62 protein-coding genes (2 of these 62 running past the window's edge) are annotated in these 53888 nt (G+C 72.7%); 38 read left to right on the top strand and 24 right to left on the bottom strand.

Translation table 11 applies throughout. The annotated features are described in order from the left end of the window. The 3 genes from ACN27D_RS30590 to ACN27D_RS30600 form a co-directional block, all read left to right on the top strand. Positions 1–501, top strand: the 3' end of a protein-coding gene (locus ACN27D_RS30590) for an ATP-dependent Clp protease ATP-binding subunit (protein WP_121685068.1). The gene continues 2049 nt to the left of window position 1, outside the view; the window shows 501 of its 2550 coding nt (coding positions 2050–2550); its start codon lies off the left edge, out of view; it ends in the stop codon at positions 499–501. Positions 502–563: 62 nt separating this feature from the next. Beyond that, positions 564–731, top strand: a complete 168-nt coding sequence (locus ACN27D_RS30595) for a hypothetical protein (RefSeq protein WP_162959103.1) — start codon at positions 564–566, stop codon at positions 729–731. Next, positions 731–1081, top strand: a complete 351-nt coding sequence (locus ACN27D_RS30600; RefSeq protein WP_120570109.1) for a DUF3140 domain-containing protein — start codon at positions 731–733, stop codon at positions 1079–1081. Before ACN27D_RS30595 ends, ACN27D_RS30600 begins: the two co-directional genes overlap by 1 nt. A gap of 46 nt (positions 1082–1127) precedes the next feature. Here the strand turns inward: ACN27D_RS30600 and ACN27D_RS30605 are convergent, their stop codons facing one another. The 3 genes from ACN27D_RS30605 to ACN27D_RS30615 are packed head-to-tail and all read right to left on the bottom strand — an operon-like array spanning position 1128 to position 3036. Then, on the bottom strand, positions 1128–1364 hold the full coding sequence (locus tag ACN27D_RS30605) for a hypothetical protein (protein WP_120570108.1): 237 nt from the start codon (positions 1362–1364) through the stop codon (positions 1128–1130). Positions 1365–1384: 20 nt separating this feature from the next. Continuing rightward, on the bottom strand, positions 1385–2371 hold the full coding sequence (locus ACN27D_RS30610; protein ID WP_047893392.1) for a LysR family transcriptional regulator: 987 nt from the start codon (positions 2369–2371) through the stop codon (positions 1385–1387). Between the two features lie 47 nt (positions 2372–2418). Further along, complete coding sequence (locus tag ACN27D_RS30615; protein WP_120573803.1) at positions 2419–3036, bottom strand: hemerythrin domain-containing protein; 618 nt, start codon at positions 3034–3036, stop codon at positions 2419–2421. A gap of 128 nt (positions 3037–3164) precedes the next feature. Here ACN27D_RS30615 and ACN27D_RS30620 point away from each other — a divergent pair, with 128 nt between their 5' ends. Then, on the top strand, positions 3165–4493 hold the full coding sequence (locus tag ACN27D_RS30620) for a M20/M25/M40 family metallo-hydrolase (RefSeq protein ID WP_421500657.1): 1329 nt from the start codon (positions 3165–3167) through the stop codon (positions 4491–4493). Positions 4494–4554: 61 nt separating this feature from the next. Then, positions 4555–5208, top strand: a complete 654-nt coding sequence (locus ACN27D_RS30625; protein ID WP_013286069.1) for a hypothetical protein — start codon at positions 4555–4557, stop codon at positions 5206–5208. A gap of 57 nt (positions 5209–5265) precedes the next feature. Here the strand turns inward: ACN27D_RS30625 and ACN27D_RS30630 are convergent, their stop codons facing one another. Together ACN27D_RS30630 and ACN27D_RS30635 are read right to left on the bottom strand one after the other, a co-directional pair. Then, positions 5266–5457, bottom strand: coding sequence for a DUF5703 family protein (locus tag ACN27D_RS30630; RefSeq protein WP_030274256.1), 192 nt, complete (start codon positions 5455–5457; stop codon positions 5266–5268). 70 nt (positions 5458–5527) lie between these two features. Next, entirely contained in the window at positions 5528–6496 is a 969-nt protein-coding gene (locus ACN27D_RS30635; protein ID WP_013286071.1) for an aldo/keto reductase, read from the bottom strand. Positions 6497–6660: 164 nt separating this feature from the next. Between ACN27D_RS30635 and ACN27D_RS30640 the strand changes: the two genes are divergently transcribed. The 7 genes from ACN27D_RS30640 to mshC all read left to right on the top strand — a co-directional run bounded on the left by ACN27D_RS30640 (position 6661) and on the right by mshC (position 12791). Further along, positions 6661–7713, top strand: a complete 1053-nt coding sequence (locus ACN27D_RS30640; RefSeq protein WP_120570106.1) for an LLM class F420-dependent oxidoreductase — start codon at positions 6661–6663, stop codon at positions 7711–7713. After that, on the top strand, positions 7710–8546 hold the full coding sequence (locus ACN27D_RS30645; RefSeq protein WP_252453980.1) for an undecaprenyl-diphosphate phosphatase: 837 nt from the start codon (positions 7710–7712) through the stop codon (positions 8544–8546). The genes ACN27D_RS30640 and ACN27D_RS30645 overlap by 4 nt, the downstream gene beginning before the upstream one ends. Positions 8547–8611: 65 nt before the next feature. After that, positions 8612–9223: a hypothetical protein gene (locus tag ACN27D_RS30650; RefSeq protein ID WP_421500658.1), complete on the top strand. Its 612-nt coding sequence runs from the start codon at positions 8612–8614 to the stop codon at positions 9221–9223. A gap of 63 nt (positions 9224–9286) precedes the next feature. Next, the gene (locus ACN27D_RS30655; protein WP_121685071.1) at positions 9287–10000 is read left to right on the top strand and encodes a histidine phosphatase family protein; all 714 of its coding nucleotides are present in this window, start codon (positions 9287–9289) and stop codon (positions 9998–10000) included. Between the two features lie 88 nt (positions 10001–10088). Beyond that, on the top strand, positions 10089–10670 hold the full coding sequence (locus ACN27D_RS30660) for a DUF3090 domain-containing protein (RefSeq protein ID WP_013286077.1): 582 nt from the start codon (positions 10089–10091) through the stop codon (positions 10668–10670). Then, positions 10667–11485, top strand: a complete 819-nt coding sequence (locus ACN27D_RS30665) for an SCO1664 family protein (RefSeq protein ID WP_091328289.1) — start codon at positions 10667–10669, stop codon at positions 11483–11485. The genes ACN27D_RS30660 and ACN27D_RS30665 overlap by 4 nt, the downstream gene beginning before the upstream one ends. Before the next feature lie 67 nt (positions 11486–11552). Then, positions 11553–12791, top strand: a complete 1239-nt coding sequence (mshC, locus tag ACN27D_RS30670) for a cysteine--1-D-myo-inosityl 2-amino-2-deoxy-alpha-D-glucopyranoside ligase (protein ID WP_358176068.1) — start codon at positions 11553–11555, stop codon at positions 12789–12791. Positions 12792–13207: 416 nt separating this feature from the next. On the opposite strand, the gene ACN27D_RS30675 is transcribed toward mshC, so the two are convergent. Continuing rightward, on the bottom strand, positions 13208–13999 hold the full coding sequence (locus ACN27D_RS30675; RefSeq protein ID WP_357793391.1) for a GntR family transcriptional regulator: 792 nt from the start codon (positions 13997–13999) through the stop codon (positions 13208–13210). Positions 14000–14117: 118 nt separating this feature from the next. After that, the gene (locus tag ACN27D_RS30680; protein ID WP_013286081.1) at positions 14118–14987 is read right to left on the bottom strand and encodes a PAC2 family protein; all 870 of its coding nucleotides are present in this window, start codon (positions 14985–14987) and stop codon (positions 14118–14120) included. Between the two features lie 241 nt (positions 14988–15228). Between ACN27D_RS30680 and metH the strand changes: the two genes are divergently transcribed. Then, positions 15229–18744 (top strand): methionine synthase, encoded by a 3516-nt coding sequence (gene metH, locus ACN27D_RS30685; protein WP_421500659.1) that lies wholly within the window; start codon positions 15229–15231, stop codon positions 18742–18744. Positions 18745–19128: 384 nt separating this feature from the next. Here metH and ACN27D_RS30690 read toward each other — a convergent pair whose 3' ends face one another. Next, a complete protein-coding gene (locus ACN27D_RS30690) occupies positions 19129–19716 on the bottom strand; it encodes a histidine phosphatase family protein (protein ID WP_121685075.1) in 588 nt (195 codons plus the stop codon). A gap of 320 nt (positions 19717–20036) precedes the next feature. Here ACN27D_RS30690 and ACN27D_RS30695 point away from each other — a divergent pair, with 320 nt between their 5' ends. Next, positions 20037–20654: a DUF2625 family protein gene (locus ACN27D_RS30695; RefSeq protein ID WP_421500660.1), complete on the top strand. Its 618-nt coding sequence runs from the start codon at positions 20037–20039 to the stop codon at positions 20652–20654. Between the two features lie 197 nt (positions 20655–20851). On the opposite strand, the gene ACN27D_RS30700 is transcribed toward ACN27D_RS30695, so the two are convergent. Next, positions 20852–21253, bottom strand: a complete 402-nt coding sequence (locus tag ACN27D_RS30700) for a hypothetical protein (protein ID WP_421500661.1) — start codon at positions 21251–21253, stop codon at positions 20852–20854. A gap of 71 nt (positions 21254–21324) precedes the next feature. Continuing rightward, positions 21325–21726 carry a hypothetical protein gene (locus ACN27D_RS30705; RefSeq protein WP_120570096.1) on the bottom strand — a complete coding sequence of 134 codons (402 nt, stop codon included), beginning with the start codon at positions 21724–21726 and terminating at the stop codon, positions 21325–21327. A 217-nt stretch (positions 21727–21943) separates the two neighbouring features. Here ACN27D_RS30705 and ACN27D_RS30710 point away from each other — a divergent pair, with 217 nt between their 5' ends. Further along, complete coding sequence (locus tag ACN27D_RS30710) at positions 21944–22348, top strand: hypothetical protein (RefSeq protein ID WP_358176045.1); 405 nt, start codon at positions 21944–21946, stop codon at positions 22346–22348. Positions 22349–22357: 9 nt separating this feature from the next. On the opposite strand, the gene ACN27D_RS30715 is transcribed toward ACN27D_RS30710, so the two are convergent. The 5 genes from ACN27D_RS30715 to ACN27D_RS30735 all read right to left on the bottom strand — a co-directional run bounded on the left by ACN27D_RS30715 (position 22358) and on the right by ACN27D_RS30735 (position 25228). Then, positions 22358–23053: a DUF6069 family protein gene (locus ACN27D_RS30715; protein WP_421500662.1), complete on the bottom strand. Its 696-nt coding sequence runs from the start codon at positions 23051–23053 to the stop codon at positions 22358–22360. Next, entirely contained in the window at positions 23053–24051 is a 999-nt protein-coding gene (locus ACN27D_RS30720) for an RNA polymerase subunit sigma-70 (protein WP_421500663.1), read from the bottom strand. Before ACN27D_RS30720 ends, ACN27D_RS30715 begins: the two co-directional genes overlap by 1 nt. Before the next feature lie 86 nt (positions 24052–24137). Next, positions 24138–24473, bottom strand: coding sequence for a YnfA family protein (locus tag ACN27D_RS30725; RefSeq protein ID WP_252453798.1), 336 nt, complete (start codon positions 24471–24473; stop codon positions 24138–24140). Positions 24474–24476: 3 nt separating this feature from the next. Beyond that, the gene (locus ACN27D_RS30730) at positions 24477–24899 is read right to left on the bottom strand and encodes a MerR family transcriptional regulator (RefSeq protein ID WP_421500664.1); all 423 of its coding nucleotides are present in this window, start codon (positions 24897–24899) and stop codon (positions 24477–24479) included. After that, positions 24899–25228: a hypothetical protein gene (locus ACN27D_RS30735; protein WP_421500665.1), complete on the bottom strand. Its 330-nt coding sequence runs from the start codon at positions 25226–25228 to the stop codon at positions 24899–24901. The genes ACN27D_RS30730 and ACN27D_RS30735 overlap by 1 nt, the downstream gene beginning before the upstream one ends. 87 nt (positions 25229–25315) lie before the next feature. On the opposite strand from ACN27D_RS30735, the gene ACN27D_RS30740 reads away from it, so the two are divergent. From ACN27D_RS30740 to ACN27D_RS30750, 3 genes are all read left to right on the top strand, one after another. Next, positions 25316–25642 carry an ArsR/SmtB family transcription factor gene (locus tag ACN27D_RS30740; protein ID WP_121685088.1) on the top strand — a complete coding sequence of 109 codons (327 nt, stop codon included), beginning with the start codon at positions 25316–25318 and terminating at the stop codon, positions 25640–25642. Next, entirely contained in the window at positions 25642–26316 is a 675-nt protein-coding gene (locus ACN27D_RS30745; RefSeq protein WP_421500666.1) for a cation transporter, read from the top strand. The genes ACN27D_RS30740 and ACN27D_RS30745 overlap by 1 nt, the downstream gene beginning before the upstream one ends. Positions 26317–26495: 179 nt before the next feature. Beyond that, positions 26496–26678 carry a hypothetical protein gene (locus ACN27D_RS30750; protein WP_013286093.1) on the top strand — a complete coding sequence of 61 codons (183 nt, stop codon included), beginning with the start codon at positions 26496–26498 and terminating at the stop codon, positions 26676–26678. Between the two features lie 20 nt (positions 26679–26698). On the opposite strand, the gene ACN27D_RS30755 is transcribed toward ACN27D_RS30750, so the two are convergent. Continuing rightward, positions 26699–26842: a hypothetical protein gene (locus ACN27D_RS30755; RefSeq protein WP_357895622.1), complete on the bottom strand. Its 144-nt coding sequence runs from the start codon at positions 26840–26842 to the stop codon at positions 26699–26701. Between the two features lie 129 nt (positions 26843–26971). Between ACN27D_RS30755 and ACN27D_RS30760 the strand changes: the two genes are divergently transcribed. Then, positions 26972–27712 carry a neutral zinc metallopeptidase gene (locus tag ACN27D_RS30760; RefSeq protein ID WP_358194567.1) on the top strand — a complete coding sequence of 247 codons (741 nt, stop codon included), beginning with the start codon at positions 26972–26974 and terminating at the stop codon, positions 27710–27712. A gap of 115 nt (positions 27713–27827) precedes the next feature. Then, entirely contained in the window at positions 27828–28466 is a 639-nt protein-coding gene (locus ACN27D_RS30765) for an HAD family hydrolase (RefSeq protein ID WP_120570086.1), read from the top strand. A 44-nt stretch (positions 28467–28510) separates the two neighbouring features. Here ACN27D_RS30765 and ACN27D_RS30770 read toward each other — a convergent pair whose 3' ends face one another. The 4 genes from ACN27D_RS30770 to ACN27D_RS30785 all read right to left on the bottom strand — a co-directional run bounded on the left by ACN27D_RS30770 (position 28511) and on the right by ACN27D_RS30785 (position 34750). Next, positions 28511–31060, bottom strand: coding sequence for an ABC transporter permease (locus ACN27D_RS30770; protein ID WP_421500667.1), 2550 nt, complete (start codon positions 31058–31060; stop codon positions 28511–28513). Further along, a complete protein-coding gene (locus ACN27D_RS30775) occupies positions 31060–31824 on the bottom strand; it encodes an ABC transporter ATP-binding protein (protein ID WP_121685085.1) in 765 nt (254 codons plus the stop codon). Before ACN27D_RS30775 ends, ACN27D_RS30770 begins: the two co-directional genes overlap by 1 nt. A gap of 260 nt (positions 31825–32084) precedes the next feature. Beyond that, the gene (locus ACN27D_RS30780; RefSeq protein ID WP_120570083.1) at positions 32085–32768 is read right to left on the bottom strand and encodes a response regulator; all 684 of its coding nucleotides are present in this window, start codon (positions 32766–32768) and stop codon (positions 32085–32087) included. A gap of 1064 nt (positions 32769–33832) precedes the next feature. Further along, a complete protein-coding gene (locus ACN27D_RS30785; RefSeq protein WP_421500668.1) occupies positions 33833–34750 on the bottom strand; it encodes a RecB family exonuclease in 918 nt (305 codons plus the stop codon). Between the two features lie 215 nt (positions 34751–34965). On the opposite strand from ACN27D_RS30785, the gene ACN27D_RS30790 reads away from it, so the two are divergent. From ACN27D_RS30790 to ACN27D_RS30800, 3 genes are all read left to right on the top strand, one after another. After that, on the top strand, positions 34966–36024 hold the full coding sequence (locus tag ACN27D_RS30790; protein ID WP_421501218.1) for a M50 family metallopeptidase: 1059 nt from the start codon (positions 34966–34968) through the stop codon (positions 36022–36024). Then, positions 36021–36965 carry a tRNA (adenine-N1)-methyltransferase gene (locus ACN27D_RS30795; protein WP_357895608.1) on the top strand — a complete coding sequence of 315 codons (945 nt, stop codon included), beginning with the start codon at positions 36021–36023 and terminating at the stop codon, positions 36963–36965. The genes ACN27D_RS30790 and ACN27D_RS30795 overlap by 4 nt, the downstream gene beginning before the upstream one ends. A 175-nt stretch (positions 36966–37140) precedes the next feature. After that, the gene (locus ACN27D_RS30800; protein ID WP_120570080.1) at positions 37141–37713 is read left to right on the top strand and encodes a hypothetical protein; all 573 of its coding nucleotides are present in this window, start codon (positions 37141–37143) and stop codon (positions 37711–37713) included. 55 nt (positions 37714–37768) lie between these two features. Here the strand turns inward: ACN27D_RS30800 and ACN27D_RS30805 are convergent, their stop codons facing one another. Then, on the bottom strand, positions 37769–38062 hold the full coding sequence (locus tag ACN27D_RS30805; RefSeq protein ID WP_013286103.1) for a ferredoxin: 294 nt from the start codon (positions 38060–38062) through the stop codon (positions 37769–37771). Between the two features lie 177 nt (positions 38063–38239). Between ACN27D_RS30805 and arc the strand changes: the two genes are divergently transcribed. The 8 genes from arc to ACN27D_RS30845 all read left to right on the top strand — a co-directional run bounded on the left by arc (position 38240) and on the right by ACN27D_RS30845 (position 45707). Continuing rightward, positions 38240–40021 carry a proteasome ATPase gene (arc, locus tag ACN27D_RS30810; protein ID WP_091428079.1) on the top strand — a complete coding sequence of 594 codons (1782 nt, stop codon included), beginning with the start codon at positions 38240–38242 and terminating at the stop codon, positions 40019–40021. A gap of 165 nt (positions 40022–40186) precedes the next feature. Beyond that, a complete protein-coding gene (gene dop, locus ACN27D_RS30815) occupies positions 40187–41704 on the top strand; it encodes a depupylase/deamidase Dop (protein ID WP_121685617.1) in 1518 nt (505 codons plus the stop codon). A 107-nt stretch (positions 41705–41811) separates the two neighbouring features. Next, positions 41812–42018 carry a ubiquitin-like protein Pup gene (locus tag ACN27D_RS30820; RefSeq protein ID WP_013286106.1) on the top strand — a complete coding sequence of 69 codons (207 nt, stop codon included), beginning with the start codon at positions 41812–41814 and terminating at the stop codon, positions 42016–42018. Next, on the top strand, positions 41996–42277 hold the full coding sequence (locus ACN27D_RS30825; RefSeq protein ID WP_421500669.1) for an endonuclease domain-containing protein: 282 nt from the start codon (positions 41996–41998) through the stop codon (positions 42275–42277). The genes ACN27D_RS30820 and ACN27D_RS30825 overlap by 23 nt, the downstream gene beginning before the upstream one ends. After that, entirely contained in the window at positions 42196–43035 is an 840-nt protein-coding gene (gene prcB, locus ACN27D_RS30830) for a proteasome subunit beta (RefSeq protein WP_199733259.1), read from the top strand. The genes ACN27D_RS30825 and prcB overlap by 82 nt, the downstream gene beginning before the upstream one ends. Positions 43036–43089: 54 nt before the next feature. Then, positions 43090–43923: a proteasome subunit alpha gene (gene prcA, locus ACN27D_RS30835; protein ID WP_120570077.1), complete on the top strand. Its 834-nt coding sequence runs from the start codon at positions 43090–43092 to the stop codon at positions 43921–43923. Positions 43924–44070: 147 nt separating this feature from the next. Beyond that, a complete protein-coding gene (gene pafA, locus ACN27D_RS30840) occupies positions 44071–45429 on the top strand; it encodes a Pup--protein ligase (protein WP_013286109.1) in 1359 nt (452 codons plus the stop codon). Between the two features lie 59 nt (positions 45430–45488). Further along, a complete protein-coding gene (locus tag ACN27D_RS30845) occupies positions 45489–45707 on the top strand; it encodes a hypothetical protein (RefSeq protein WP_121685620.1) in 219 nt (72 codons plus the stop codon). A gap of 12 nt (positions 45708–45719) precedes the next feature. On the opposite strand, the gene ACN27D_RS30850 is transcribed toward ACN27D_RS30845, so the two are convergent. Both ACN27D_RS30850 and ACN27D_RS30855 read right to left on the bottom strand, forming a co-directional pair. After that, positions 45720–46805, bottom strand: coding sequence for a DUF3866 family protein (locus tag ACN27D_RS30850; protein ID WP_358176014.1), 1086 nt, complete (start codon positions 46803–46805; stop codon positions 45720–45722). Between the two features lie 44 nt (positions 46806–46849). Next, the gene (locus ACN27D_RS30855; protein WP_421500670.1) at positions 46850–47842 is read right to left on the bottom strand and encodes a cation diffusion facilitator family transporter; all 993 of its coding nucleotides are present in this window, start codon (positions 47840–47842) and stop codon (positions 46850–46852) included. Between the two features lie 104 nt (positions 47843–47946). Here ACN27D_RS30855 and ACN27D_RS30860 point away from each other — a divergent pair, with 104 nt between their 5' ends. The 5 genes from ACN27D_RS30860 (at position 47947) to tatC (ending at position 51739) form a co-directional block, all read left to right on the top strand. Then, positions 47947–48945, top strand: a complete 999-nt coding sequence (locus ACN27D_RS30860; protein ID WP_421500671.1) for a helix-turn-helix transcriptional regulator — start codon at positions 47947–47949, stop codon at positions 48943–48945. Beyond that, the gene (locus tag ACN27D_RS30865; RefSeq protein WP_120570074.1) at positions 48942–49949 is read left to right on the top strand and encodes a helix-turn-helix transcriptional regulator; all 1008 of its coding nucleotides are present in this window, start codon (positions 48942–48944) and stop codon (positions 49947–49949) included. The genes ACN27D_RS30860 and ACN27D_RS30865 overlap by 4 nt, the downstream gene beginning before the upstream one ends. A 10-nt stretch (positions 49950–49959) precedes the next feature. Further along, positions 49960–50208, top strand: a complete 249-nt coding sequence (locus ACN27D_RS30870; protein WP_120570073.1) for a hypothetical protein — start codon at positions 49960–49962, stop codon at positions 50206–50208. A 217-nt stretch (positions 50209–50425) separates the two neighbouring features. After that, the gene (gene tatA, locus ACN27D_RS30875) at positions 50426–50764 is read left to right on the top strand and encodes a Sec-independent protein translocase subunit TatA (RefSeq protein WP_350816950.1); all 339 of its coding nucleotides are present in this window, start codon (positions 50426–50428) and stop codon (positions 50762–50764) included. A 21-nt stretch (positions 50765–50785) separates the two neighbouring features. Continuing rightward, positions 50786–51739: a twin-arginine translocase subunit TatC gene (gene tatC / locus ACN27D_RS30880; RefSeq protein WP_358176009.1), complete on the top strand. Its 954-nt coding sequence runs from the start codon at positions 50786–50788 to the stop codon at positions 51737–51739. Positions 51740–51949: 210 nt separating this feature from the next. Here tatC and ACN27D_RS30885 read toward each other — a convergent pair whose 3' ends face one another. After that, positions 51950–52834 (bottom strand): ABC transporter substrate-binding protein, encoded by an 885-nt coding sequence (locus ACN27D_RS30885; protein WP_421500672.1) that lies wholly within the window; start codon positions 52832–52834, stop codon positions 51950–51952. Between the two features lie 198 nt (positions 52835–53032). Between ACN27D_RS30885 and ACN27D_RS30890 the strand changes: the two genes are divergently transcribed. Both ACN27D_RS30890 and ACN27D_RS30895 read left to right on the top strand, forming a co-directional pair. After that, a complete protein-coding gene (locus ACN27D_RS30890) occupies positions 53033–53731 on the top strand; it encodes a hypothetical protein (protein ID WP_120570070.1) in 699 nt (232 codons plus the stop codon). A 119-nt stretch (positions 53732–53850) separates the two neighbouring features. Continuing rightward, a protein-coding gene (locus ACN27D_RS30895) for a fasciclin domain-containing protein (protein WP_350816953.1) crosses the window boundary here: on the top strand, positions 53851–53888 show its 5' portion. Its footprint extends 613 nt past the window's final position; the window shows 38 of its 651 coding nt (coding positions 1–38); it begins with the start codon at positions 53851–53853; its stop codon lies beyond the right edge, outside the window.

The raw sequence follows: 53888 nt of genomic DNA on the forward strand, positions 1-53888 counted from the left end.
AGCAACCTCGGCTCGGAGCTGATCACCGGCACCCAGCGCACCGTCGGGTTCGCCACCGGCGCGCCCGGCGAGCAGGAGAGCGACGAGCTGCGGGAGCGGCTGATGCGCCGGCTCCAGGAGAACTTCCGCCCGGAGTTCCTCAACCGCATCGACGAGGTGATCATCTTCCAGCGGCTGGAGGCCGAGCAGCTGCGCCAGATCACCGGGCTGCTGCTGGAGGAGACCCGCCGCCGCATGCACGCCCAGGACATCCAGGTCGACTTCAGCACCGCCGGCGTCGACTGGCTCGCCGAACACGGCTACCAGCCCGAGTTCGGCGCCCGCCCGCTGCGCCGGGTGATCCAGCGCGAGGTCGACAACCGGCTGTCCCGGATGCTGCTGGAGCACGAGGTCTCACCGGGGCAGAAGGTCACCGTCGACACCCGCGACGGCCAGCTCGTCTTCGACGTCGCCGCCGGTGAGCGCGGCTACACGCCGGCCACCACGTCCCATCCCCGATGACCGGCCGGGGCCCGTCCCGGCCGGACCGGGACGGGCCGTCACCGAAGGACCGGAGGGCGGACATGACCGAACCCGAGGAAGTCCCCGACGACACCGGGGCCGGTGAACCGATCGAGGCGGCCCCGACCGCGAACCCGGCCCGGGTGCGGGTGCCGCCGGAGGGCCTGAAACAGCACCCACCGAACGAGGGCGAGCCGGCATCCGGGCCGCCGCCGGGAGAGGAGGCGTGATGGTACGCGAGGCGCGACTCGACCCCGAGGTCGAGGTGATCTGGGACGACTTCCACGCCGAGGTGAACGTGCCCTCCGAGACGCTGCGGCAGTGGCTGCTGACCCGCGGCTCGGGGGAGGAGGCCTTCGGCCCGGATCCGGACCTCGACCTGCCCGAGCCGGGCCGGCAGATCCTCGCCGTGCTGCGCAAGCGCAAGGTGGACCTCACGCCGGAGGACATCGAGGTGATGCAGGAGGCGATCACCCGGATCCGGGAGCTGACCGCGCAGCGGCCACGCCGGGGCAACGCCGACGACGAGTGGCGGCACGCCCTGCTCGACCTCGGCCACGACGTACTCGTCGAACGCTGAGCCGGTACGACGGCGCCCGGGCGGACCACCGCCCGGGCGCCGCCGGCTACTCCGACTCCAGGCTGGGCAGCCGCAGCCCGGCCGCGTCCGCCGCGGCCTGCCGGTCGGCCCGGGCGCGTTCCTCGCGGCTGAGCAGGTTGGCGTACTCGGTCACGTCGGCCGGACCCGGCACCTCCGGCAACCGGCGCAGGAACGCCTCCACCTCGGCGGAGGCGCTGGTGTGCGCGGTGGCCGCCTGGCGCAGCAGCTCCCGCTGGTCGGCGGCCGGATACAGATCAGTCATGTCGCCGGTGATACCCGGGTTCAGGCGATTCGCACCCCGCCCGAGCCGTTGGGCTGCACACCGAACTCCGGGTGCGCCAGCAGCCACCCCAGGTATTCCGGATGGTTCGCCAGCGCGTCGGTGTACGCCGCGACCGCCGCCGCCAGCACCGGCTCGGCCACCGCCGCGGCCGGCACGTCCGGATGCCAGCCCAGCAGCAGCCGCCAGCGCAGCGGCGTGCCCGCCAGCCGGCGGGTGACCAGCCCGGCCACCGGACGGAACGTGGCCTGGCACAACGCCACCGCCTCGCCCGCGTCCACCAGGTCCAGCGCGGCCCGCACGTCCGCCTCGTACACCTTCTTCGGGGTGAAGCCGGCGCGGGCGCAGGCGGCGGCGAAGCAGTCGCCGAAGCAGCCGTCGCCCGGCGCGGCGACCCACCGCTCGCGCCGCAGGTCGACCAGGTCGACCTCGGCGTGGCCGGCCAGCGGGTGGGTCTGCGGCAGCAGCACGCAGATCGGCTCGACCGCCACCTCCCGCCAGCTCAGCCCGAACCCCGCCGACGGCGTCGAGTCGCCGCACACGCCGGTCAGCGCGAAGTCGAGCCGGCCACCGGCCACCATCTGCGCCAGCTCGTCCACCGACCAGGAGCCGTACGTGGTGATCTGCGCGTCCGGCCGCTCGGCGGCGAGCCGGTGCACCAGCCGGCCCAGGATCGGGCTGTTCACCCCGCCGAAGCGGTACCGGCGCAGCGGATCGCCCGCACCGGCCATCCGGGCCGCCTCGTCCCGCAGGCCCTTCATCGCCGGCAGCAGCACCCGCGCCCGGTCCAGCACCAGCTCACCCAGCGCGGTGGGACGGGCGCCGCGGCGGTCCCGTTCGAACAACGGCCCGCCCAGCGCCCGTTCGATCCGCTGAAGCTGGGCGGTCAGCGCCGGCTGGGCCAGGCCGAGCGCCGAGGCGGCCTTGGTGACGCTCCCCGTCTCCGCGATCGCGCAGACCACACGCAGGTGTCGCAGCTCCAGATCCATACCGTGACGGTAGGACCACGAACCGATACACGGAAGGGGCGATCGGCTCACCCCTCGCGCGGATGCTCCAGGTCGCTCAGCCGGGTACGCCGCCCGGTGACCGCGTCGCGCACCTTGTCCAGCACCCCGACCGCCGGTTCGACGATCTTGTTCCAGGGCGGGGTGGCGGGCGTGCCGGGGTGCGGGCGGGTCGGCGCCGCCTCCTCCGCGATCTCCCACCGGTTGCCCAGCCGGATCAGATCGGCGTCGCTGGCCACCTCGCGCAGCGGCGTGACCAGCGCCGCGACACGGCTGACGTGCCGGCGGACCCGCTCGGCCACGTCCGCGACCGCCGGGTCGTCCGCCCCGGACAGCTCCTTGAGCGCGGTCAGCAGCCCGGCGTCGGCCTCGATCTCCCGCTCGACCAGCTCGGCGGCGTCCGGCATCGCGGCGCGGGCGGCCGGGAACAGGTACTGCTCCTCGGCGGACAGGTGCCGGGACACCGCGGCGGTCAGGACGTCGAGCACCTCGCGCCGGCCGGCCGCATCCAGCGCCGGATCGGTGACCCGGTCGGCCAGCCCCAGCAGCGCCCGGTGCTCGGTGTCCACGAGGTCGGCGACGCTGCGCCCACCCGGCCGGTACGCGTCGTCGGCGGCGGGCGGCAGCGGCGGCAGGGGGACGGTCATGGTGCCCTCCTCGTGACGGCCGGAGTCGATGTCCGGGCGGTCCGGCGGTACCCGGCGCGGCGATCCGCGAAACCGCCGCCGTGCCACCGGCGGCCCGCGACCACCTCACCTGCTGGTATAAGGAAGCGATGACGAGCGACGCCGCCCCCGCCCGACCCGACGCCACCGACGAGGTCGTCGACCTCTGCCGCGACCTGCTGCGCATCGACACCACCAACACCGGCGACAACGACACCAGCGCAGGGGAGCGGCGCGCCGCCGAGTACGTGGCGGAGAAACTCGCCGAGGTCGGCGTCAACGCCGAGATCCACGAGTCGGCGCCCGGCCGGGCCAACCTGGTCGCCCGGATCCCCGGCACCGAGCCCGGCCGCGACGCGCTGCTCGTGCACGGCCACCTCGACGTGGTGCCCGCCGACCCGGACGAGTGGTCGGTGCACCCGTTCTCCGGCGAGATCCGCGACGGCTACCTGTGGGGCCGCGGCGCGATCGACATGAAGGACTTCGACGCCATGGTGCTCGCCGTGGTCCGCGACTGGCAGCGCACCGGCGTCCGCCCCCGGCGCGACGTCGTGCTCGCCTTCACCGCCGACGAGGAGGCCGGCAGCGACTACGGCGCGCACTTCCTCACCCAGCACCACCGCGACCTGTTCGACGGCTGCACCGAGGCGATCGGCGAGGTCGGCGGCTTCTCCTACTCGGTCGACGAGCAGCGCCGCCTCTACCTGATCGAGACCGCCGAGAAGGGCATCGACTGGCTGCGCCTGCACGCCAGGGGCCGGCCCGGCCACGGCTCGATGGTGCACGACGACAACGCCGTCACCGCGCTCGCCGAGGCGGTCGCCCGGATCGGCCGGCACCGCTTCCCGGTGGTGATGACCGACACCGTACGGGCGTTCCTGGCCGAGGTGTCCGACGTGCTCGGCATCGAGATCGACCCGGACGACCCGGAGACCGCGATCGCCAAGCTCGGCCCGATCGCCAACATCATCGGCGCGACCGTCCGCAACACCGCCAACCCGACCCGGCTGGCCGCCGGCTACAAGGACAACGTCATCCCCGGCCGGGCCACCGCCACCATCGACTGCCGCAGCCTGCCCGGGCAGAGCGAGGAACTGGAGCGGCAGCTGCGCGAGCTGGTCGGGCCGGACATCGCCATCGAGTACGTCCAGCGCCAGCCGGCCCTGGAGACCACGTTCGACGGTGACCTGGTGGCGCGGATGTCGGAGGCGCTGCGCGCCGAGGACCCGGGCGCCCACCCGGTGCCGTACATGCTCTCCGGCGGCACCGACGCCAAGGCGTTCTCCCAGCTCGGCATCCGCTGCTTCGGTTTCGCGCCGCTGCGGCTGCCCGCCGACCTCAATTTCTCCGGCCTGTTCCACGGCATCGACGAGCGGGTTCCGCTGGACGGACTACAGTTCGGCGTGCGGGTTCTGGACCGCTTCCTCCGTACCTGCTGACCGCGCCCGCCGCGGCGCCGCCGGCGCGGAACCTCCCCCCATCGCGAAGGGACTGCCACACATGACCGACCAGCACGGTGAGCTGGACGCCGCCCTCGAGCGGGTGATCGACGCCGCCCGCGCCCACCTGGCCGCCGTCCGGGCCGCCCAGGGCCGGATCGACGACGACGCCGTCTGGCAGGCGTACGTCGCGTTGAACAACGCCTCGTTCGCCTACGACGAGCAGCTGCTCGACGCGTTCGGCGAGGTGACGCCCTGGGACGTGGAGTCGATCGACCCGGACGAGGCCGACGAGCGCTTCGGCGCCGTCGAGGGCGGCGAGCCCACCGACCCGCACCCGCGGGTCATCTCGGTGCGGCAGCGGCGCGACTACCGGGTGCCGAGCGTCGCCGCCCTGCTGCGCGCGGCCGAGGCGGCCCGCCGGGAGGGCACCCCGGAGGAGGACGAGCCGGCGCCGGTCGAGGGCGTCGGCGAGGCGGTGCTGGAGCTGCTGCAGAGCGGCGACGGCTCGCTGTCCGCGCTCGACGTGCCGGAGCTGGAGCCGCTGGACGGTGTGGTGATGGTCAGCGAGGTCGGCACCCCCGTCGACCTGGAGTCGTTCGACGACGACGACCCGGTCGGCCCGTTCCAGCCGGCCGCCGACGACCGGCTGGTCGGCCGGCTCGACGAGCACCCGTTCATGGAGCTCGACGAGGAGCACGACCACGCGCACTAGGCCGTGTGCGTCCCCGGGGCGGCGCCGCGTCGCGCGGCCCCGGGGACGGGCCCGTCGTCAGTACGACAGGCCCGGCTGCGACTGGTTGACCAGGCGGCGCCGCAGCACCACCTGCCGCGTGCCGTCCCGGTAGAGCCGCACCCGGGCCAGCTCCCAGCCGGAGAACTCGGCCTGGATCGCCAGCTGCGCCGCGGCGGTCAGCCGATCGACGTTCGAGGGCAACCGCAGCGGCGCGTATTCGTAGTCCATGCCCCTATGCTGCCCAGGTCGCGGGCCCTCCGCCACCCCCTGCGGGTGACCCGGATCGCCCTCACCCGGCTCAGCCGTCGCGCTCCGGGTAGCCCACCGGCACGGCCGACACGTCGTCCAGCGCCGTGACGATCTCCTCCGGCAGCGTCATCCGCTCCACCTGCAACGCGCCGAGCAGCTGCCCGACGGTGCGGGCGCCGAGGATCGGCGCGGTCACACCCGGCCGGTCCCGCACCCAGGCCAGTGCCACCTCCAGCGGCGACACGCCCAGCCCGCCGGCCGCGATGGCGACCGCCTCCACGATGCTGGAGCAGCGCGGCTCCAGGTAGGTGGCGACGAAACGCTCGAAGTGCGGCGACACCGCCCGCGAGTCGGCCGGGCGGCCGTTGCGGTACTTGCCGGTGAGCACACCCCGGCCCAGCGGCGACCAGGGCAGCACACCCAGCCCCATCCCCGCGCAGGCGGGCAGCACCTCCCGCTCCACGCCGCGCTCCAGCAGCGAGTACTCCACCTGAGCGGCGACCACCGGGGCGCGCCCCGGCCAGGCGGCCTGCCAGGCGGCGGCCCGCGCGGTCTGCCAGCCGGAGAAGTTCGACACACCCACGTAGCGGGCCTTCCCGCTGGACACCGCGTGGTCCAGGGCCGAGAGCGTCTCCTCCAGCGGGGTGTCCGGGTCGTACCCGTGCACCTGCCACAGGTCGACGTGGTCGGTGCCCAGCCGGCGCAGCGAGGCGTCCAGCGTGCGCAGCAGATGACCGCGCGAGCCGTCCCGGCGGCGGCTGCCCGGCCGCAGGCCCGCCTTGGTGGCGATCAGCAGCTCGTCGCGGTCCACCAGGCTGCCCAGCAGCGAACCGATCACCGACTCGGCGTCGCCGTCGGCGTACACGTCGGCGGTGTCGACGAGGTTGCCGCCCGCGTCGAGGTAGCTCTTCAGCTGGGCGGCCGCGTCGTCGGCGTCGGTGTCCCGTCCCCAGGTCATGGTGCCGAGCGCGAGCCGCGATACCGCCAGCCCGCTTCGGCCGAGCGGTCGCTGTTGCATGGGTGAACCTTATTTCGAACCCGGCGTCACGGATATCCTCGCCGCAGTCAACTTCCCGCGCGACCTCCGCCCGGTGTGACATGTTCGGGGCGAGCCGGACGTCGAGGGCGCCACGCTCATTGCGTAACCTGATGCGACCTGTGGTGCGGACGGTGGGAGGATCAGTGCGACTCGGGCTCAACCTCGGATACCAGACGGCGTGGAGCACGCCCTTCGACCATCTGGCGCTGGCCCAGGAGGCGGACCGGCTCGGCTACTCGGTGGTCTGGGCCGCGGAGGCGTACGGCTCGGACTCGCCGAGCATGCTGGCCTGGATCGCCGGTCAGACGGAGCGCATCGACGTGGGCTCCGCGGTCATGCAGATCCCGGCCCGTACCCCCGCCATGACCGCGATGACCGCCGCGACCATCGACACGCTCTCCGGTGGCCGGTTCCGGCTCGGCCTGGGCGTGTCCGGCCCGCAGGTCTCCGAGGGCTGGCACGGCGTGCGGTTCGCCAAGCCGCTGGCCCGCACCCGCGAGTACGTCGACATCGTCAAGCTCGCGGTGGCCCGCAAGGAGGTCGCGTACGACGGCGAGCACTACACGCTGCCGCTGCCCGACGGCCCCGGCAAGGCGCTGCGGCTGGGCTTCCACCCGCCGCGCGAGCACATCCCGATCTACCTGGCCGCGGTCGGCCCGAAGAACCTGGAACTGGCCGGCGAGATCGCCGACGGCTGGCTGGCCGTCTTCTACTCCCCGGAGTTCGCCGAGGAGCACCTCGCCTCGGTCCGGGCCGGCCGCGCGACGGCGGGCAAGGAGCTGGCCGGCTTCGACGTGGTGCCGTCCGTGCCGGTCGTGGTCGGCGACGACATCGCCACCTGCGCGGAGCTGGTCCGCTGGTACGCCGCGCTGTACGTGGGCGGCATGGGCAGCCGCAAGCAGAACTTCTACAACCAGCTCGCCACCCGGATGGGCTACGGCGACGCGGCCCGCGAGGTGCAGGACCTCTACCTGGCCAAGCGGCAGCGTGACGCGGCCGCCGCCGTACCGATGGAGTTCATCGACCGAACCTCGCTGCTCGGCCCGAAGGAGCGCATCGCCGAGCGGATGCGGGAGTACGCCGCCGCGGGCGTGACCACGCTGTCGGTGTCGCTGTTCGTGGCCGACCGGGAGAGCGGGGTGCAGACCCTGCGTACCGTCGCCGAGGCGCTGGAGCTGTCCGGAGTCGGCGAGTGACCTGGATCGAGGCCGTCGTCCTGGGCCTGGTCCAGGGACTGACCGAGTTCCTTCCGGTGTCCTCGTCCGGGCACCTGCGGATCACCTCGGCCCTGTTCTTCGGCCGGGACGCGGGCGCGTCGTTCACCGCGGTGACCCAGCTCGGCACCGAGGCCGCCGTCCTGATCTACTTCGCCAAGGACATCTGGCGGATCGTCCGGACCTGGTTCGTCGGCCTGGTCGACCGCTCGGTGCGTTCCAGCCTCGACTACCGGATGGGCTGGTACGTCATCGTCGGCACCATCCCGATCGGCATCTTCGGGCTGATCTTCAAGGACCAGATCCGCACCGCCGGCCGGAACCTCTGGCTGATCTCCTGCACGCTGATCATCGGTGCGATGCTGCTGGCCTTCGCCGAGTACTGGGGCCGGCAGACCCGCACGCTGGAGAACTTCCGGATGCGCGACGGCGTGGTGATGGGCTTCGCCCAGGCCGCGGCGCTGGTCCCCGGCGTGTCCCGGTCGGGCGGCACCCTGACTGCGGGCCTGCTGCTCAACCTGACCCGGGAGACCGCGGCCCGCTACTCGTTCCTGCTGGCCATCCCGGCCGTGGTGATCTCCGGCGTGTTCAGCCTGCCGGACGTGTTCGAGCCGTCGGCGCCGGGCACCGCCGCGCCGAGCGTGGCGCAGATGGTGATCGCGACGCTCATCGCGTTCGCCGTCGGGTACGCGGCCATCGCCTGGCTGCTGCGCTATGTCGCCCACCACACGCTGTACGTCTTCGTGCTGTACCGGGTGGCGCTGGGCAGCCTGGTGATCTGCCTCCTGGCGACCGGCACGATCAGCGCCACCTGACGCGTCGTGCGAGAGGCCGGCCACCTCGATGTCCGAGGTGGCCGGGGCTGGCTACTCTCGCCCGCATGTCGCGCTTCCGCCTCAGACCGCTGTACGGCGTTCCCGTGATGATCGCCATTCTGGCGGCCTATGCCTGGAGTCTGGGAAAGCCTTTCGACAAGCCGGAGCTGCCGGCCGAGATGTTCGTGGTGACGGGCACAGTCGAGTCGGTACAGGACAGCTGGGAATCGACGACGGGAGGAAGCAGGAACCTCGCCGCCGTGGTGTATCGGGTGGTGCTCCGCGAGCACCCCCGGGTCAAGTTCAGCGTACGAGAGCTGCCGAGCGAGGAACTGGTGCCCGGCACGCCGGTCCGATTCGAGATGAGCAGGGATCCCCAGCCGGAGCTGGAACGCGCACGGTCGTACGTCTACGCGAGCTATGTGGTCTCGGCCGAGACCTTCGTCGTCGACGGCACCGTGGTCTACGACGCGGCCGAGGTCAGGGCGCAGGACAAGGCGCGGGCCGACGCGGCGGTCAGGCGGTACCGCGGCATCTCCCTGGTGCTGTGGGCTGTGGTGGTCGTCTGGGTCGCGCTCCTGGTCCGGCGGCACCGGGGGGTGCTGCAGTCCTTGGCGCGGCCCGTCGGCGCGCCGGACGCGGCTGACAGGTTCCGGAGATGGGTGTACAGGGAGTAGGACGCCCCGCCGGAACACGGCCTGTCGTGGCGGGACGATCACCTTCGGGGCGTACCGCCTAGGGTGGTCAGCGTGGCGACCCTTCTGCTTCTGCGACACGGCCGGACCACCGCGAACGCCGACGGCGGCCTGGCCGGGCGGCAACCGGTCGAGCTCGACGACACCGGCCGCGCGCAGGCGGCGGCGGTCGGCGCGCGCCTCGCCGGGCTGCCGCTGGCGGCGGTGGTGACCAGCCCGCTCATCCGCTGCCGGCAGACCCTCGACCTGGCGCTGCCGGGCGTCGAGCCGGTGGTGGACGACGGGTTGATCGAGTGCGGGTACGGCGACTGGGAGGGGCAGTCGCTGAAGAAGCTGGCGAAGGAGCCGCTGTGGCCGGTGGTCCAGCAGCACCCGAGCGCCGCCGCGTTCCCCCAGGGCGAGTCGATGGCGGCGATGTCCGCGCGCGCGGTGGCCGCGGTACGGGCGTGGGACGCGCGGGTCACCGCCGAGCACGGGCCGGAGGCGGTCTGGCTGGCGTGCAGCCACGGTGACGTGATCAAGGCGATCGTGGCGGACGCGCTCGGCGTACACCTTGATCTTTTTCAGCGGATCGTGGCCGACCCGGCGTCGGTCACGGCGATCCGCTACACCCCGTTGCGGCCGTTCCTGGTCCGGCTCAACGACACCGGCGGTGACCTGTCCGCGCTGGTCCCGCCGCCGCGCAAGCGGCGCCGGCGCCCGGCGCGGGCGGCCGAGTCCGACGCGGCGGTCGGCGGAGGCGCGGGCGCGGCCGGGTGAGCCGGGCGTGCCGCGGCGCGTTCGCTCTGGGCGGATTCGGCGTCGGTGGGCTGCGCGGCGCTTCCAGACGCCGGATAGGGTCGTGGGTATGACGCACCAGGTGCACGCCTTCGAGCCGCCGGAGCGGTTCGTCGCCGGTACGGTCGGCCCGCCGGGGGAGCGCACGTTCTTCCTCCAGGCGCGCGGCGGCGGCCGGCTGGTCAGCGTGTCGCTGGAGAAGGTCCAGGTGTCGTTGCTCGCCGAGAAGCTCGAGGAGCTGCTCGCCGAGGCGCAGCGCCGCTTCGGCGTGAAGCTGCCGGAGCCGGTCACCACGGTGACCGGCGACAACGAGCCGCTCGACACGCCGGTGGACGAGGAGTTCCGGGTCGGCACGCTGGGCCTGGCCTTCGACGTGGACACCGCCACGGTGGTGATCGAGGCGATCGCCGTCGGCGAGGCGGAGGTCGAGGTCGAGCTGGGCGACGCGGACGACGACGCCGACGAGGACCCGGACGAGCCGGACGACGACCTCGACCGCCTCCGGGTGCGGCTGACCCCGGAGGCGACCCGCGAGTTCATCGAACGCGCCAAGCGCGTCGTGAACGCCGGCCGGCCCCCCTGCCCGCTGTGCGGCCAGCCGCTCGACCCGGCCGGTCACCTCTGCCCCCGGCACAACGGCTATCACCGGTGACCTCGTCGGAACTGCAGCCCCGACAGGACGGCGCCGAGGCGCTGCGGCTGCTCGCCGACGGTGAGCTGACCCTGGAGGGGCGGCTCGTCGACGCCTCCAACGCGACGCTGCGCGGCGTCATCGCGCTCGGCGACGTGACGGCGCACTGCGTCTACAAGCCGGTACGCGGCGAACGCCCGCTCTGGGACTTCCCGGACGGCACGCTCGCCGGCCGGGAGGTGTCCGCCTACCTCGTGTCCCGGGCCACCGGCTGGGACCTGGTGCCCCCGACCGTGCTGCGCGACGGGCCGTTCGGTCCCGGCTCGTGCCAGCTCTGGATCGACGAGCCGGACGACGCCGAGCCGCTGGTCGGCTTCGTGCCGGCGCGGGAGATCCCGCCGCGCTGGTTCCCGGTGGCCGCGGCCCGCGACGACGACGGGGCGGCGTACGCGCTGGCGCACGCCGACGACCCCCGCCTGGCCCGGCTCGTCGTGCTCGACGCGGTGATCAACAACGCCGACCGCAAGGGCGGGCACGTGCTCGTCGGCCCGGACGACCGGATCTACGGCGTCGACCACGGCGTGAGCTTCCACGTCGAGGAGAAGCTGCGTACGGTGCTGTGGGGCTGGGCCGGCCGCGAACTGCCACCGGACGCGGTGGAGATGCTCGACGGCCTGGCCGGGCAGCTGCGCGGGCCGCTCGGCGAGGAGCTGGCCGAGCACCTGACCATCGGTGAGCTGGCCGCGCTGGCGGAACGGGTCGAGCGGCTGGGCGAGAGCGGCCGGTTCCCGCTGCCGCCGCAGGAGTGGCCGGCGATGCCCTGGCCGCCGATGTGAGCCGCTGTCGCGTTGATCACCCGTAGGGCGGCACCCGAGCGTCTGACGGATCGTTAGGCTGGCGGTCATGGAGTCTTGGGCGGGACATGACGTGCCACGGCTGCCCGGCGAGGGCGTGTCGCTGAGGTTGTACGACTCGGCGCGGCAGGGCGCCCATCCCAGCCGGCCCGAGGGCGCGGCCTCGATGTACGTCTGCGGCATCACCCCGTACGACGCGACGCACCTCGGACACGCCGCCACCATGATCACGTTCGACCTGGTGCAGCGGATGTGGCGCGACGCCGGCCTCGACGTGCGGTACGTGCAGAACGTCACCGACATCGACGACCCGCTGCTGGAGCGCGCCGAGCGCGACGGCGAGGACTGGAAGGTCCTGGCCATGCGGGAGACCGCCCTGTTCCGCGAGGACATGGAGGCGCTGCGGATGATCCCGCCGGCGCACTACGTCGGCGCTGTCGAGTCGATCCCGGACATCGCCGAGAAGGTGCTGATGCTGCTCAAGGACGGCGCGGCGTACCGGCTCGACGACGGCACCGGCGACGTCTACTTCGACGTCGCCGCCGCGCCCCGCTTCGGCTACGAGTCGAACCTGACCCGCGAGCAGATGATCGAGCTGTTCGCCGAGCGCGGCGGCGACCCGGAACGCGCCGGCAAGCGCGACCCGCTCGACCCGCTGCTGTGGCGCGGCGCCCGCGAGGGCGAGCCCTCCTGGCCCGGCGGCGACCTGGGCGCCGGCCGTCCCGGCTGGCACATCGAGTGCACGGTCATCGCGCTGAACCTGCTCGGCGACCGGATCGACGTGCAGGGCGGCGGCAACGACCTGATCTTCCCGCACCACGAGTGCTCCGCCGCGCACGCCGAGCGGCTGACCGGCGAGGCACCGTTCGCCGACCACTACGTCCACGCCGGCATGATCGGCCTCGACGGCGAGAAGATGTCCAAGTCCCAGGGCAACCTCGTCTTCGTGTCCCGGCTGCGGGCCGACAAGGTGGACCCGATGGCGGTCCGGCTGGCGCTGATGAGCGGGCACTACCGCAGCGACCGCTCCTGGACCGACGAGCTGCTCACCGAGGCGCAGGAGCGGCTGGGCCGCTGGCGGCGGGCCGCCGCCGCGCCGGCCGGGCCGTCGGGGGCGGCGTTCCTGGCCGAGGTACGTGAGCGCCTGGCCGACGACCTGGACACTCCGGGCGCCCTGGCGGCGGCCGACCGTTGGGCCGAAGGCGTCCTCGACGGCGTGACCGAGGACGAGACCGCTCCGGCCCTCTTCCGCGACACCGTGGACGCCCTACTCGGCATCGCCCTCTAGCCCCGGCCCTCGTCCGTCCGCCGAGTCCTGCCCTCTCGCGCGGGCCTAGGCTTCCTCGCGCAGTCTCGCCCCTCTCGCGCGGCCTCGCCCCCTCGCGCCGTCGATCTTGCACTTGCGGCCCGCGTTCTGTCTTCTTTGCCCGGTTCTGCGGGGTCCGTAAGTGCAAGATCGCGCCGACCCGGGGGAGCGGGTGGAACGTGACGGGTGTGTCGAGGGCGGTTTGACACCCGTGGTGTTCCACTCAGGCGTGCCCGGCCCGCAGCCCTCGGCGATCTTGCAGTTGCGGCCCTCGGGATGTCGTGAATGCCCTGTGTGTCGGGGCGGAAAGTGCAAGATCGCCGGGTGCCGGGTGCCGGGTGCCGGGTGCCGGGTGCCGGGTGCCGGGTGCCGGGTGCCGGGTGCCGGGTTGCGGCGGGTCAGCCCAGGACCAGGCCGGGGTCGGGGTCCTGGTCGGGAGCGGGGGCGGGGATCTTGTACTCCTCGGTGAGCGTGGTCATCGGGCCGGGCCACGTGGCCTGGGCGACCTCGATCGGCTTGTGCCGCTCGTCGTAGGCCACGTGCAACAGGTGCAGCACCGGGGTGTCGGGGCGGATCTGGAGGATCTCCGCCTCCTCCCGGCTGGGTTGACGCGCGCTGATCGTGTCGGTGGCGGTGACGTACCGCCGGCCGATGACCTCCTCCGCCTCCTGGTAGAGCGGCCGGCCGAACGCCTCGGCCCGCTCCAGTGAGGTGCCGGCGGTGTCGGCGGGCAGGAACCACGACGCGCCGACCTCGACCGGGGAGTCGTCGGTGCGTACCAGGTGCCGACGGCAGAGCAGTTCGGTGCCGTCGGTGACGCCGAACGCGTCGGCCACCTCCGCCGGAGCGGGGGAGCGGCCGACCGAGACGAGCTGCTGGCGGTACCGGGCGGCCAGGTCGGTGTGGTAGCCGCGGAAGCCGCCGTACCGACCCCGGGACAGGCGGTTGAGGCGGCGCCGGGTGCCCCGGACGTACGTACCGGAGCCGGGTTTGGTGATCAGGATGCCCTCGACCCGCAGCTGGTCGACGGCGCGCTGCACGGTCTGCTTGGCGACGCCGAACATCTCGGCGATGGCCGGGATGGACGGCAGCCGCTCGCCCGGCCCCCAGTCGCCGCGGCGCACCTGGGCCTTGAGCTGCGCGGCGATCTGCCGGTGCGGGAACTCGGCCGCGCCCGGGTTGATCTGCATTGCCCGCCTCCTCAGAACAGCTAGGTTCCTAGGATGCCCTAGAGGCTGTGACCGCGCCACCCCGGACACGAAGAAGCCGGGCCCCGATCCGAGGCCCGGCTTCGGCAGAGCGGGAGAACTACCAGGAGCCGGCGGTCGGCCCGGCGGAACCGCCGCGGCGGCGCAGGTACTTCTCGAACTCCTGGGCGATCTCGTCCCCGGTCAACGGGGTGATGCCGGCGTCGCCGACCCGTTCCTCCAGCTCACGCACGTACTCGCCGAGTTCGGCGTCCTGCTCGGCGGCGCTGCGCACCCGCTGCTCCCACTCGGCGGCCTCCTCGGCCAGGTCGGCCATCGGCACCGGCAGGTCGAGCACCTCCTCGACCCGGTGCAGCAGCGCGAGGGTGGCCTTCGGGCAGGGCGGGTTGTTCGCGTAGTGCGGCACGTGCACCCAGAACGACACCGCGTCGACCTCCGCCCGCGTGCAGGCGTCGTGCAGCACGCCGACGATGCCGGTCGGCCCGTCGTAGCGGGTGGGGGTGAGCTGGTAGCGCTTGGCCGCGTCGGCGTCCGACGCGCTGCCGCTGATCGGCAGCGGCCGGGTGTACGGCACGTCGGCCAGCAACGCGCCGAGCAGCACCACCCGCTCGACCTCCAGGCTGTGGCAGATCTCCAGCACCTGCTCGCAGAACGTCCGCCACCGCATGCTCGGCTCGATGCCGCGGATCAGCACCACGTCCCGCTCGGTGCCCTCCGGGCTGGCCACCATGAACCGCGTGGTGGGCCACTCGACGCGCCGCGTCTCCCCGTCGGCCATGGTGATCGTCGGGCGGCTCACCTGGAAGTCGTAGAAGTCCTCCGGGTCCAGCTCGGTCACCTCCCGGGCCTGCCAGACCTGCTCCAGGTGTTCCACGGCGGCGGTGGAGGCGTCGGCGGCGTCGTTCCAGCCCTCGAAGGCCGCGATGGCGACCGGCGAGCGCAGTACCGGCAGCCCGTCGAACTCGGTCACGCCGTCACCTCACCCTGCTCGTCGGGCGCGGCGTCGTCCCGTCGCACTGTCGCACCCCTGTTGTCCTTCACGTCCGTCAGCCTACGTGCCGCCGCGGGGCCCGGCCCGTCGGCCGCGCCGGTCGCCGGGTCGGACCACCCGGGCGAACCGGCGGAAAGGTGTACGCAGGCCCGGTGGGCAGAATGTGGGAAGGCCCGGTTCGGGTGACTCTGCCGCACTCGGGCGCACTAACCTGGGGCATGTGCCTATTTCGTTGCGTGACCTGCTGGCCGATCGGATCCTGATCGCGGACGGCGCGATGGGGACGATGCTCCAGGCCGCCGACCTCACCCTCGACGACTTCGACGGCCTCGAAGGCTGCAACGAGATCCTCAACGTGACGCGGCCGGACGTGGTCCGCGGCGTGCACGACGCCTACCTGGCGGCCGGCGCGGACTGCGTGGAGACCAACACGTTCGGCGCGAACCTGCCCAACCTCGCGGAATACGGCATCCCCGGCCGCATCCGGGAGCTGTCCGAGGCGGGCGCGCGGATCGCGCGGGAGGCAGCCGACGCGTACGCGACGCCGGAGCACCCCCGGTTCGTGCTCGGCTCGATGGGCCCCGGCACCAAGTTGCCCACGCTCGGGCATGCGAGCTACGCCTCGCTGCGCGACGCGTACCAGGAGAACGCCGCCGGTCTGATCGCCGGCGGGGCGGACGCGCTGATCATCGAGACCTGCCAGGACCTGCTCCAGGTCAAGGCGGCGGTGGTCGGGTCGAAGCGGGCCCGGGCCGAGGCCGGCCGGGACGTGCCGATCATCTGCCAGGTGGCGGTGGAGACCACCGGCACCATGCTGCTCGGCAGCGAGATCGGCGCCGCGCTGACCGCGATCGAGCCGCTCGGCGTCGACCTGATCGGGCTCAACTGCTCGACCGGCCCGGCGGAGATGGGCGAGCACCTGCGCTACCTGGCGCAGCACTCGCGGATCCCGATCTCGGTGATGCCGAACGCCGGCCTGCCGGTGCTGACCGCCGACGGCGCGTACTTCCCGCTCAGCCCGGACGAGCTGGCCGACGCGCTGGAGCAGTTCGTCACCGACTACGGCGTGGCCCTGATCGGCGGCTGCTGCGGCACCACCCCGGAGCACATCCGGGTGCTGGTGGAGCGGCTGGGCGGGCGCGCGCCGGTGGCGCGGGAGCCGAAGCCGGAGGCCGGGGTCTCCTCGATCTACCACCACGTGCCGTTCGCCCAGGACGCCAGCATCCTGATGGTGGGGGAGCGGACCAACGCCAACGGCTCGAAGGCGTTCCGCGAGTCCATGCTCGCCGGGGACTGGCAGGCCTGCGTGGAGGTCGCCCGCAGCCAGGCCCGGGACGGCTCGCACCTGCTCGACCTCTGCGTCGACTACGTCGGCCGCGACGGCACGCAGGACATGCGTGAGCTGGCCGGCCGGTTCGCCACCGCCTCGACGCTGCCGATCGTGCTGGACTCCACCGAGCCGGCCGTGATCGAGGCCGGGCTGGAGATGCTCGGCGGCCGGTGCGTGGTCAACTCGGTCAACTTCGAGGACGGCGACGGCCCCGAGTCCCGCTACGCGCGGATCATGCCGGTGGTCAGGGAGCACGGCGCCGCCGTCGTGGCGCTGCTCATCGACGAGGAGGGCCAGGCCCGCACCCGGGAGTGGAAGGTACGGGTGGCCTGCCGGCTGATCGACGACCTGACCGGGCGGTGGGGGATGCGCCGGGAGGACATCCTCATCGACGCGCTGACGTTCCCGATCGCCACCGGGCAGGAGGAGACCCGCCGCGACGGCATCGAGACGATCGAGGCGATCCGGGAGATCGCGGCCCGCTACCCGGGCGTCAACTTCACCGCCGGCATCTCCAACGTGTCGTTCGGCCTCAACCCGGCGGCCCGGCAGGTGCTCAACTCGGTGTTCCTGCACGAGTGCGCCCAGGCCGGGCTGACCTCGGCGATCGTGCACGCCAGCAAGATCCTGCCGATGTCGCGGATCCCGGACGAGCAGCGCGAGGTGGCGCTCGACCTGGTGTACGACCGCCGTCGCGAGGGCTACGACCCGGTGCAGCGGTTCATCGAGGCCTTCGAGGGCGTCGACGCGGCGTCGGCGCGCGCCACCCGGGCCGAGGAACTGGCCGCGCTGCCGCTGGACGAGCGGCTCAAGCGGCGGATCATCGACGGCGAGCGCAACGGCCTGGAGGCCGACCTGGACACCGCGATGGCGCAGGGGCGTACGCCGCTGTCCATCATCAACGACCTGCTGCTGGACGGCATGAAGGTGGTCGGCGAGCTGTTCGGCTCCGGCCAGATGCAGCTGCCGTTCGTGCTCCAGTCCGCCGAGGTGATGAAGACCGCGGTGGCCTACCTGGAGCCGCACATGGAGAAGACCGACGACGACGGCAAGGGCCGGATCGTGCTCGCCACTGTGAAGGGCGACGTGCACGACATCGGCAAGAACCTGGTCGACATCATCCTGTCCAACAACGGCTACGACGTGGTCAACATCGGCATCAAGCAGCCGATCAACGCGATCCTCGACGCGGCCGAGGAACACCGGGCCGACGCCATCGGCATGTCCGGCCTGCTGGTCAAGAGCACCGTCATCATGAAGGAGAACCTGGCCGAGATGGCCTCCCGGGGCGTGGCCGAGCGCTGGCCGGTGCTGCTCGGCGGCGCGGCGCTGACCCGCGCGTACGTCGAGGACGACCTGCGGTCGATCTACCCGGGCCAGGTGCACTACGCCCGCGACGCGTTCGAAGGGCTGTCCCTGATGGACCGGGTGATGGCGGCCAAGCGCGGCGGCGCGCCGGTGGTCGACCCGGAGCGGGAGGCGGCACTGGCGGCCCGCCGGGAACGCCGCGAGCGGCAGCGGGCGCAGGTCCGCGAGGCGCTGCCCGAACTGGACGACGCGTCGGTCCGCTCCGACGTGGCGGTGGACGTGTCCGTGCCGAAGCCGCCGTTCTTCGGCACCCGCGTCGTCAAGGGCGTGCCGCTGGCCGACTACGCGGCCCTGCTGGACGAGCGGGCCACGTTCCTGGGCCAGTGGGGGCTGCGCGGCGCACGCGGCGGCAAGGGCCCGTCGTACGAGGAACTGGTCGAGACCGAGGGCCGGCCCCGGCTGCGGTACTGGCTGGACCGCCTGATCTCCGACCAGGTGCTGGAGGCGGCCGTCGTGTACGGCTACTTCCCGGCGTACTCCGAGGGCAACGACCTGGTGGTGCTGGACGAGAACGGGCACAGCGAGCGGGCCCGGTTCTCCTTCCCCCGGCAGCGCCAGGAGCGGCGGCTGTGCCTGGCCGACTTCTTCCGGCCCAAGGGCGACCAGCTCGACGTGGTGGCGTTGCAGCTGGTCACCGTCGGGCAGCCGATCAGCGAGTACACGGCGAAGATGTTCGCCGGCAACGAGTACCGCGACTACCTGGAGGTCCACGGCCTGTCCGTGCAGCTCACCGAGGCGCTGGCCGAGTACTGGCACCGGCGGATCCGGGCCGAGCTGGTGCTGCCCGGCGGCGGCACCCTGGCCGACGACGACCCGGCCGACCTGGCCGGTCTGCTGCGCACCGACTACCGGGGCTGCCGGTACGCGTTCGGCTACCCGGCCTGCCCGGACCTGGAGGACCGGGCGAAGATCGTGGAGTTGCTGGGCGCGGAGCGGATCGGGGTGCAGTTGTCCGAGGAGTTCCAGCTGGTGCCGGAGCAGGCCACCGACGCGATCGTGGTCCACCACCCGGAGGCGAACTACTTCAACGCCAAGTGACGCCGTCACCGTTCCTGAGCTGGGCAAAACGCTTCCGGCTCCCGGCTGGGCCGTCGCTAGGCCGCCGGGGTCAGTAGAGCCGTGCCCGAAGGCAGTGTCGATCGTCGGCCAGGGGACGACCTTGGCCGGGACGTACCGGGGAGCCCGGACCGTCTTGAGCGCGCAGGGGTCGCTGATGACCTTCCGGGGATCGACTGCCGCGTTCCGGATCATCGACAGGTCGTTGAAGAGGTCGCGGCGGTAGCTGGCCGCCATGCCCGAGTCTTGGAGTTGCTTGACCCAGGCCCTCGGCGAGACACCAGCGGCGGGCGGGTGCGGGAAGCCAAACTGCCGCCGTGGTGCGGCGTGCATGTGCGGGCAGGTGCTCGCCGCTGACGGGATGTCTCAGCCGGCCGACGTTTGCGTAGGCAGGGTTTCGTCCTGCCGATCACGCGGGTCGGCGATCCGGTACTCCCAGCCTTCGCGCCAGGCGAAGTCGGCGTTGATCAGGTCCTCCAGCCGGACGCCGTTGATCCGGTGATCGAGGGTCCATCGGGTGGCGACGTGACCGATGACCAGGATGCGCTGATGGGCCCAGAGAAGCGGTAGATCGTCGAGGAATCGACCGACGCGGTGTACCGCCTGTCGCCAGCTTTCACCGCCGGGGTAGGGCTCGTCGAGGTACCGGTCCCGGTGCTCGTGTAGTTCGGCGGCGGGCATGCCGTTGCGGTGGCCGTAGTTGCATTCCCGCAGTCGCCAGTCGTGCAGCACGGGGATGGGGGTTCCTGAGAAGGCGATGTCGGCCGTCTCCGCCGCCCGGCGTAGATCCGAGGTGAAGACTGCGGCGATGCCGTCGTCTCGCCTGCGCTGACCAAGTTCCGCTGCCAGGGCTCGTCCTCGCGGCGACAACCGGCCGGGCAGCCAGCCGGTGGCGATGCCACGGTCGTTGTCCTCGCTCCACGAGTGAGTCTCAAAGACGATCTCGGTGGGCATAGGGAGAGGCTATCGGTGGACCGAGACCTGCGGGGGGTGCGGATTCGCGTACATGGATCGCCGGAACACACCTGGTTAGCGCGCCGTCGGCTGGCCTCCTGCCGGATCGCCTCCGTGAGGCTGTACGACACCTCCTGCCCTCCGTCACCGCCGAGGCGGCCACCCACCCGCCGCAACCCCGAGCGTCCGACAGCAGCAAGATGTCGCGCCGGCACAGATCAGTCTCGGGACGTGGGTGACACGTCCGGCTAGACGATCTTGTTTGTTCTACGGCGGGTCCTCGGAGTCGCACTGGTTGATCCTTCTGGGAGTCTGAGGGGGTGGAACAGTCTGCGTGGTCCGAGATTTCGGCGCTGGTGGCTGCGGCTCCGTATCCGGTGGAGGTGCTGCCGGCCGATTCGCAGCAGGCGGCAGCCTGTCTGGCGGCCCTGGAAATCACGACCAGGTCGTGGCTCGGGGCGGTGGTCGCCAACAGCGGTGGGCTGGTGATCGATCACGGTTGGCTTCGGGTGCTCGGTGGTGGGCGCGACGGGCTGCCGAGTGTGGCGGCCCAGGTGGTTCCGGGGGCGGGTCGTCTGGTCGTCGCTTTCGACGTGATGGGCGGCCAGTTCGCGTGGTTGCAGGCGGAGCCGGCGGTGAGGCCGACGGTGCATTACTTCGGCCCGGAGGACCTGGCTTGGCAGGACCTTGAGCTCGGGTATGGCGACTGGTTGGAGGCGATGCTCACCGGCGCGCTGACGGGATTCTATGAAGGCTTGCGCTGGCCGGGGTGGGAGGCCGAGGTGGCCGGCGTTGCTCTGGATCAGGGGATCAGCGCGTGGCCGCCGCCATGGACTCGGGAGGGCAAGGATCTCTCGGCGGTGTCTCGCAAGCCGATTCTGCTTGCTGAACTCGTTTCGGTTCACCAGGATGCGGCGCGTCAGCTCGGTTTTCTCTAGAACACCGCTGCCTCTCCGGTCTGCGGTCCGAGGCCGGTGTGGTGTCGGCGGCTTCGACGGTGAGGTTGCTCCGGCGTGGGCAATGCCGACGTGGACGCGTTGGCCGACGATGACCAGGGCTCCTCCGTCAGCGAGCGGTTGGCGGAGCTTCGACCGGCGGAACAACGCCGGCCGTCACCGGTGTGGGCGAGGTGGCGTCACGTGTCGTAGAGCCCGTCCCACGGCTCGTGGAATCCGAGGCGATCCGGATACAGCTCGACCCAGTCGACGTGGCTGCCGTCGCCCGCCCGGTCGCCGGACTCGTCGACCAGACCGAAGACGACGCCGTCCTGACGGGTCTGGAACAGTTGCACGGCGATGTCGCCGTACGACTTGCCGGGCAGGCTCGCGAGCAGCCCGTCGAGCGCCTCGCTCAGCGCGCCTCGATCCGGAACCCGCGTGATGATCGAGTTCCGGTACGTCCCGTCGTGGTCGAAGAGGTGCACGTACGCGTGGTGGTCCCACGCCGAGGCGAGGAACAGCCCTCCGTCGTAGCGGCCGATCGTGTCCGTCCGGTGGTCGGGCTCGTGCGCGACGGGAATCAGCCGGGGTACGGGCACTCGATCAACGTAGCGTACGAGCACGGGGCGCCCGCCGCGACGGCGGACGCCCCGAAGCGTCGACGCGTCGCTCAGCCGATCAGCGTCACCGAGTAGTCGTACGTCGTCCCGGTCACCGAGTACGTCGCGGTCTGCCCGTTCTCGCAGTACGACACGAAGCTGCTCGGGGTCCGTTGCGCTCCGGCTACCGCGTCGACCACCGGCCGGACGTCGGACCCGACCGGCAGGGCGGTGGTGGTGAGGTCGATCGTCCGCGACTGGTTGATCGGGTAGGTGTCGGTGTTCGCCGTCTCCAGACCGTTGCTCGCCTGAACACTGAAGGACATCACGAAGGCGGCGTTGTTCACCACGGCGATGCGCTGCACGCAGGGTTCGGCCTGCGCGCTGGCCGCGGAGGCCCCAGCCAGTGCCGACGCACCGGCGGCGAGCGTCCCGACGAGTGCGGCTCCGACGAGCCTGGCGCGGAAGGTCATGGTGTCACCTCTCGGTCGTACGTGACGGCGGGCGCCGACTGGCGGCGCCCGGCGTGTGGTCCGTATCGAAGTGCCCGAGTGTTTCGGATCGAATCCTGTGGATCGCATCATTTTTGTGGCGGGCTCACGACTGCGGGTCGGTCCGGCGGCTTGCCCGGTGCCAGACTGAGGGATCGATCCCGATGGCGTGCGAGCGTCCCGGTGCGAGGAGTCCGAAGTGGTGAACTCCGCCCTTTCCGCTGTCGTCCACGCGGTCGGAGCCGGCCCGACACCGTTGGCGGACTCGGCTCTGGACCCCGGCGCGGCGTACTCCACCTTCGTCGTGCTGTCCGGTATGTACTTCGCGCCCATTGTCATGTCCGGGCTCGGGTTTCTCTGCGCTGCGGGCATCGGGCTCAGCCGCCGGATCGGTACGGCTGCCGCGATCGTGATCGTCCTGTTCTACGTGTTGTCGCTGCTCGGCAGTGCCTTCACCTGGCCCGAACTGGAGCACCAGGGAAAACCGGGTGAGACGCTGTGGCTGATCGTGATCGGCTGCGGCGGCTTCGTGGTGCTGCCGTGGCTCGTCGCGTTCGGCGGCACCAAGGTGGCCCTCCGCCGCCGCGGAGCCACGGCCGGGTAGCCGTCAGGCTCATCGCGGAGAGCTTGCCCGCAGGCTCCGCGTCAGGGCGGGGATCATCACCGCCGCCGCGACCAGATGCAACCCGACCAGGGCGACGACGGTCGTCGCGGCCGCCCCGGCCAGGAACGGCGGCACCATCGACAGCGCGGTCAGCGCCACCGCCGTCCACGCGAACCGCCGCGCGGGACGGGCGCTGAACCGCAGCAGTACGGCGGCGATGACGACGCCCACGAGCGAGAAGAACCCGGTCACCACGGCGAAACCGCCCAGCGGGATGGTCTCGCCGCCGCCGTCGGGGATCTCGAAGTCCACACCGGTGGCCCGGGCCAGAGCGGCCGCGAGCGTGGTGACCACCATCGCGGCGAGCGTGGCGACCAGGCCGGTGACGGCGAGCCGCCGGAAGCCGCGCGGGCGGGCCACTGTGACGGCGGTGTCGGTGCTGCTGATCATGTCGTTCCTCCGGGCGTCGAGGTGAGGGGTGAGGATCCGCACCGTCGCGGTACGACGGCCGGGGTTGCGCAGCGCGCGTACGCCGGTGCCGCGTAGCCAGAAACCGGCGTCGCGGCCGAGGACCGGCCCGGGAGTGCCGTCGCGCAGCTCCAGCTGCACCCGTCCGCGGGTGACCACGCCGTACGCGTGGTGCCACCGGGCCGCGACCACCGGAACGCGCGTGCCGCCGGGCAGGGCGAGCGTCCGCGTGGGCACTACGGCGTGGGGTCGGCCGGGAGGCGGTCCGGCAGCCCGAGTCGCGGGAACTGGTCGGCGTGGAAGGTGACGATCTCGGTGATCGCCCCGCCGGTGATGCGCAGGGCGTCGACGGTGAGCGGCAGGTACGCGCCGTCGCGCTCCTGCCAGAGGTAGAACGCGACGGCGGGCTGCCGGTTCACGGCGGTGGGCACGGCCCGCAGGCTGCCCAGGCTCTCGAACCCGTCCGCCACCCAGTCGTTCACCACCGCGTCGCGGCCGATCTGCAGGCCCGGGGTGGGCGGCATCGAGCAGCGCACGTCGTCGCGCAGCATCGCGGCGAGACCGTCGACGTCCTTGGCGATGCTGGCGTCGGTGAAGCGGCGAACCAGCTCGCGGGTCCGGCTGTCCGTCTCGTCGCCGGTCCAGTCCTGCCGCTGCGCGGGCAGGTGCTCCCGCATGCCCGCGCGGGCTCGCTGCAACGCGCTGTTGACCGAGTTGACCGAGTCGCCGAGCAGCTCCGCGACCTCCTTGGCCGGCCAGCCGAGCACGTCGCGCAGGATCAGCACGGCCCGCGGGCGCGGCGCGAGGTGCTGCACGGCGACCAGGTACGCCAGCTCGATCGTCTCCCGCGCCACAGCGACCGTCTCCGGCTCGTCCGTGCCGGCGGCGGGCAGCTCGTCGAGCAGCCGGTCCGGGTAGGGCTGGAGCCACCGCACCTCGCCGCCGGTCGCCGGCTCCGGACGGCACCTGGCGAGCAGGTCCAGGCAGGCGTTCGTGGCGATCCGGTACAGCCAGGCCCGGAATGTGGACCGCCCGGCGAAGGTCTCGCGCCGCCGCCAGGCCCGCAGGAACGTCTCCTGGACGGTGTCCTCGGCGTCCTCGAACGACCCGAGCATCCGGTAGCAGTGCACGTGCAGCTCCCGCCGGTGCCGCTGCGCCAGCCCGGTGAACGCCGGTTCGTCGACCCCGGCCAGATCGTGTACGCCCAGTTCCGCCGGTCGCGTCTCCGCACCCATCACGTCATCCTCCCGCTTCGTCGTGTGCCGTCGTCTGTGAGACGGGTACGGGCGGGAAAACTCATCACCTGCGCTCGGCGCCGCCGTCAGCTCGTGCGCGGGGCGTACATGATGACGGCGACGCCGACCAGGCAGATGGCCGCGCCGACCAGGTCGTAGCGGTCGGGCCGGAACTTGTCGACGACCATGCCCCAGGCGAGCGACCCGGCGACGAACACGCCGCCGTAGGCGGCGAGGATGCGGCCGAAGTTCGGGTCCGGCTGAAACGTGGCCACGAACCCGTAGGCGCCGAGCGCGATCACCCCGGCGGCGATCCAGAGCAGCCCGCGGTTCTCCCGCCAGCCCTGCCACACCAGCCAGGCGCCGCCGATCTCGGCGAGCGCGGCGAGCAGGAACAGCAGGATGGACCGGACGACAGTCATGCGTCAGACCGTAGCGGGGCCGTGGTCCGGATCGGCGAAGGGCAGCGGGCAGCGGGAGCTGCCGGCGCAGGTGACCAGGTCGTCGCAGCCGGCCGAGATAGCCTCGCGCAGCGTGTCGCGGACGGCGGTGAGGTCCGCGAGCCGTCGCTCCACCTCGGCGAGCTTGTCGTGGGCCCGGGTCCGCAGGCCGGCGTCGTGCGGCCCGGCCGCCAGCAGGCCGGCGACCTCGGCGAGGGTGAAGCCGAGACGTTGCGCGGCCTTCACCACCCGCAGCAGGGTGACCGTCTCGGCCGGGTAGAGCCGATGCCCGCCGGGCGAACGCCGGGGCGCGGCCAGCAGCCCGCGCCGTTCGTAGTAGCGCAGCGTCTGCACGTTGACCCCGGCCGCGTCGGCGACCTGGCCGCTGCGCAGCTCCGGCTCGCCCATCACCGGCCCCGCGCGGCCGTCGCCCGCAGGGCCAGGGCATCGAGTACGACGACACGGGCGCCTGGAACGCGGATGTCGAGCCTCAGCGTGCCGCCGTCCGGGCGGGCGAGGTCGAACGTGAAGAAGGAACAGCAGGCCGACTCGCGGGCGATCAGGTCGCGGGCGGCCGGTTCGGCGACGTCGTCGAGGTGCAGCCGCAGATGCCCGGCGGCCGGCCGGTCGACGCCGCGCAGCGCGTCGCGGAACAGCGTGTCGAACTCGGCCAGCCGCAGCGGCCGCTCGGCGGTCGGCAGCGTGCAGGTGTCGGGCACCCAGGAATCGTCGGTCACGCCTCGACGGTAAGCCCGTACCGGGGTACCGGATGCAACCGCCGGTACATCCCTTCCTGAATACAGCAAGTGCTGTACAGTCACGCCATGCGGACGCTGCACCACTCCCAGGCGCTGTCCCGTTTCGGTCACGCGCTGTCCGACCCGCTACGCGCCCGGCTGCTGCTGGCCCTGCGCGACGGGCCCGGCTACCCGGCCGAGCTGGCCGAGGCGCTCGGCACCAGCCGGCAGAACCTGTCCAACCACCTGGCCTGCCTGCGCGGCTGCGGCCTGGTCGTGGCCGTGCCGGAGGGGCGCCGCACCCGGTACGAGCTGGCCGACGCCCGCCTCGCCCATGCGCTCGGCGACCTGCTCGGCGTCGTGCTCGCGGTCGACCCGGCCGCCTGCCCGGACGCCGCGGACGGATGCTGCTGATGAGCCTGCCGCTGATCCCGGTCACGCCCGCCGGCCCGGCGCCGGACCGCCGCGCGCTGCTCACCCGCCGGGTGCGCCTGCTGGTTGCCGCGACCATCACCTACAACGTGGTCGAGGCGGTGGTGGCGATCGGCGCGGGCACCGTCGCGTCCTCGACCGCCCTGATCGGTTTCGGTCTGGACTCGGTCATCGAGGTGGCCTCCGCGGCAGCCGTGGCGTGGCAGTTCGCCGGTCCGGACCCGCAGGCCCGGGAGCGGGTCACGCTGCGCGTCATCGCCGTGTCGTTCTTCGCGCTCGCCGCGTACGTCTCCGTCGAGGCGGCCCGTGCGCTGCTCGGCGGCGCCGAGGCCGCGCACTCACCGGTCGGGCTGGTGCTGGCCGGGCTCTCGGTGATCGTGATGCCCGTGCTGTCGGCCGCGCAGCGGCGCGCCGGGCGGGAACTGGGTTCCCGGTCGGCGGTGGCCGACTCGAAGCAGACGTTGCTGTGCACGTACCTCTCGGTGGTCCTGCTCGTCGGGCTGGCCCTCAACGGCCTGTTCGGATGGTCCTGGGCCGACCCGGTCGCCGCCCTGGTGATCGCCGTCGTCGCGGTCCGCGAGGGCCGCGACGCCTGGCGCGGCGACACCTGCTGCGCCACCTGCGGCCCGGGTGCCGCGGGCGACGCGCGAACGTGATCACCGGCCGCGACCTGCGGCGACGTCGGGAATACGGCTGTGCTCGGCGGCCCGGCGGGCTACCGTCACCGGAGTACGGGCCGGCGTGGGTCAGGCGCGCCGCGTCCACGCCCGCGCCGTCGGAGTTGACGTGGCGGAAACGCCCGCGGACGAGCATGGGTACGACGAAAGGGGCGGACATGACCGACGAGGTGACGTCGCAGGTCCCGCCGGAACCGGCTCCCGTGCTGACCACCACGCCCGCCGGCACGGGCCCGGTCGGACCGCCGAGCAGCCTGGACCTGTGGGCGCGCGCCCAGGTGCTGCACCGCTGCTTCGGCGACGACGACGGCGAGCCGCACATCATGCGCGGCCTGGACTGACCGCGCCGGTCAGCGCACCGTCACACCGGCCCGCGCCAGCGGCTCCCACCACGACGCGAGGCGCGCAGCCGGCCCTCGTCCGGCGTCAGCAGCACCGGTACGCAGCGCATGCCGTTCCAGAGGCTGCGTCGCCAGTAGACGATTCCCGCGTACGGCGGCTCCACGACGCCGACCGTACCGCTCCCGCGGCCGGTGAACGTTTCCCGGCGGCGGTACGTGAGAGCCGGTGAGTATCACGGGAGCCTGCCGGGGGTACTGCTGCGGGACACGGGTGCGACAGCCGGGAGGTCACGGTGGGGGACAGGGCGGGACGTCAGGGGCGCGGGCCGATCGCCGGGCTGGTGGTGGCCGCGCTGGTGGCGGCCGGCTGCATGGCCGGCGGTTACGACCAGGGCGAGCCGCAGCAGCCCGCACCCGGGCGCAGCGCGCAGCCCGAGTCGCAGACCACCCGGGCGGACGGCACCACCAGCGTGGCCGAGTTCAAGCAGGACATCCAGGACGCGGTCCGGCTGGCCGAACGCTACTGGGCGGAGCAGTTCCGCGCCTCCGGTCAGCGGTTCACCCCGATCCGGCGGGTGGTGCCCTACAGCCGCGAGGGCGAGGTGGCCTGCGCCGGGCAGGGGCTGCCGCGCAACAACGCGGTGTACTGCTCGGCCGGCGACTTCATCGCCTACGACGTGAACTGGTCGGTGGCGGCGTTCCGGCAGATCGGCGACGCGTTCCTGTTCTACCTGCTCGGCCACGAGTACGCCCACGGCATGCAGGTGCGGCTGGGCATCCGCTACAACTTCACCATCCAGCAGGAGTTGCAGGCCGACTGCATGGCCGGGGCGTACCTCGGGGACAGCGTGCGTTCCGGGGCGCTGGAGCTGGAGGACGGTGACCTGGAGGAGTTCCGGGAGGGGCTGCTCGCGGTCGGCGACGACCCCGACCAGCCGTGGTTCGCCGAGGGCTCGCACGGCACCGCCGAGCAGCGCAGCGACTCGTTCTTCCGCGGCTACGAGAAGTCGCTCGGCGCCTGCGGCCTCCGGTGATGCCGCGGGTCACCCCGATCGGGGACGGTGGCGGGCGCACCGGGCGCGGCTGGCAGGATCGGCGGGGTACGCGTACCGGAGGAGGCCCCCGCTGAGCAGCCCACACCCCGCCGCCGTGCTCTTCGACATGGACGGCACCCTGGTCGACAGCGAGAAACTGTGGGACGTCGCGTTGCAGGAACTGGCCGCCGTGTACGGCGGTGTCCTGTCCGACGACGCCCGCCGCGAGATCGTCGGCACCGGCATGGCCGACGCGATGCGGATCGTGCACGACGACCTGGGCCAGCCGGAGCGGGACGTGCAGGCCAGCGCCGACTGGATCAGCGCCCGGATCCTGGAGCTGTTCCGCACCGGGCTGCAGTGGCGTCCGGGCGCGCTGGCGCTGCTGCGCGCGGTACGCGACGCCGGCATCCCCACCGCGCTGGTCACCTCCAGCGGCCGGTCCCTGGTCGAGGTGGCGCTGGACACGCTGGGCCGGGACAGCTTCGATGCGGTGGTGTGCGGTGACGAGGTGGACGCGGCCAAGCCGCACCCCGAGCCGTACCTGACCGCCGCGCGTCTGCTGGGCGTGCCGGTCGAACGGTGCGTGGCGATCGAGGACTCACCGACCGGCGTGGCGAGCGCGCTCGCCGCCGGGGCGGCGGTGCTGGCCGTACCGGCCGAGGTGCCGCTGGCGCCCGCCGACGGCGTACACCAGGTGGAGAGCCTGACCGGGGCGGACCTGGAGCTGCTCGCGGCGCTGCTCAACCGGTAGTGAAAAGGGGCCCCTCCCGTCGGGAGGGGCCCCTTCCCGCCGTGTCAGTCGTGGGCGATGGCGCCCAGGACGTTGATCCGCGCGGCGCGGATCGCCGGCAGCACCGCGGCGACCACACCGATGACCGCGGCCAGGATCAGGAACGTCACCATCTGACCCCAGGGCAGGATCAGGTCGGTGATGCCCTCGTCCTTGAGCGCCTCGACCACCGCCGCGCCGAGACCGGTGCCGACCACCACGCCGAGCAGCGCGCCGAAGATGGAGATCACCACCGCCTCGACCGTGATCATGCGCATGGTCTGGGCGCGGCGCAGGCCGATCGCCCGCAGCAGGCCCAGCTCCCGGGTCCGTTCCAGCACCGACAGCGCGAGCGTGTTGATGATGCCCAGCACCGCGATGACGATGGCCAGCGCCAGCAGGATCTGGATCATCTGGAGCAGGGAGTCCAGCTGCCCGGTCTGCTGCTCGATGAACGCGGCCCGGTCGGCCACCGACACCTCGGGACTGTCCGCCAGCAGCCGCTCGACCTGCGGCTGCACGGCGCCCACCGACGTGCCGGGGGCCAGCTGGAGGAAGCCCTGGATCGGCTGCGGGATGGCGAAGTCCGCCGTGGCCTGCGGCGGCAGCGTCACCGGGTTGGTCAGCTGCGAGCTCTCGTAGATGCCGCTGACCGTGTAGGTGCGGGCCTCACCGCGGGACAGCTGCACCGGCACCGTCGAACCGACGGCGAGGTTGCGTGCCTCCGCGGTGTCGGAGCTGACCAGCATCTGGTCCGGCGCCAGTCTGCTGATGTCACCGGCGGTGGCCTTCGCCCCGAAGATCTGCTGGAGCGCGGCCACATTGCTCGACGCGGCCACCCAGGTCCGCTCGCCGCCGACCACCGCCATGTCGCCGTACTCGCCGCTGACCATCCGCACGCCCGGGATCGCGGCGGCCTTCTCCAGGACCGCCGGGTCGAAGCTCGCCGGGCGCGGGCCGGTCGTGGACCCGGAGATCACCAGCTCCGCCTTGATGTTGTCCTCCGCCAGCTTGCCGATGCTGCCCTTGGCCGAGTCCAGGATCACCGTCACGCCGGTGACCAGGGCGATGCCCACCATCAGCGCGGCCGCGGTGATCGCCGTGCGGCGCGGGTTGCGGCCCGAGTTGAGCCGGCCAAGCTTGCCCGGCACCGACCAGGAGAACATCGCGCCGAGCAGCGCGACCACCGGCCGGCTGATCACCGGCGTCAGCAGCGCCACGCCGATGAACGCGAACAGCACGCCGCCGAGGATGGTCGCCAGGGTGCTGTCGCCGGCGTGCCCGCCGAGACCCAGGAACAGCAGCACCGCGCCGATGCCGGTGACCACCGCACCGCCGATGGTGACCTTGGTGAGCGGCCGGTCCGGCGTGGCGACGTCCTGCATCGCGGCGATCGGCGGGATGCGCGAGGCGCGCAGCGCCGGCAGCAGCGCGGCGATCACCGTGATCAGCATGCCGACCGCGAACGCGCCGATCACCGCCGAGGCCGGCACGCCCAGCCCGGCCAGGGTCAGACCCCCGGCGAGCTGACCGAACAGGTACGCCAGCAGCGCGCCCACACCGATGCCGGCGGCGAGCCCCAGCACCGAGGCGATCAGGCCGACAGCCAGCGCCTCCAGCACCACCGAGCCGATGACCTGCTTGCCGCTGGCCCCGATCGCCCGCATCAGGGCCAGCTCACGGGTGCGCTGCGCCACGATGATCGAGAACGTGTTGAGGATCAGGAACGTGCCGACCAGCAGCGCCACCGCGGCGAACCCGAGGAGGATCTTGTTGAAGAACGACAGGCCCTCCTTCAGGCCGGCCGAGGCGTCGGCGGCCAGCTGGTCGCCGGTCTTGACCTGGTAGTCGGCGCCGAGCGTGCGGGCCACCTCGTCGCGCAGCGCCTCCGGTGTGGTGCCGGCGGCGGCCTGGACGCTGACGTTGCTGAACACGTCCGGCTTGCCCAGCATCAGCTGCTGCGCCACCGGAGTGGTGAAGTAGACCTCGTTGGCGCCACCGATCGAGTCCCGGCCGCCGCTGTAGCCGAACACTCCGACGAGCGTGAACTCCTTCTTCGGGGCGAGGGTCAGCACGCCGACCCGGTCGCCGACCTTGACCTTGCCCGCCTCGGCCAGCGCGGTGTTGATCACGATCTCGTCGTCGGCCTGCGGCGCGCGGCCCTCGCGGATCTCCACCAGGTCGCTCTCACCGAGCCAGTTCTGGCCCAGCTGCGGCGGGCCGAACGAGGTGACCACCTTGCCGTTGCTGCCGATCATGCGGGCGCCGTCGGCGGCCACCACGCCCTTGGCGTCGGCGACGCCGGGCACCGCCTTGATCCGGTCGAGCACCGACGCCGGCATCGGGGTGCTCAGCGGCATGCCCTCCGCGGTGGAGACGTCGATCTTCGGCTTCGCCTCGACGCTGACGTCGACCTCGGCGTACGCGTCGGCGAAGACCGCGTCGAAGGACCGCCCGAGCGTGTCGGTGAGCACGAACGCGCCGGAGACGAACATGACGCCGAGCACCACCGCCAGGCCGGACAGCAGCAGGCGCAGCTTGCGCGCCAGCAGGCTCTTGAGCGTTGCCCGCAGCATCAGTTGCCCACCTCGACCGGGGCGTCCAGCTTCTTCATCGTGTCCAGCACCGTCTCGGCGGTCGGCTCGATCAGCTCCGAGACGATCTGCCCGTCGGCGAGGAACACCACGCGGTCGGCGTACGCGGCGGCGGTCGGGTCGTGCGTGACCATCACGATGGTCTGGCCGTGCTCGCGGACCGAGTTGCGCAGGAACTTCAGCACCTCGGCGCCGGAGCGGGAGTCCAGGTTGCCGGTCGGCTCGTCCGCGAAGATCACCTCGGGGCGGGCGACGAGCGCCCGAGCGCACGCCACGCGCTGCTGCTGGCCGCCGGAGAGCTGCGCCGGGCGGTGCCCGAGCCGCTCCCGCAGGCCGACCGTGTCGATCACCGTGTCGTACCAGGCCGGGTCGGGCTTGCGCCCGGCGATCGACAGGGGCAGCAGGATGTTCTCCTGCGCGGTGAGCGTGGGCAGCAGGTTGAACTGCTGGAAGATGAAGCCCACCTTGTCGCGGCGCAGCTTCGTCAGGCCGGAGTCGTTGAGCCCGGTCACTGTGGTGTCGCCGATCATGACCGTGCCCTTGGTCACCGTGTCCAGACCGGCGAGGCAGTGCATCAGCGTGGACTTGCCCGAGCCGGACGGCCCCATGATCGCGGTGAACCGGCCGCGTTCGAACTCGGCGCTCACCCCCCGCAGCGCCACGACCTGCGCCTCGCCGCTGCCGTACACCTTCCACACGTCGTTCGCCCGGGCCGCGGCCTGCTGTCGGCCTACCGTCGCGGTCACGTCATCTACCTCTTCCGTCTGTCGTTCTCATGCCGCACCGCCCCCGCTGGTCGGTGCGGCGGAATCCATCCTCGGGGCCGGGAGCCCGAAAACCCTCCGACCTGGGGTGGAATCCGTGCCGATCTTCCGGTGAGGGTCGACCCCCATCCGGGCTCAGGGTGACCCCTGACCGGCAGGCGACGCCGACGTCAGGGCCTCACCTGGCGTGATGGTCAACACATCAGCCCCGCTGCTGGTCACGGTAGGTGACACGCGCCACCTCAGCCGCCGGGACGGACCAGGCCCGTCTCGTACGCCAGCACGACCGCCTGCACCCGGTCGCGCAACCGTAGCTTCGTGAGCACGTGCCCGACATGGGTTTTCACGGTGGTCTCGCTGACCGACAGCACCCGGGCGATCTCCGCGTTGGACAGTCCGCGCGCCATGTGGGTGAGCACCTCACGCTCCCGGTCGGTCAGCGGTTCCAGCGCCCGCGCCGGTGCGACGGCCGGGTCCGGCAGCACCTGTGCGAACCGGTCCAGCAGCCGGCGCAGGACGCGCGGGGACATCACCGCGCCCCCGGCGGCCACCGTGCGGATCGCGGCCACGAGGTCCTCGGCCGGCACGTCCTTGGTCAGGAAACCGCCCGCCCCGGCCCGCAACGCCCCGACGACGTGCTCGTCCTGCGCGAACGTGGTGAGCACGAGCACGCGTACCGGCAGTCGGGCCGACACGATCGCCCGGGTGGCGGCCACCCCGTCCAGGCGCGGCATCCGGATGTCCATCAGCACCACGTCGGGCAGCAGCCGCCGGGACAGCTCCACCGCCTCCGCGCCGTCGCCGGCCTCACCCACCACGTCGAGGTCGTCCTCCGCGCCGAGCACCATCCGGAATCCGGTACGCAGCAGCGGCTGGTCGTCGGCGAGCAGGACCCGCACCGGCCGGGACACGGCGCCCTCGGTCATGCGTCCCCCTCGTCGTCCGGGCGGCGGTCCGGCCGGGACCCGTCGGCGCCGGCACGCGCCCGCGATCCATCCGGCGTGAACCGGGCCGCGGTAACCACCGTAGAGGGCGCCGCCCGCGCGGTCGCCGATCAGGCCGCCCCGGTCCCGCAGGTTGGCCGCGCTCCGCGCGCCCGGCCCGCGCGGGATCGTGGACGGTCTGCGTAACGGGCTCGGGCGGGATCGTGGGCGGTGTGCGGGCTCGCGCGGGATCGTGGGCGGTCTGTGTGCCGGGCTCGCGCGGGATCGCCGGTGCCCCACGGTGGCCCGGCATCGCATTCGTCCGCGCGGTGACCCGGCGCCCGGCTCGCCCCGCGATGACCCGGTGCCGGACTCGCCCGGTTCGGGGAGCGCCGCGCTCCGCTCGGCGAGCCCGTCGCCGATGGTGGGGCACGCCCGCACCCATGATCGACCCCACTTCGCCGAGGTGGCTGCATCCCACCCCCGTCGACCCCGCCACCTCCCCGAACTGGCGCGTCCCGCCCTCGTCGACCCCGCCACCTCCCCGAAGTGGCGCGTCCCGCCCTCGTCGACCCCGCCACCTCCCCGAGGTGGCGTGTCCCGCCCTCGTCGACTCCGCCACCTCCCCGAGGTGACCGCATCCCATCTCCGTCGATCCCGCCACCTCGGCGAAGTGCCGCGCGTGCCCGGTCGCCACCGGTGGTGATCCACGCCTGCTCGGGGAGGTTGCGGCATCGCGCACCGCTCGATCCCGCCACCTGCCCGAGGTGGCGCGTCCCGCTCCCGTCAACCTCGCCACTTCGGTGAAGTGGCCGGGGCGCCCGGTCGCCACCGATGGTGATCCACGCCTGCTCGGGGAGGTTGCGGCATCACGCACCGCCCGACCCCGCCACCTCCCCGAAGTGGCACGCATGCCCCACGGGACGGGAAGCGGGCGGTCAGGTGGGGGTGGTTACCCAGCGGGATCCCGGGCGCCCTTGCGTGCTGGCTGGCCTGCGCGGGATCGCCCGCCGATAGGGGCCGTCCGGCCAGGCGTCAGCCCGGGCACCCGCCGGCAGGAGCGGAGGTCACTCGTCGGCGCCGGGCGCCACCGGGCGGGAGCGGGCGTCCACCAGCGGGTCGGGTGCGGCGGCGGGCGTCGGGAACGGCGGCGGCGTCCCGCCGTAGCTCGGACACAGCGCCTGGTGGTTGCACCAGTCGCACAGGCGGCTCGGCCGGGGGCGGAAGTCCTGCCGGGCGGTGGCCTGCTCGATCGCCCGCCACAGCGCCACCACGGTGCGCTCGAAGCGCACCAGTTCGTCGGCGTCCGGCGCGTAGTCGCAGACCTCGGCGTCCTTCAGGTAGAGCAGCCGCAGCACCCGCGGCACCACGCCCCGGGTTCGCCACAGCACCAGGGCGTAGAACTTGAGCTGGAACAGCGCCCGCGCCTCGAACGCCTCCCGCGGCGCCCCGCCGGTCTTGTAGTCGACCACCCGCAGCGCGCCGTCCGGCGCCACGTCGAGCCGGTCGAGGTAGCCCCGGATGAGCAACTCGTCGTCGACCACCGCGGAGATGAGCGCCTCGCGCTCGGCCGGTTCCAGCCGGCGCGGATCCTCCACCGCGAAGTAGCCGTCCAGCAGCGCCGTCGCCGACCGGAGGAACTCCTGCGGCCCGACGGCGTCGCCGTCGGCGAACAGCGTGGCCAGCTCCGGCTCCTCGGTGACCAGCCGGTCCCACTGCGGGGCGACCAGGTCACCGGCCGACTCCGGGGTGCGCGCAGGGGCCGGCAGGTCGAACAGTCGCTCCAGCACCGCGTGCACGAGCGTGCCCCGGGCCTGCTCGACGGTCGGCCGCTCGGGCAGCCGGTCGATGCTACGGAACCGGTAGAGCAGCGGGCAGGTCTTGAAGTCGGCCGCCCGCGACGGCGACAACGAGGCCCGCACGGTGACCGGCGCCGGTGCCGCCGTCCGGTCGCCGTGACTGTCGATCATCGGTTCCGCCGTCATGCCCGGAAGGTTAGGGCACGCGTGTGACAGGACCGGCGTCGCCGCACCGGAGCATGATCCGCAACCGTGGCGCCCTCAGTCGTCCACGGCTGCGGGGCTCGCCGAAGCTCAGCTCACGTAGCATCGGGCCGGTGCAGCAGCGGAGCCGAGGACCCCGCCGGCCGGGGCTCAGCCTCGGCCGGGTCCTCGGGGTGCCGCTGCGCGTCGACGCCTCGATGCTGCTGCTCACCGTCGTGGTCACCGTGCTGTACGCGGCACTGGCCCGCCGCCAGCTCGACCTCGGCCCGCTCGGCGGCTACCTGGTCGGCCTCGGCTTCGTGATCTCGCTGCTCGGCTCCGTGCTGCTGCACGAGCTGGGGCACGCGCTGACCGCCCGCCGGTACGGCATCGGTGTGCGGGGGATCACCCTGGAACTGCTCGGCGGCTACACCGAGATGGACCGCGACGCCCCCAGCCCCCGGGTCGAGCTGCTGATCTCCCTGGCCGGCCCGGCTGTCTCCGCGGTGCTCGGCGCCGGCGCGGTCGCCGCCACCCTCGCCCTGCCCGCCGGCACGCTCGGCCACCAGCTCGCCTTCCAGCTCGCGGTGAGCAACGTGGTGGTGGCGATCTTCAACAGCCTGCCCGGCCTGCCACTGGACGGCGGACGGGCGCTGCGCGCCGCCGTGTGGGCGATCACCCGCGACCGGCACCGCGGCACCGAGGTGGCCGGCTGGGTGGGCCGGGCCGTCGCGCTGGGCACGCTGGTGCTGGTCGTGGTGCTCACCATGCGCCGGGCACTGGCACCCCTGGCCCTGCCGCTGCTGCTGCTCGTCGCGCTGACGCTGTGGCGCGGCGCCGGCCAGTCGATCCGGCTGGCGCGCATCGGCCGCCGGCTGCACCTGGTCGACCTGGCCCGGCTTGCCCGCACGGTGCTGCCGGTGCCCACCGGCACGCCGCTGGCCGAGGCCCAGCGCCGCCGCGACGAGGCGGGCACCCCCGAGGCGGCACTCGGCGTGGTCGACTCGGCCGGCCGTACCGTCGCCCTGGTCGACCCGGCCCGCGTCGCCGCCGTACCCCCGGAACGGAGGCCGTGGGTCGCGGTGGACGAGGTGGCCCGCGACCTGTCCGCCGTGCCGGCCCTGCCGCTCGGGGCGGACGGCGAGCGCGTGCTGGAGACCGTGCGCACCCACCCGGGCGCGCAGTACGTCGTGACGGCAGGCGAAGATGTGGTCGGCGTGCTGCACATCGCGGATCTCGCCCAGCTCCTGGAACCCGAACGGAAGACGAACACGTGACCGCAGAGATCTCCACCGTCCCGGCGTTGCCCCCGGTCCATCGCGGGCCGTTCCGGCCGGGCGACCGGGTCCAGCTGACCGACCCGAAGGGCCGGATGCACACCGTGACGCTGGAGCCGGGCAAGGAGTTCCACACCCACCGCGGGATCCTCAAGCACGACACCCTGATCGGCCTGCCCGACGGCAGCGTGGTCACCACCGCCGGCGGCGGCACCGCGTTCCTGGCGCTGCGGCCGCTGCTGTCGGACTACGTGCTGTCCATGCCGCGCGGCGCCCAGGTGATCTACCCGAAGGACTCGGCACAGATCGTCGCGATGGGCGACATCTTCCCCGGCGCCAAGGTGCTGGAGGCCGGCGCCGGGTCCGGCGCGCTGTCCTGCTCGCTGCTGCGGGCCGTCGGCACCGAGGGCGAGCTGCACTCGTTCGAGGTACGCGACGACTTCGCCCAGATCGCCCGCCGCAACGTCGAGGCGTTCTTCAACGGCCCGCACCCGGCCTGGAACCTGCACGTCGGCGACGTCGCCGACTGCGCCGAGACCGGTTTCGACCGGATCATCCTGGACATGCTCACCCCGTGGGAGATGCTCGACATGGTCGAGCGGGCGCTCGTGCCCGGCGGCGTGCTGATCGGCTACGTGGCCACCACCCCGCAGCTGTCCGAGCTTGTCGAGGCGCTGCGCGAGCGCGGCGGCTGGACCGAGCCGCGCGCCTGGGAGTCGCTGGTGCGCGACTGGCACGCCGAAGGGCTGGCGGTGCGCCCGGACCACCGGATGATCGCCCACACCGCGTTCCTGGTCTCCGCCCGCAAGCTCGCCCCCGGGGTCACCGCGCCGCCGCGCCGGCGCAAGCCCAGCAAGGGCGCCGAGGCGTACGCGCAGCGCCGCGACGCCCTGCGCGCCGCCGCGGCCGCCCGCGCGGCGGAGGAGCCGGAGCAGTCCTGACCCCCGCCGCGCGGACGCGCGCGCACGGGCGGATCATGTGTGCCGGTGGGGACGACACCTGAGCGGGTGGAGACGGTGGCATGAGCGAGCGGATCGGGGCGCGCGTCGGGCGGCGCGCCCGTGCCGGTGACCGAAACCGATGGTGGCGCCGCGGCGCGGGTCGGCGGGAGGCGGCGTGAGCAACCCCGGCTACGGCAACGGCGACCTGCCCGCCGTCTTCCCGGACTGGTCGCCCTACACCGACCTGGAGTCGGCCGCCCGGGCGTACCTGCGCGACCCGGACATCGCGTTGGAGGCGCTCGACGGCGTGCTGCGCGGCGCGTCCGTGCTCGGCTTCACGCTGGAGCGCTTCGTCAACGAGGTGAACGGGGTGTGGCAGGAGGTCGTCGTCTGCGACGGCAGCCGGCTGGTGCTCTGGCACGGCGAGGACGTGCCGCCGGGGGAGGGGCCGCCCGGCGCGATGACCTCGTCGCTGCGGGTGGTGCCGCTGTCCACCGTCACCGAGGTCGGCTGCCGGCGGCGGCTCATGCGCGCCGACAACGGCACCGTACGGGTCGACAGCATCGACGTGTACCTGCTGCTCAGCTCGCTGGACGAGGCGCCGCCCAGCGACGAGGCGGTCGGCGCGCCCCGGCACGACGCACTGCGCTTCGGCAAGACCCTCGACGACGGCGGGGCGGGGCAGATCGCCCGGCTGGAGGAGTTCGCCCGGCTGGTCGCCTCGGTCGTCGGCCGGCCCCTGCTCTGAGGCGGACGCACGACGGGCCGGGGACGTGTCCCCGGCCCGTCGTGTCCGTCTCCGCTCAGTCCTCGGCCTCCGGGCCGGCCACCTCGACGCCGTCGCTGCCGCGCACGACGTGGATGCACTCGCCCGGGCACTCCTTCGCCGAGTCGATCACCTCGAGGCGCAGGTGCTCCGGCACGTCCACCCGGGCGCCGGGGGCCTGCCGCAGCTCGCCGTCCGGGCCCTTGACGTACGCCAGGCCGTCGACGTCGAACTCGAAGACCTCCGGCGCGTACTGCACGCAGAGCCCGTCACCGGTGCAGAGGTCCTGATCCACCCAGACCTGCAACTGGTCGGTCGCGACGTCGGTCACGAAGCACCCCCCATGTTCTCCCGTCCCACACTCCGACGGTACCCGAACGCCCGTACCCGCCCCGCGACCAGCCCTTCGCGATCAAGCTTCGGTGACGAGCGCGTTGCTGTGGACCGAATCGGGCTCATAGCGGCTAGTGTTAGGTCAGAACGTTCAAGCCCCCCGGGGAGGTGGGACGTGGCACGCAGCGACGACGCGGACTCGCGCGCCGCACGGTGGGAAAAGGAAGCCCACGATCTCTCCACGCAGGTCGCGTTCCTGCAAGAGGAACTCGCTCTGGTGCGGCGCAAGTTGACCGAAAGCCCCCGACACGTCCGGCAGCTCGAAGAGCGGCTGGCGGCCACCCAGGCACAGTTGGCGCGGCTGACCGAGAACAACGAACGGCTCGTGAGCACCCTCAAGGAGGCTCGCGCGCAGATCGTGACGCTCAAGGAGGAGATCGACCGTCTCGCCCAGCCGCCGAGTGGCTACGGCGTCTTCCTGGCCAAGCACGACGACGGCACGGTGGACGTGTTCACCGGCGGGCGCAAGCTCCGGGTGGCCGTCTCGCCCTCGCTCGAGGTCGACGAGCTGCGCCGTGGCCAGGAGGTCCTGCTCAACGACGCGCTCAACATCGTCGACGCGTTCGGCTACGAGCGGGTCGGCGAGGTGGTGATGCTCAAGGAGATCCTGGCGGGCCCGGAGGGCGCTCCGGGTGACCGGGCGCTCGTGGTGTCGCACTCCGACGAGGAGCGCATCGTGCACCTCGCCGAGACCCTGATCGGCAGCGCGATCCGGGCCGGCGACTCGCTCATGATCGAGCCCCGCTCGGCGTACGCGTACGAGCGGATCCCGAAGAGCGAGGTCGAGGAACTGGTCCTGGAGGAGGTGCCCGACGTCAACTACGAGGACATCGGTGGCCTCCAGGCACAGATCGAGCAGATCCGCGACGCGGTGGAGCTGCCGTTCCTGCACTCCGACCTGTTCCGCGAGCACCAGCTCCGGCCGCCGAAGGGCATCCTGCTCTACGGCCCGCCCGGCTGCGGCAAGACGCTGATCGCCAAGGCGGTGGCCAACTCGCTGGCCAAGAAGATCGCCGAGCGGGAGGGGAAGGATCGCCACACCAGCTTCTTCCTCAACATCAAGGGCCCCGAGCTGCTCAACAAGTACGTCGGCGAGACCGAGCGGCACATCCGGCTGATCTTCCAGCGGGCGCGGGAGAAGGCCGGCGAGGGCACCCCGGTGATCGTGTTCTTCGACGAGATGGACTCTGTGTTCCGCACCCGCGGCTCCGGCGTCTCCTCCGACGTGGAGAACACCATCGTCCCGCAGCTGCTCAGCGAGATCGACGGCGTCGAGGGCCTGGAGAACGTCATCGTCATCGGCGCCTCCAACCGGGAAGACATGATCGACCCGGCGATCCTGCGCCCCGGCCGGCTCGACGTGAAGATCAAGATCGAGCGGCCGGACGCCGAGGCGGCGAAGGACATCTTCTCCAAGTACATCCTCGCCGGCCTGCCGCTGCACGCCGACGACCTGGCCGAGCACGGCGGCGACGCCCAGGCCACCGTCGCGGCGATGATCGACGCGGTGGTCCTGCGGATGTACTCCGAGACCGAGGAGAACCGCTTCCTCGAGGTCACCTACGCCAACGGCGACAAGGAAGTCCTCTACTTCAAGGACTTCAACTCCGGCGCGATGATCCAGAACATCGTGGACCGGGGCAAGAAGATGGCCATCAAGGAGTTCCTCACCTCCGGGCGCAAGGGGCTGCGGCTCCAGCACCTGCTCGATGCCTGCGTCGACGAGTTCCGCGAGAACGAGGACCTGCCCAACACCACCAACCCCGACGACTGGGCCCGCATCTCCGGCAAGAAGGGCGAGCGGATCGTCTACATCCGCACGCTCGTCTCCGGCGGCAAGGGCGCCGAGGCCGGACGGTCCATCGAGACCGCCAGCAACACCGGCCAGTACCTGTAGTCCGGTCCCTCGACGAAGGCCCGTGGCGTACGCGCCACGGGCCTTCGCGCGTATCCGGGTGGGCCGCCACACCGGACCGGCGCTGCCGCCACGCCCCCTCGGCGCGTTACGCCGACTACGCTCGACGTGACGGGGACCGGGACGGCGAGCGGAGCGGGCAGGTCGATGAGCGTTAGACGGATCATGGGCACCGAGGTCGAGTACGGCATCTCCGTGCCCGGTCAGGCCGGAGCCAACCCGATGGTCACCTCCTCCCAGGTGGTCAACGCCTACGGGGCACGGCCGGAACTCAACCGGGGCGGCCGGGCCCGCTGGGACTACGAGGAGGAGTCGCCACTGCGCGACGCCCGCGGGTTCACCTACTCCGGCGCCGCGTACGACCCGGCCGAGGCGCTCGCTGACGAGGACCTCGGGCTCGCCAACGTCATACTCACCAACGGCGCCCGCCTCTACGTCGACCACGCCCACCCGGAGTACTCGACGCCCGAGGTGACGAACCCGCTGGACGTGGTGCGGTGGGACAAGGCGGGGGAGCGGGTGATGGCCGAGGCGGCCCGGCGGGCCGCGACCATCCCGGGCACCCACCCGATCCACCTGTACAAGAACAACACCGACAACAAGGGCGCAAGCTACGGCGCGCACGAGAACTACCTGATGCGCCGGCAGACGCCGTTCGCCGACATCGTGGCGTACCTGACGCCGTTCTTCGTCACCCGGCAGATCGTCTGCGGCGCCGGGCGGGTCGGTATCGGCCAGGACGGCGGCCAGAGCGGTTTCCAGATCTCCCAGCGGGCCGACTTCTTCGAGGTCGAGGTGGGACTGGAGACGACGCTCAAGCGGCCCATCATCAACACCCGCGACGAGCCGCACGCCGACGCCGACAAGTACCGCCGGCTGCACGTCATCATCGGCGACGCCAACCTCTCCGAGATCTCCACGTTCCTCAAGGTCGGCACCACCTCGTTGATCCTCGCCATGATCGAGGAGAAGGCGCTCGGCGCGGACCTGGGCATCGCCGACCCGGTGGCCGAGCTGCGCGCGGTCAGCCACGACCCGTCGCTCAAGCACCTGATGCGGATGCGCGACGGCCGCAAGCTGACCGCGCTGGACGTGCAGTGGGCGTACCTGGAGCGGGTCGGCTCCTTCGTGGACGACCGCTACGGCAAGGACGTGGACGCGCAGACCGCCGACGTGCTGCGCCGCTGGGAGAGCGTGCTGGACCGGCTCGGCCGGGACGCGTTCGAGTGCGCCGACGAGCTGGACTGGGTGGCCAAGCTGCGGCTGCTGGAGGGCTACCGGGAGCGGGAGAAGCTGGCCTGGGGCTCGCACAAGCTGCAACTGGTCGACCTCCAGTACTCCGACGTGCGGCCGGAGAAGGGCCTCTACCACCGCCTGGTGCAGCGCGGCTCGATGAAGACGCTGCTCACCGACGAGCAGACCCGCACCGCGATGACCGAGCCGCCGGAGGACACCCGCGCGTACTTCCGGGGCCGTTGCCTGGACCGGTACGCCTCCGAGGTGGTCGCCGCGAGCTGGGACTCGGTCATCTTCGACGTGGGCCGGGAGTCGCTGGTCCGGGTGCCGATGATGGAGCCCGAGCGGGGCACCCGCGCGCACGTCGGCGAGCTGTTCGACCGCTGCGAGAGCGCCAAGGATCTGCTGGAGACGCTCACCGCCGGGTGACCCCGATGCCGGAAGGCCCGCCGGGTGCCGGAAACGGGCACGCGACGGGCCTTTCGTCGCTCCCGCGAGGTAAGTTGATCGCAGGCGATCGTGGAGGAGGCACCACCATGGCGACGCAAGAGGGTGGGCAGACCCAGTCCGGCAAGTCCCGCGAGGAGGTCGAGGAGGTCACCGCGGAGGCCAACCCCGAGGTGGCTGAGCGGCACGCCGAGATCACCGAGGACGTGGACGACCTGCTCGACGAGATCGACTCCGTCCTGGAGGAGAACGCCGAGGAGTTCGTCCGGGGGTATGTACAAAAGGGCGGCCAGTGAGGCATATGTCCGTTTAGCCCATCAGGGCGAAGGGCAGGCCGTCAACCGCCGGCACCACGATGATCGCACCGGACGGGTGCGCGGGATAATCTGCTTCAACTGCAACGGTGGTCTTGGCCGGTCCCGGGACACTCCCGTGGGGCCGGCCGGGGCGATCACGTACCTGAGAGGAACCACGTGGCAGCGGGTTTTGATCCATCCGGGCGTCTTCCAGATGTGTTCACCAACGCGGGGACGTCCTCCTTCACAGCGTTCCTGAGCAAGGTGGCCCCCGAGATGCTGCCCGGCCGGCGGCCGCTGCCACCCGGCATGGCCGCCGACATGGCGCCGCACGCGACCACGATCGTGGCCATCTCGGCCGCCGGTGGCGTGGTCATGGCCGGCGACCGGCGCGCCACGATGGGCAACCTGATCGCCCAGCGCGACATCGAGAAGGTGCACCCGGCCGACGCGTACTCGCTCGTCGGCATCGCGGGCACCGCCGGCATCGGCATCGAGCTGATGCGACTGTTCCAGGTGGAGCTGGAGCACTACGAGAAGATCGAGGGCGCGATGCTCTCGCTCGACGGCAAGGCCAACCGGCTGGCCTCGATGATCCGCGGCAACCTGGGCGCGGCCATGCAGGGCCTCGCCGTGATCCCGCTGTTCGCCGGCTTCGACCTGGCCGCGAGCGACCCGGCGCGGGCCGGGCGGATCTTCAGCTTCGACGTGACCGGCGGCCCGTACGAGGAGACCGGCTACGACGCCATCGGCTCCGGTTCGCTGTTCGCCAAGTCCGCGCTGAAGAAGCGGTTCCGGACCGGCCTGTCGGTCGAGGACGCGACGCGGCTCGCGGTCGAGGCGCTCTACGACGCGGCGGACGACGACACCGCCACCGGCGGCCCCGACCTGACCCGGCGGATCTACCCGGTCGTGATGACCGCCACCGCCGAGGGCACCCACCGGCTCACCGACGCCGAGACGGCGGCGATCGCGGAGAGCGTGGTGTCCGGCCGGATGGAGAACCCCGGCGGCTGAGGCCGCTCCCACCGTCCACCGAGTCAGCAGTCCCGCAGAAGGAGAACCGCCGCCGTGGCCATGCAGTTCTACGCCTCGCCCGAGCAGATCATGCGCGACCGCTCCGAGCTGGCCCGCAAGGGCATCGCCCGGGGCCGCAGCGCGGTGGTCCTGAGCTACGCGGGCGGGGTGCTCTTCGTCGCCGAGAACCTGTCCAGCACGCTGCACAAGGTCAGCGAGATCTACGACCGGATCGGCTTCGCCGCTGTCGGCCGGTACAACGAGTTCGAGAACCTGCGCCGCGCGGGCGTGCGGATGGCCGACCTCAACGGCCTCAGCTACGACCGGCGGGACGTGAACGGCCTGGCGCTGGCCAACGCGTACGCGCAGACGCTCGGCGCGATCTTCACGGAGCAGTCGAAGCCGTTCGAGGTGGAGATCTGCGTGGCCGAGGTGGGCGCCGCGCCCGAGGACGACTCCCTCTACCGGGTGACCTACGACGGCTCGGTGAACGACGAGCCGGGCCGGATGGCGATGGGCGGCCAGGCCGAGGCGATCAGCGGGGTGCTGAAGAACGAGCACCGGCCGGAGATGTCGCTGTCGGAGGCGGTCCGCGCCGCCATGAAGGCGTTGAGCAGCGTCGGCGGCGAGGGCGGGGCGGCGCGCACCATCGCCGCCAACCAGCTGGAGGTGGCGGTCCTGGACCGGCGCCGGGTGGGGCGTACGTTCCGGCGGATCACCGGTGCGGCGCTGACCGCGCTGCTGGAGGGCGACGCCGAGGCCGACACCGCGCCCGCGCCGGGCCGGGCGAAGACGCCGACCGTGCCGACGGAGGAGGCGAAGAAGCCGACCACGTCGGCGGGTTCGGCCGATCTGGAGGGCAACGCGGAGGACAAGCCCGCCGAGTGACGCGCGTTCACGGACCCCGCCGCCTCGCCGAGGTGGCGGGGTCTTTCGCGTACGGATGCCGCCACCTCGCCGATGTGCGCGGGGGAGATCGCAAGCGACGAGCGTCGGCGCTGCCCATCGGAGGCTCCGGGCGGCTAGTGTCTCATCATGGAGCGGCGAATCTTCGGCCTCGAAACCGAGTACGGCGTCACCTGCACCTATCGCGGGCAACGCCGACTGTCCCCCGACGAGGTCGCGCGGTACCTGTTCCGGCGGGTGGTGTCGTGGGGCCGGTCGAGCAACGTGTTCCTGCGCAACGGCGCCCGCCTCTATCTGGACGTGGGCTCGCACCCGGAGTACGCGACTCCGGAGTGCGACTCGGTGACCGACCTGGTGGCACACGACCGGGCCGGTGAGCGGATCCTGGAGGGGCTGCTCGTCGACGCCGAGAAGCGGCTGCACGACGAGGGCATCGCGGGCGAGATCTACCTGTTCAAGAACAACACCGACTCGGCCGGCAACTCGTACGGCTGCCACGAGAACTACCTGGTGTCCCGGCACGGCGAGTTCGGCCGGCTCGCCGACGTGCTCATCCCGTTCCTGGTCACCCGGCAGTTGATCTGCGGCGCGGGCAAGGTGCTGCAGACGCCGCGCGGTGCGGTCTACTGCCTGTCCCAGCGGGCCGAGCACATCTGGGAGGGTGTCTCGTCGGCGACCACCCGCAGCCGGCCGATCATCAACACCCGGGACGAGCCGCACGCGGACGCCGAGCGCTACCGCCGGCTGCACGTGATCGTCGGCGACTCGAACATGAACGAGGTCACCACGCTGCTGAAGGTCGGCACGGCCGACATCGTGCTGCGGATGATCGAGGCCGGTGTGGTGATGCGCGACCTGACGCTGGAGAACCCGATCCGGGCGATCCGCGAGGTGTCGCACGACATCACCGGCCGGCGCAAGGTGCGGCTGGCCTCCGGCAAGGAGGTCTCGGCGCTGGAGATCCAGCAGGAATACCTGGCCAAGGCGACGGAGTTCGTGGAGCGCCGGGGCGGCGACCAGACCGCGAAGCGGGTGGTCGACCTGTGGGGCCGGGTGTTGCGCGCGGTCGAGACCGGCGACCTGGACCCGGTGGCCCGCGAGATCGACTGGGTCACGAAGCTGAAGCTGATCGAGCGTTACCAGCGCAAGCACGACCTGCCGCTGTCGCACCCGCGGGTGGCGCAGATGGACCTGGCCTACCACGACCTGCGGCGCGGGCGCGGCCTGTACGGGCTGCTGGAGCGCCGCCGCGAGGTGGACCGGGTGGCCACCGACCCGGAGATCTTCGAGGCGAAGGAGACGCCGCCGCAGACGACCCGGGCGCGGCTGCGCGGCGAGTTCATCCGCCACGCCCAGGAGAAGCGGCGTGACTTCACCGTGGACTGGGTGCACCTGAAGCTGAACGACCAGGCGCAGCGCACGGTGCTGTGCAAGGACCCGTTCCGGGCCTACGACGAGCGGGTGGAGCGGCTGATCGCCAGCATGTGATCGTGCGGGCGGCCGGTGCCCGGCACCGGCCGCCCGTCCACGGGTACGCTGGCGTCGCGATGAACACTTCCGAATCCGCCGGTGGGTCCGGCCGCGAGACGTCCTCGGGTCGTGACGGCACCGAGAAGCTCAACTGGATCGACCGCCGGCGGGAGAAGATCCGGGCCGAGATCGAACGCAACAGGCGCGGCGACTACACGGTGCCGACCTGGGTGCTGGCCGCGGCGCTGGTGCTGATCGTGGGCGCCTGGCTGGCGTTGATCCTGTTCCTCGGCTGAGTGCCGCGCCGGTCAACCCAGCAGGCGGGCCGCGTGCCGGCCGGCGGCGGCCGCGGCCAGGAAGTACGCGTGGTCGGCGTCCAGGCCCCGGCCCATCGTGGACAGGCCGACCGGGGCGGCCCGCAGCGCCGCGTCGAGGCCGTCGGCGGGCACGGTGACGATCCGGTGGCGGTCGGCCAGCGGCGCGAGCGCCGCGGCGACCTCCGCGGCCAGGCCGGTGTCGAGGCCGTCCGGCACGACCAGCTCCGCGGGGGCCAGCGCGACCCGGCCGTACGCGGTGAGGCTGTGGTGGGAGACGCCACGGTGCCGGGGGCGGGCGTCGGCGTCGGAGATGCGCAGCGACCCGACCGGGCGCCCGCCCAGCGTGGCGACCGCGTTCACCGCCTCGCCGACGGCGACGCCGGAGAAGCCCCAGCGGGTGCCGGTGCCGAGGTTGCCCGGCCCCTGGGCGACGATCGTCAGGTCCGCGTCGAGCACGTGCCGCGCGGCGAGCAGACCGCTGTGCAGCGTGCTCGCCTCCAGGTCGCCGCCGAACGCCTGGCCCACGCTCACCGTGCCCACGAGGTGCCCGGACAGCCCGGCCAGCGTGCGGGAGAACCAGGCCGGCAGCGCCCCGCCGTCGGTCAGCACGTACGCCACGCGGGCGTCGGGCGCGTCGGCGCGTACGCCGGCCAGGATCGCGGGCAGCGCGGAGTGCAGGTCGGCGGTGACCACCGGCATGCCGTCCACGGTGTCGGCGGCGGCCAGCCGGTCGTGGTGCGGCGACGCCTCCTCGTCCACGCCGAGCAGGATCGGTTGCAGCGGCGTGTACCGGGCCTTGACCAGGTGCCCGGCGTCGCGGCTGTCGCCGGCCTGCGGCGGGTCCGGCGGCAGCCGGTCGGGCAGCGCCACGACCAGCGCGTAGCCGCCGGTGCCGAGGCCCATCAGCAGCGCGCCGGCGTTGAGCAGCACCCGGTCGCCGGGCTCCGGCTCGCCGACCAGGGCCGGGTAGGCCAGGGCGCGCATCCGCGTGCCGTCGGGCAGGTCGACGTCGAGTTCGGCAGCGCCGGCCCACCGTCGCCGTACCGCCGTGACCGTGCCGGACCGCCATCGCACCATGCGGTGCACGCTATCGGCCGCCGCCGGTACGGCCCCCGGGCGGGTCAGGGGTTCCGGTCGTCGACCGGGCGGCCCGCCTCGTCCTGCGTGGTGCGGGCGGGCCGGCCGGGGGAGCGGGACCGGGTGGGGTCGAGGAAGACGTACGCGATCTCCGGGAAGTGCCCGGTGAGCCGGCGTTCGGCCTCGTCGGCGGCGGCCTCGATGTCGGCGCCGGTGGCGTCGTCGCGGAAGTCGACCTTGGCGGCGACGAGGATGTCGTCCGGGCCGAGGAACATGGTCATCAGGGTGTCGATCCGGTCCACCGTCGGCACGTCCGCCAATTCCCGCTCGATGCGCCGGTGCAGCCGGTCGGAGACGGAGCGGCCGACCAGCAGCGAGATGTTGCTGCGCGCCAGCACGGCGGCGACGACCAGCAGCAGCACGCCGATGAGGATCGAGGCGATCCCGTCGTACAGCTCGTCGCCGGTCAGGTGCGACAGGGTGAGCCCGCCCGCGGCGATCAGCAGGCCGATCAGCGCGGCGCTGTCCTCCAGGAAGACCGCCTTGACCGTGGTGTCGGCGGTCAGGCGCAGGTAGCGGCGCGGGGTGGTGCCCCAGCGGCGCGACTCGCCGCGCACCTGCCGGACCGCCCGGGCCAGCGACACCGACTCGATCGCGAAGGAGACCGCCAGCACCACGTACGCGACGAGGTACTCGCCGCTGTGCTCGTGCACCAGGATGGTGGTGACGCCGTGCGTGACGGCGAAGCCCGCCCCGGCGACGAAGGTGAACAGCGCGGCGAGGAACGCCCAGACGTAGCTCTCCTTGCCGTACCCGAAGGGGTGCCGGGTGTCGGCGGGCCGCGCGCCGCGGCGCAGCGCCAGGTAGAGCAGCACCTCGGTGGTGGTGTCGGCGAGCGAGTGGGCGGCCTCGGAGAGCATCGCCGCGGAGCCCGAGATCAGGCCCGCGACCAGCTTCGCGACGGCGATGGCGAGGTTCGCCGCGCCGGCCACCACGACGGTGCCGACGCTCTCGGTCTTGACCTCCGGTTCCGCCATGCGATCACCCTATGACCGGTCGATGCCCGCCGCCGGGTGGGAAGACCCCCGCGCCGCGCCGCGCGGGTGCCCGCGCCGGACGCGCGGGCTGCTAGCGTTTGGGCGTGTCCCGGACCCGTACCGAACGCCTGGTCAACCTGGTGATCTGCCTGCTGTCGACGCGACGCTTCCTCACCGCCGCGCAGATCGCCGCGACCGTGCCCGGCTACGAGCACGACCCGGACGACGCCAAGGACCACGAGGCGTTCCAGCGCAAGTTCGAGCGCGACAAGGCCGAGCTGCGTGAGCTGGGCGTGCCGCTGGAAACCGGCACGGCGAGCGTCTTCGACGCCGAGCCGGGCTACCGGATCGCGCCGCGCGCGTACGCGTTGCCCGACATCCCGCTCGAACCGGACGAGGCCGCCGCGGTGGGCATCGCCGCCCGGCTGTGGCAGCACGCCGGGCTGGCCGCCGCAGCGTCGTCGGGGCTGGCGAAGCTGCGCGCCGCCGGCATCGACGTGGACCCGCAGGCCACGCTGGGCCTGGAGCCGATGGTGACCGTCGACCCGGCGTTCGCGCCGCTCACCGCCGCCGCGCGGGACCGGCGCGAGGTCAGCTTCGACTACCGCGTGCCGGACCGGGACGCGCCCACCCGCCGCCGGGTGCAGCCGTGGGGCGTGGTCTGCTGGCGCGGCCGGTGGTACGTCGTCGGCCACGACCTCGACCGCGCGGCGACCCGCTGCTTCCGGCTGTCCCGGGTGGTCGGCACGGTGCGGGCGACCGGCGAGCCGGGCGCCTACGAGCCGCCCGCCGGCGTCGACCTGATCAGCCACGTGGCCCGCTGGTCCGGGCCGGTGGAGCGCACCGGCCGGGCCACGGTGCTGGCCACCCCCGGCCGCGCCGCCGGGCTGCGCCGCTGGGCCGTCGAGTGCCAGGCCGGCCCCGACGGAGACCGGCTGGTGCTGCCGTACGCCGACGCCGACTACCTGGCCGGCCAGATCGTCGGGTACGGCCCGGACGTCCGCGTGCTGGAGCCACCGGAGGTACGGGAGGCGGTCGTCCAGCGGCTCAAGGAGGTCGCCGCCCGGCACGACGAGCTGGCCGTGACCGGGGGTGCCCGGTGACCCGCCCGGCGGCCCGCGCGGGCCGTGCCTCCGCCGACCGGCTGGCCCGGCTGCTCAACCTGGTGCCCTACCTGCTGGCCCGCCCCGGCATCGAGATCGCCGAGGCGGCGCACGACCTCGGGGTGACCGAGAAGCAGCTCCGGGAGGACCTGGAACTGCTCTGGGTGTGCGGGCTGCCCGGCTACGGTCCCGGTGACCTGATCGACATGGCGTTCGACGGTGACCGGGTGACGATCACCTACGACGCCGGGATCGACCGCCCGCTGCGGCTCACCCCGGACGAGGCGCTGGCGCTGGTGGTGGCGTTGCGGATGATCGCCGAGACGCCGGGCGTGGCCAACCGGGAGGCGGTCGAGCGGGCACTCGCCAAGATCGAGAACGCGGCCGGCGACCTGGCCGGCGCGCCGGTCGAGGTCCGCCTGCCCGGCGACTCCGCCCGGGTACGCGAGCTGCGCGCCGCCGTCGAGCGCGGCCGGGCGCTGCGGATCACCTACTACACCCCGGCCCGGGACGAGACCACCGAACGCACCATCGACCCGCTGCGGATGCTGATGGTCGGCGGCCGGGCGTACGTGGAGGCGTGGTGCCGCCGCGCCGAGGGGGTGCGGCTGTTCCGGGCCGACCGGATCGACGCGGTGACCGAGCTGCCGGAGCAGGCGGTGGTGCCGCCGCAGGCCCGCCCGCACGATCTCAGCGACGGCGTGTTCAGCCCGTCGGCCGACCTGCCGCTGATCACGCTGCGGATCGGCCGGGGTGAGCGGTGGATCACCGAATATTATCCGTGCGAGCGGGTCGAGGCCGACGGCGAGCAGTGGCTGGTGTCGTTGCGCGTCACCGACCTCGGGTGGGCCCGGCGGTTCGTGCTCGGGCTGGGCCCGGAGGTGACCGTCGTGGCCCCGGCCGAGCTGGCCGAGCAGGTCCGCGCCCAGGCCGTGGCCGCGCTCGACGCGTACGCCACCCCGGCCGGCAGCGCCGACCCGGCGGCCGTCGGCGGCACCCGATAGGCTGACCGCCGTGGTGACGTGGATCGTGCTCGGGGTCGTGGTGTTCGCGCTGGTCGTACTGGCCCTGGCGATCCGTCCGGTGGTGAGCCGCCTGCCCGGGCTGCGCCGTTCCGCGCTGGCGTTGCAGCGCCGGGCGGTCGAGGCCGAGTCGCTGCGTGCGGCCGCCGAGCAGTTGCAGGCGCGGGCCGAGTCGCTCCAGGAGCGGGCTGCTGTCGCGCAGGAGCGGATCACGTTGATCAAGGCCAAGCGCGGCGACTGATCGACGGCGATGGGCGCGGTGAGCGTCGTCTGCGCGTTCCCGGGTGGTTACGCGCAGAAATGCGCGGACCTGGACGGTTGACGGGACACTTCGGGTTGGTCGAAACTTCACCGATCGGGCCCGCACCGGCAGGCCCGCGGGGGTGGCAAGCCGCTGCGACACACGTACGATGGGCGACGACCCACCCCTCACCGACACAGAGCGACTGGAGCTTCCCATGGGTGCCCTCAAGCCGTGGCACATCGCCGTACTCGTGGTCGTGCTGATCCTGCTGTTCGGCGCGAAGCGGCTCCCCGACGCGGCCCGCTCGCTGGGCCGCTCGCTGCGGATCATCAAGGCCGAGACCAAGAGCCTGCACGACGACGACCGCGATCTCGCCGAGAAGGCCGACGCGCAGGCCGGCTACCAGCCGCTCCAGCCGCAGCAGCCGGTGCAGGGGCAGCCGTACGTCCAGGGCCAGCAGCAGTACGCCCAGCAGCCGTACGCGCCGCAGCCGCAGCCGCAGCAGCCCGTGGCCCCGCCGGCCGACCCGGTGCAGCGCGTCCGCGAGAACTGATCCGAGAGGGCCTCAATCACCGTGGCCTTCGGGTTGAAGAAGCGCAGCGCGAGCAACTTCGCGCGGGCCGCCGACGGCTCGATGACGCTCATGGAGCACATCCGTGAGCTGCGCAACCGGCTGTTCCGGGCGTCGCTGGCGATCCTGGTCGGCTTCGGCTTCGGCATCTGGCTGGCCACGCCGGTCCGGGTGCTGCTGTCGAAGCCCTACTGCGACCTGCCGCAGTCGATCGATCCGGAAACCGGCAAGTGCCTGTTCGTGCAGCTCGGCGTCGCCGACGTCTTCCTGCTGAACCTCAAGATCGGTCTCTGGGTGGGCCTGATCATCGCGGCGCCGGTCTGGCTCTACCAGCTCTGGGCGTTCATCGCGCCCGGCCTGCACCGGCACGAGCGGCGGTACGCGTACGTCTTCACCGCCCTGGCGGCCCCGCTGTTCGCGGCCGGCGCGGTGCTGGCGTTCTTCGTCACCACCAAGGGGCTGGAGTTCCTGCTCAACGTCTCCGGCGACGACATCACGACCAACCTCGAGGTGACCCGCTACATCTCGTTCGTCACGAACCTGATCCTGCTGTTCGGGGTGGCGTTCGAGTTCCCGTTGATCGTGCTGATGCTCAACTTCGTCGGCCTGGCCAGTGCGAAGCGGCTGCTGAGCTGGTGGCGGGTGGCGGTGTTCGTGTTCTTCGCGTTCGCCGCTGTGGTCACGCCGACGCCCGACCCGTTCGGCATGACCGCGCTGGCGATCTGCCTCTGCGCGCTCTACTTCGCCGCGGTTGGGGTGGCGTTCCTCAACGACAGGCGGCGCGGTCGCGGGCGTGAGGCCTACGCCGGCATCGCCGACGACGAGGTGTCACCGCTGGACCTGTCGGACGAGCCGGTGCCCGCCGGTGGCCGGATCGAGGCGTCCGAGCCGATCGGCGCACCCGAGCCGATCGTCGCCCCGAAGCCGATCGAACGCCGCTACGACGACATGACCTGACCGAACCTGCCCACCTCCGGACGCCGTCCCCGCTCCACGGGGACGGCGTCCGCGTCTCCGCCCCTCGCCGCCCTTCCGAGGACGCGCAGACACCCCGCCCTGCGTCGATCTTGGACTTGACGCCCCTCGGATGCCGGAAATCCGCACTTTGCCCGGGCCGAAACTGCAAGATCGCCGGGGGGTGCGGGCCGGGGACGGGGGCGGGGTGGGTCAGGTTAGGCGGTGGGCTGTTTCGGGGTGGGGTGGGGGGACGGCGTCGGGGTGCAGGATGGCGGCTATCGTCTCGGCGCCGTCGACCAGGCGCGGGCCGGCGCGCACGATCAGCCCGTCCGCGTCCAGCGCCCACACCTGCGCGTCCGGGAAGTGCCCGGCCACCGCGGCGGCCTGCTCGGCCGCGCCGTCGAGACGGAACCCGCACGGCGCGACCAGCACCACCTCGGGGCGGGCGGCCCGCAGGGCCTCCCAGGTGGTCGGCGCGGACCGGGCGCCCCGGTGGGTGGCGACCGGCTCGCCGCCGGCGACGTCGACCAGGTCCGGGATCCAGTGCCCGGCGCCGAACGGCGGGTCCACCCATTCGACCACCGCGACCCGCCGCCGGGGCCGGCCCGCCACCGCCGCGCCGACCGCCGCGAGCCGGGCACGCAGGCCGTCGACCAGGGCCTCCGCGCGATCCGGCACCCGGGCCGCCGCGCCCACCGCGCGGATCGACTCCAGCACGTCGTCGAGGGTGTACGGGTCGAGCGACAGCACGTCGGCCCGGCACCCCAGGTGCTCCACGGCGTCGGCGACCCGGCCCGAGGGGAGCGCGCAGACGCGGCACAGGTCCTGGGTGAGGATCAGGTCCGGGTCCAGCCCGGCGAGCGCGCCGGCGTGCAGCGTGTAGAGGTCGGCACCGGCCGCTACCTGCGCCCGGACGTACGCGTCGATGTCGCCGGGACTCATGCCCCGGGTGTCCCGGCCGCCGACGACCACAGTGGTGCCCGACCGGTACGACGCGGGCACCTCGCACTCGAACGTGACGCCGACCAGGTCGTCGCCGAGGCCGAGCGCGTACACGATCTCGGTGGCGGAGGGGAGCAGGGAGACCAGCCGCATGCCCGCCATCATGCCCCGCGGACGGACCGCCCCGCCCCGGGGCCGGTCCGGTGCGGACATCGGGCCGCCCTCGGGCCTTGCCGGGACGCCGTACCCGCTTAGACTCTGCTGACTCCGCCGAGCCCCCCGGGCGGTGTGCCGGGGTGCGTCGGCGCCCCGTTCCGGTCAGCCCGTCTGACCTGCGCTCCGGAGAACCCGATGAAGAGCCGTACCGCCGCCGTCCTGACCGTCCTCTGCGCGGCCACCGCGCTCACCGCCTGCGGTGACGACGAGCCCGCGCCGAAGGGCCAGCAGGTGCCGGTGACCGCCACCGACACCAGCTGCGAGGTCACCACCACGCTGTTCACGCCGGGCACCGTCACGTTCACAGTGACCAACCGGGGTCAGCAGGCCACCGGGGTCTACGTCTACGGCCGGGAGGGCGACGCCTTCACGAAGGTGATCGCGGAGGTCGCGGACGTGCCGGCGGGCCGCACCGGCGACCTGCGCGCGTCGCTGCAGACCGGCACGTACGAGGTGGCCTGCAAGCCGGGCCGGCAGGGCGACGGCGTGCGGACCCGGATCACCGTCTCCGACGACGGCAATCTCGCCAGCGCCGCGGCCGAGGTGGCCTACGACCGGTCGGTGACGATCGAGCTGACCGACGACGCGATGAACGGCGTGGACGCGCTGATCGCCGAGCCCGGCGAGAAGCTCGCGTTCAAGGTGACGAACAAGACCGCCGGGGCCCGGACGCTGTACGTGCTCAACCCCGAGGGCAAGCGGGTCGCCGAGATGAAGGCCGAGGCCAACGGCACCGCCGAGACGGTGGTGACGCTGGGCGCGGCGGGGGACTGGTCGCTGAAGGTCAAGGGCGACGGCGTGCCGTCGGTGAGCAAGCCGCTGGTGGTCCGCTGAGGCGCGACAGCGTCGATCCGAAGTCGGTCGATCCGGGTGCATCCACCGGGGACGGTCGGGGCGAAGCAATGGTCGTGACGACAGTCACGGACCTGGTCGCTTCGACGAAAGGCTCCCCGATGAACATCGCTCGTCTCGCCGCCCGGCTGGCCGTGGG

Source organism: Micromonospora sp. WMMD1274 (assembly GCF_049179035.1).
GTDB lineage: Bacteria > Actinomycetota > Actinomycetes > Mycobacteriales > Micromonosporaceae > Micromonospora > Micromonospora tulbaghiae.

What these genes read in the sequence shown, in the direction of transcription:
- ACN27D_RS30595 (WP_162959103.1), top strand. Translation starts at nt 564, where the DNA reads ATGACCGAACCCGAGGAAGTCCCCGACGACACCGGGGCCGGTGAACCG.
- ACN27D_RS30600 (WP_120570109.1), top strand. Translation starts at nt 731, where the DNA reads ATGGTACGCGAGGCGCGACTCGACCCCGAGGTCGAGGTGATCTGGGAC.
- ACN27D_RS30605 (WP_120570108.1), bottom strand. Translation starts at nt 1,364, where the DNA reads ATGACTGATCTGTATCCGGCCGCCGACCAGCGGGAGCTGCTGCGCCAG.
- ACN27D_RS30610 (WP_047893392.1), bottom strand. Translation starts at nt 2,371, where the DNA reads ATGGATCTGGAGCTGCGACACCTGCGTGTGGTCTGCGCGATCGCGGAG.
- ACN27D_RS30615 (WP_120573803.1), bottom strand. Translation starts at nt 3,036, where the DNA reads ATGACCGTCCCCCTGCCGCCGCTGCCGCCCGCCGCCGACGACGCGTAC.
- ACN27D_RS30620 (WP_421500657.1), top strand. Translation starts at nt 3,165, where the DNA reads ATGACGAGCGACGCCGCCCCCGCCCGACCCGACGCCACCGACGAGGTC.
- ACN27D_RS30625 (WP_013286069.1), top strand. Translation starts at nt 4,555, where the DNA reads ATGACCGACCAGCACGGTGAGCTGGACGCCGCCCTCGAGCGGGTGATC.
- ACN27D_RS30630 (WP_030274256.1), bottom strand. Translation starts at nt 5,457, where the DNA reads ATGGACTACGAATACGCGCCGCTGCGGTTGCCCTCGAACGTCGATCGG.
- ACN27D_RS30635 (WP_013286071.1), bottom strand. Translation starts at nt 6,496, where the DNA reads ATGCAACAGCGACCGCTCGGCCGAAGCGGGCTGGCGGTATCGCGGCTC.
- ACN27D_RS30650 (WP_421500658.1), top strand. Translation starts at nt 8,612, where the DNA reads ATGTCGCGCTTCCGCCTCAGACCGCTGTACGGCGTTCCCGTGATGATC.
- ACN27D_RS30660 (WP_013286077.1), top strand. Translation starts at nt 10,089, where the DNA reads ATGACGCACCAGGTGCACGCCTTCGAGCCGCCGGAGCGGTTCGTCGCC.
- mshC (WP_358176068.1), top strand. Translation starts at nt 11,553, where the DNA reads ATGGAGTCTTGGGCGGGACATGACGTGCCACGGCTGCCCGGCGAGGGC.
- ACN27D_RS30675 (WP_357793391.1), bottom strand. Translation starts at nt 13,999, where the DNA reads ATGCAGATCAACCCGGGCGCGGCCGAGTTCCCGCACCGGCAGATCGCC.
- ACN27D_RS30690 (WP_121685075.1), bottom strand. Translation starts at nt 19,716, where the DNA reads ATGCCCACCGAGATCGTCTTTGAGACTCACTCGTGGAGCGAGGACAAC.
- ACN27D_RS30705 (WP_120570096.1), bottom strand. Translation starts at nt 21,726, where the DNA reads ATGACCTTCCGCGCCAGGCTCGTCGGAGCCGCACTCGTCGGGACGCTC.
- ACN27D_RS30720 (WP_421500663.1), bottom strand. Translation starts at nt 24,051, where the DNA reads ATGGGTGCGGAGACGCGACCGGCGGAACTGGGCGTACACGATCTGGCC.
- ACN27D_RS30725 (WP_252453798.1), bottom strand. Translation starts at nt 24,473, where the DNA reads ATGACTGTCGTCCGGTCCATCCTGCTGTTCCTGCTCGCCGCGCTCGCC.
- ACN27D_RS30730 (WP_421500664.1), bottom strand. Translation starts at nt 24,899, where the DNA reads ATGGGCGAGCCGGAGCTGCGCAGCGGCCAGGTCGCCGACGCGGCCGGG.
- ACN27D_RS30740 (WP_121685088.1), top strand. Translation starts at nt 25,316, where the DNA reads ATGCGGACGCTGCACCACTCCCAGGCGCTGTCCCGTTTCGGTCACGCG.
- ACN27D_RS30745 (WP_421500666.1), top strand. Translation starts at nt 25,642, where the DNA reads ATGAGCCTGCCGCTGATCCCGGTCACGCCCGCCGGCCCGGCGCCGGAC.
- ACN27D_RS30750 (WP_013286093.1), top strand. Translation starts at nt 26,496, where the DNA reads ATGACCGACGAGGTGACGTCGCAGGTCCCGCCGGAACCGGCTCCCGTG.
- ACN27D_RS30770 (WP_421500667.1), bottom strand. Translation starts at nt 31,060, where the DNA reads ATGCTGCGGGCAACGCTCAAGAGCCTGCTGGCGCGCAAGCTGCGCCTG.
- ACN27D_RS30780 (WP_120570083.1), bottom strand. Translation starts at nt 32,768, where the DNA reads ATGACCGAGGGCGCCGTGTCCCGGCCGGTGCGGGTCCTGCTCGCCGAC.
- ACN27D_RS30785 (WP_421500668.1), bottom strand. Translation starts at nt 34,750, where the DNA reads ATGACGGCGGAACCGATGATCGACAGTCACGGCGACCGGACGGCGGCA.
- ACN27D_RS30790 (WP_421501218.1), top strand. Translation starts at nt 34,966, where the DNA reads ATGCTGCTGCTCACCGTCGTGGTCACCGTGCTGTACGCGGCACTGGCC.
- dop (WP_121685617.1), top strand. Translation starts at nt 40,187, where the DNA reads ATGAGCGTTAGACGGATCATGGGCACCGAGGTCGAGTACGGCATCTCC.
- ACN27D_RS30820 (WP_013286106.1), top strand. Translation starts at nt 41,812, where the DNA reads ATGGCGACGCAAGAGGGTGGGCAGACCCAGTCCGGCAAGTCCCGCGAG.
- ACN27D_RS30825 (WP_421500669.1), top strand. Translation starts at nt 41,996, where the DNA reads ATGTACAAAAGGGCGGCCAGTGAGGCATATGTCCGTTTAGCCCATCAG.
- pafA (WP_013286109.1), top strand. Translation starts at nt 44,071, where the DNA reads ATGGAGCGGCGAATCTTCGGCCTCGAAACCGAGTACGGCGTCACCTGC.
- ACN27D_RS30845 (WP_121685620.1), top strand. Translation starts at nt 45,489, where the DNA reads ATGAACACTTCCGAATCCGCCGGTGGGTCCGGCCGCGAGACGTCCTCG.
- ACN27D_RS30850 (WP_358176014.1), bottom strand. Translation starts at nt 46,805, where the DNA reads ATGGTGCGATGGCGGTCCGGCACGGTCACGGCGGTACGGCGACGGTGG.
- ACN27D_RS30855 (WP_421500670.1), bottom strand. Translation starts at nt 47,842, where the DNA reads ATGGCGGAACCGGAGGTCAAGACCGAGAGCGTCGGCACCGTCGTGGTG.
- tatA (WP_350816950.1), top strand. Translation starts at nt 50,426, where the DNA reads ATGGGTGCCCTCAAGCCGTGGCACATCGCCGTACTCGTGGTCGTGCTG.
- ACN27D_RS30885 (WP_421500672.1), bottom strand. Translation starts at nt 52,834, where the DNA reads ATGCGGCTGGTCTCCCTGCTCCCCTCCGCCACCGAGATCGTGTACGCG.
- ACN27D_RS30890 (WP_120570070.1), top strand. Translation starts at nt 53,033, where the DNA reads ATGAAGAGCCGTACCGCCGCCGTCCTGACCGTCCTCTGCGCGGCCACC.